Origin of the sequence: Weissella thailandensis, from assembly GCF_005405465.1 — a bacterium.
Taxonomy (GTDB): Bacteria; Bacillota; Bacilli; order Lactobacillales; family Lactobacillaceae; genus Weissella; species Weissella thailandensis.
In genome coordinates, this window is sequence record NZ_BJEC01000019.1 from 1 (window position 1) to 42,824 (window position 42,824).

General features: G+C 37.8%; 40 protein-coding genes, 1 other RNA gene, 2 pseudogenes and 1 other annotated feature. Of the genes and pseudogenes, 3 read left to right on the forward strand and 40 right to left on the reverse strand.

Features of this window, described 5'->3' with window-relative positions:
- Positions 1 to 224 precede the first annotated feature (224 nt).
- The 8 genes from FFM62_RS08250 to rpsL all read right to left on the reverse strand — a co-directional run bounded on the left by FFM62_RS08250 (position 225) and on the right by rpsL (position 8,286).
- Positions 225 to 1,001: a peptidylprolyl isomerase gene (locus FFM62_RS08250; RefSeq protein ID WP_115471529.1), complete on the reverse strand. Its 777-nt coding sequence runs from the start codon at positions 999 to 1,001 to the stop codon at positions 225 to 227.
- 96 nt (positions 1,002 to 1,097) lie between these two features.
- Complete coding sequence (locus FFM62_RS08255; protein ID WP_115471530.1) at positions 1,098 to 2,189, reverse strand: ABC transporter substrate-binding protein; 1,092 nt, start codon at positions 2,187 to 2,189, stop codon at positions 1,098 to 1,100.
- A complete protein-coding gene (locus FFM62_RS08260) occupies positions 2,189 to 3,013 on the reverse strand; it encodes an ABC transporter permease (RefSeq protein ID WP_115471531.1) in 825 nt (274 codons plus the stop codon). The genes FFM62_RS08255 and FFM62_RS08260 overlap by 1 nt, the downstream gene beginning before the upstream one ends.
- The gene (locus FFM62_RS08265) at positions 3,003 to 3,821 is read right to left on the reverse strand and encodes an ABC transporter permease (RefSeq protein WP_115471532.1); all 819 of its coding nucleotides are present in this window, start codon (positions 3,819 to 3,821) and stop codon (positions 3,003 to 3,005) included. Before FFM62_RS08265 ends, FFM62_RS08260 begins: the two co-directional genes overlap by 11 nt.
- Position 3,822: 1 nt before the next feature.
- Positions 3,823 to 4,923 carry an ABC transporter ATP-binding protein gene (locus tag FFM62_RS08270; RefSeq protein ID WP_115471533.1) on the reverse strand — a complete coding sequence of 367 codons (1,101 nt, stop codon included), beginning with the start codon at positions 4,921 to 4,923 and terminating at the stop codon, positions 3,823 to 3,825.
- 202 nt (positions 4,924 to 5,125) lie between these two features.
- Positions 5,126 to 7,243 carry an elongation factor G gene (fusA, locus tag FFM62_RS08275; protein ID WP_115471534.1) on the reverse strand — a complete coding sequence of 706 codons (2,118 nt, stop codon included), beginning with the start codon at positions 7,241 to 7,243 and terminating at the stop codon, positions 5,126 to 5,128.
- Between the two features lie 132 nt (positions 7,244 to 7,375).
- Positions 7,376 to 7,846, reverse strand: coding sequence for a 30S ribosomal protein S7 (gene rpsG, locus FFM62_RS08280; RefSeq protein ID WP_075269189.1), 471 nt, complete (start codon positions 7,844 to 7,846; stop codon positions 7,376 to 7,378).
- Positions 7,847 to 7,863: 17 nt separating this feature from the next.
- Positions 7,864 to 8,286 carry a 30S ribosomal protein S12 gene (rpsL, locus tag FFM62_RS08285; protein ID WP_115471535.1) on the reverse strand — a complete coding sequence of 141 codons (423 nt, stop codon included), beginning with the start codon at positions 8,284 to 8,286 and terminating at the stop codon, positions 7,864 to 7,866.
- 357 nt (positions 8,287 to 8,643) lie between these two features.
- On the opposite strand from rpsL, the gene FFM62_RS10500 reads away from it, so the two are divergent.
- Positions 8,644 to 9,012, forward strand: coding sequence for a prepilin peptidase (locus FFM62_RS10500; protein ID WP_371851248.1), 369 nt, complete (start codon positions 8,644 to 8,646; stop codon positions 9,010 to 9,012).
- Between the two features lie 44 nt (positions 9,013 to 9,056).
- On the opposite strand, the gene FFM62_RS10430 is transcribed toward FFM62_RS10500, so the two are convergent.
- The 17 genes and pseudogenes from FFM62_RS10430 to FFM62_RS08365 all read right to left on the reverse strand — a co-directional run bounded on the left by FFM62_RS10430 (position 9,057) and on the right by FFM62_RS08365 (position 25,253).
- Complete coding sequence (locus tag FFM62_RS10430; protein WP_261789496.1) at positions 9,057 to 9,134, reverse strand: HeH/LEM domain-containing protein; 78 nt, start codon at positions 9,132 to 9,134, stop codon at positions 9,057 to 9,059.
- Positions 9,135 to 9,203: 69 nt separating this feature from the next.
- A pseudogene (gene rplT / locus FFM62_RS08290) lies at positions 9,204 to 9,617 on the reverse strand (50S ribosomal protein L20); the annotation flags it as partial.
- 65 nt (positions 9,618 to 9,682) lie between these two features.
- Positions 9,683 to 9,877 carry a 50S ribosomal protein L35 gene (gene rpmI, locus FFM62_RS08295; protein ID WP_075269185.1) on the reverse strand — a complete coding sequence of 65 codons (195 nt, stop codon included), beginning with the start codon at positions 9,875 to 9,877 and terminating at the stop codon, positions 9,683 to 9,685.
- A gap of 25 nt (positions 9,878 to 9,902) precedes the next feature.
- Positions 9,903 to 10,436 (reverse strand): translation initiation factor IF-3, encoded by a 534-nt coding sequence (gene infC, locus FFM62_RS08300; RefSeq protein WP_115471537.1) that lies wholly within the window; start codon positions 10,434 to 10,436, stop codon positions 9,903 to 9,905.
- Between the two features lie 175 nt (positions 10,437 to 10,611).
- Positions 10,612 to 11,031 (reverse strand): transcription antitermination factor NusB, encoded by a 420-nt coding sequence (gene nusB / locus FFM62_RS08305; protein WP_115471538.1) that lies wholly within the window; start codon positions 11,029 to 11,031, stop codon positions 10,612 to 10,614.
- The gene (locus tag FFM62_RS08310) at positions 11,031 to 11,465 is read right to left on the reverse strand and encodes an Asp23/Gls24 family envelope stress response protein (protein ID WP_075269182.1); all 435 of its coding nucleotides are present in this window, start codon (positions 11,463 to 11,465) and stop codon (positions 11,031 to 11,033) included. Before FFM62_RS08310 ends, nusB begins: the two co-directional genes overlap by 1 nt.
- A gap of 99 nt (positions 11,466 to 11,564) precedes the next feature.
- Positions 11,565 to 12,131 carry an elongation factor P gene (gene efp, locus FFM62_RS08315; protein ID WP_075269181.1) on the reverse strand — a complete coding sequence of 189 codons (567 nt, stop codon included), beginning with the start codon at positions 12,129 to 12,131 and terminating at the stop codon, positions 11,565 to 11,567.
- Between the two features lie 187 nt (positions 12,132 to 12,318).
- A complete protein-coding gene (locus FFM62_RS08320; protein WP_075269180.1) occupies positions 12,319 to 13,662 on the reverse strand; it encodes a glucose-6-phosphate isomerase in 1,344 nt (447 codons plus the stop codon).
- 125 nt (positions 13,663 to 13,787) lie between these two features.
- Entirely contained in the window at positions 13,788 to 14,822 is a 1,035-nt protein-coding gene (locus FFM62_RS08325) for an aldose epimerase family protein (protein ID WP_115471539.1), read from the reverse strand.
- 396 nt (positions 14,823 to 15,218) lie between these two features.
- Positions 15,219 to 16,163 (reverse strand): GRP family sugar transporter, encoded by a 945-nt coding sequence (locus FFM62_RS08330; protein WP_115471540.1) that lies wholly within the window; start codon positions 16,161 to 16,163, stop codon positions 15,219 to 15,221.
- Between the two features lie 125 nt (positions 16,164 to 16,288).
- Positions 16,289 to 17,191, reverse strand: coding sequence for a sensor histidine kinase (locus FFM62_RS08335; protein WP_115471541.1), 903 nt, complete (start codon positions 17,189 to 17,191; stop codon positions 16,289 to 16,291).
- Positions 17,192 to 17,208: 17 nt separating this feature from the next.
- On the reverse strand, positions 17,209 to 17,937 hold the full coding sequence (locus FFM62_RS08340; RefSeq protein ID WP_075269177.1) for a response regulator transcription factor: 729 nt from the start codon (positions 17,935 to 17,937) through the stop codon (positions 17,209 to 17,211).
- A 246-nt stretch (positions 17,938 to 18,183) separates the two neighbouring features.
- Entirely contained in the window at positions 18,184 to 19,425 is a 1,242-nt protein-coding gene (codA, locus tag FFM62_RS08345) for a cytosine deaminase (RefSeq protein ID WP_115471542.1), read from the reverse strand.
- Between the two features lie 25 nt (positions 19,426 to 19,450).
- A complete protein-coding gene (locus tag FFM62_RS08350; protein WP_115471543.1) occupies positions 19,451 to 21,538 on the reverse strand; it encodes a DNA topoisomerase in 2,088 nt (695 codons plus the stop codon).
- A gap of 24 nt (positions 21,539 to 21,562) precedes the next feature.
- A complete protein-coding gene (locus tag FFM62_RS08355; protein WP_115471544.1) occupies positions 21,563 to 22,921 on the reverse strand; it encodes a cytosine permease in 1,359 nt (452 codons plus the stop codon).
- 173 nt (positions 22,922 to 23,094) lie between these two features.
- Positions 23,095 to 24,147, reverse strand: coding sequence for a mechanosensitive ion channel family protein (locus FFM62_RS08360; RefSeq protein ID WP_115471545.1), 1,053 nt, complete (start codon positions 24,145 to 24,147; stop codon positions 23,095 to 23,097).
- Positions 24,148 to 24,266: 119 nt separating this feature from the next.
- Positions 24,267 to 25,253, reverse strand: a complete 987-nt coding sequence (locus FFM62_RS08365; RefSeq protein ID WP_115471546.1) for a GMP reductase — start codon at positions 25,251 to 25,253, stop codon at positions 24,267 to 24,269.
- A 198-nt stretch (positions 25,254 to 25,451) separates the two neighbouring features.
- On the opposite strand from FFM62_RS08365, the gene ssrA reads away from it, so the two are divergent.
- Positions 25,452 to 25,816: a transfer-messenger RNA gene (gene ssrA, locus FFM62_RS08370) on the forward strand.
- A 725-nt stretch (positions 25,817 to 26,541) separates the two neighbouring features.
- Here ssrA and FFM62_RS08375 read toward each other — a convergent pair.
- From FFM62_RS08375 to FFM62_RS08445, 15 genes and pseudogenes are all read right to left on the reverse strand, one after another.
- Positions 26,542 to 27,132 carry a sugar O-acetyltransferase gene (locus tag FFM62_RS08375; protein ID WP_207798777.1) on the reverse strand — a complete coding sequence of 197 codons (591 nt, stop codon included), beginning with the start codon at positions 27,130 to 27,132 and terminating at the stop codon, positions 26,542 to 26,544.
- Between the two features lie 58 nt (positions 27,133 to 27,190).
- Positions 27,191 to 27,502, reverse strand: a complete 312-nt coding sequence (locus FFM62_RS08380) for an ArsR/SmtB family transcription factor (protein WP_115471548.1) — start codon at positions 27,500 to 27,502, stop codon at positions 27,191 to 27,193.
- A 13-nt stretch (positions 27,503 to 27,515) separates the two neighbouring features.
- A complete protein-coding gene (locus FFM62_RS08385) occupies positions 27,516 to 28,079 on the reverse strand; it encodes a cadmium resistance transporter (protein ID WP_115471549.1) in 564 nt (187 codons plus the stop codon).
- Between the two features lie 123 nt (positions 28,080 to 28,202).
- Positions 28,203 to 29,015: pseudogene (locus FFM62_RS08390) on the reverse strand (2-keto-4-pentenoate hydratase).
- Between the two features lie 256 nt (positions 29,016 to 29,271).
- Positions 29,272 to 29,505, reverse strand: a binding site (T-box leader).
- An 84-nt stretch (positions 29,506 to 29,589) separates the two neighbouring features.
- Entirely contained in the window at positions 29,590 to 30,423 is an 834-nt protein-coding gene (locus FFM62_RS08395; RefSeq protein WP_115471550.1) for an N-acyl homoserine lactonase family protein, read from the reverse strand.
- Positions 30,416 to 30,904, reverse strand: coding sequence for an Rrf2 family transcriptional regulator (locus FFM62_RS08400; RefSeq protein WP_115471551.1), 489 nt, complete (start codon positions 30,902 to 30,904; stop codon positions 30,416 to 30,418). Before FFM62_RS08400 ends, FFM62_RS08395 begins: the two co-directional genes overlap by 8 nt.
- A gap of 147 nt (positions 30,905 to 31,051) precedes the next feature.
- Entirely contained in the window at positions 31,052 to 31,606 is a 555-nt protein-coding gene (locus FFM62_RS08405) for a hypothetical protein (protein WP_133296308.1), read from the reverse strand.
- Positions 31,607 to 31,719: 113 nt separating this feature from the next.
- Positions 31,720 to 33,054, reverse strand: coding sequence for a C1 family peptidase (locus tag FFM62_RS08410; RefSeq protein ID WP_115471553.1), 1,335 nt, complete (start codon positions 33,052 to 33,054; stop codon positions 31,720 to 31,722).
- Between the two features lie 75 nt (positions 33,055 to 33,129).
- A complete protein-coding gene (locus FFM62_RS08415; RefSeq protein WP_115471554.1) occupies positions 33,130 to 34,806 on the reverse strand; it encodes an aryl-sulfate sulfotransferase in 1,677 nt (558 codons plus the stop codon).
- Between the two features lie 501 nt (positions 34,807 to 35,307).
- On the reverse strand, positions 35,308 to 36,138 hold the full coding sequence (locus tag FFM62_RS08420) for an undecaprenyl-diphosphate phosphatase (RefSeq protein ID WP_115471555.1): 831 nt from the start codon (positions 36,136 to 36,138) through the stop codon (positions 35,308 to 35,310).
- A 180-nt stretch (positions 36,139 to 36,318) separates the two neighbouring features.
- Positions 36,319 to 36,579 (reverse strand): hypothetical protein, encoded by a 261-nt coding sequence (locus tag FFM62_RS08425; RefSeq protein WP_115471556.1) that lies wholly within the window; start codon positions 36,577 to 36,579, stop codon positions 36,319 to 36,321.
- Positions 36,580 to 36,688: 109 nt separating this feature from the next.
- Positions 36,689 to 37,567: an ROK family protein gene (locus tag FFM62_RS08430; RefSeq protein ID WP_115471557.1), complete on the reverse strand. Its 879-nt coding sequence runs from the start codon at positions 37,565 to 37,567 to the stop codon at positions 36,689 to 36,691.
- Positions 37,568 to 37,846: 279 nt separating this feature from the next.
- Positions 37,847 to 39,637, reverse strand: a complete 1,791-nt coding sequence (locus tag FFM62_RS08435) for an FtsX-like permease family protein (protein ID WP_115471558.1) — start codon at positions 39,635 to 39,637, stop codon at positions 37,847 to 37,849.
- A 9-nt stretch (positions 39,638 to 39,646) separates the two neighbouring features.
- Positions 39,647 to 40,399 (reverse strand): ABC transporter ATP-binding protein, encoded by a 753-nt coding sequence (locus FFM62_RS08440; protein ID WP_115471559.1) that lies wholly within the window; start codon positions 40,397 to 40,399, stop codon positions 39,647 to 39,649.
- Between the two features lie 145 nt (positions 40,400 to 40,544).
- A complete protein-coding gene (locus FFM62_RS08445; protein WP_115471560.1) occupies positions 40,545 to 41,588 on the reverse strand; it encodes a PTS sugar transporter subunit IIC in 1,044 nt (347 codons plus the stop codon).
- A 1,014-nt stretch (positions 41,589 to 42,602) separates the two neighbouring features.
- On the opposite strand from FFM62_RS08445, the gene FFM62_RS08450 reads away from it, so the two are divergent.
- A partial coding sequence (locus FFM62_RS08450; protein ID WP_137604529.1) for a helix-turn-helix domain-containing protein occupies positions 42,603 to 42,824 on the forward strand: 222 nt, incomplete at its 3' end.

Consider the following 42,824-nt stretch of genomic DNA (forward strand, 5'->3'; position numbering starts at 1 on the left):
TTAACGAGATGTTTCCCTTACAGTAACGTTGCACGGCATTAATTTTAAAATCAGTTGAATATTTAGTCATGAAAAATACCCCATAATCGTTAGATTTTTATGCCTAACAATTATGGGGCACTTCATGTCTCAACCCTGTTTTATTTAGCATATATTAATTATAGACTCACAAAATTTGCAACATAAATGCGTTATAAAAAATGAAATCTTTTTTCTTACTATGCTTATTTAGTTGTAACCACCGTACTTAAAACCTTAACCGGATCCACAGGTAATGATTTTTCAGAACCGTCCGCATTGTCTTTAACTTCAGCATCAGCAATTTTATCGACAACATCCATCCCGTCAATAACTTGTCCAAATACCGTATAGTTACCATCAAGCGAAGGATTACCTCCCTTAGCATACGCCTTAACGATTTTATCAGGATAATCGCTTTCCTTTATCTGAGCAGATACATCTTCATGGTTCTGATTGATAAAGAATTGCGATCCATTAGTGTCAGCGCCTGCATTAGCCATTGATAAAGCGCCTCTAATGTTATACAAGGAAGCAGAAATTTCATTTTTAAACCCTGATCCAGAATCAATTTTTGAATTCTTGTCCTTCCAAATTGATGACCCACCACTTCCGGTACCAGTTGGGTCACCACCTTGTACCATGAAATCATTAATCACACGATGGAAAGTCGTATTATTGTAATAACCCTGTTGCGCATGTTTCACAAAATTTTTAACTGCCAATGGTGCATATTTCTTAAACAGTTTGACTTTCATAGTCCCTGCCGTTGTTTTAATTTCAACAACCGTCTCATTTTTATGAACAGTATTTGAAAGTTGTGGCAAAGAGCGTTTATTTAACTCTTTTTTTGACAAAGTATGATTTGATTGTGTAGTTGGTTGCTTACTAGCATGCGATGATAAGAATGCAATCCCAATGGCAGCTAGAACAACAATAGTCACCATACCAGCTACAATTATTTCTGACCGACCCTTCTTCATTTTGTTAACTCCCATTCTTTATTAACTATAAAGCATACACTATATGAACCATTGTATAATCAATTACTTAGCCAAAAGATAAAATAATAACTGAAATCAACGATTTGTCATCTTAAATTCTAAGAAATAGTCATTGTAGTTACCAACCCATGTTGGTCCCAAGTCTTGGTAAACCTCTAATTGTGATAAAGTGCTTTTGGGTGGATACCATGCCTTATCATTCTTAATCGATTTCGGTAGTAAGTTAACAGCCTGCTTGTTTGGTGTGGCATAACCAACATATTCAGCATTTTGTGCTGCATGCTTAGGTTCACTCATGAAATTAAGGAAAGCATACGCTGCACGTTTATTAGTAACAGTCTTAGGCATAACAATATTATCAAACCATAAATTACCACCACCGCTAGGCACAATATAATGTAAATGTTTATTTTCCGCAATCATTTCAGACGCATCACCAGAATAATCAACTGCTATCGCCGCTTCATCCTGGGCCATATAGGTTTTAATTTCATCGGCAACAATAGCCTTCACATTAGGCATCAGCGTATCTAATTTTCCTTTTGCAGCTGCTAACTCAGGAATACTTTTTGTATTTACTGACTGACCACTTGAAGCCAACGCCATCCCCATGATGTCACGAGACGAGTCAATTAGCATAATATTTTTTTTGTACTTAGGTTGCCATAAATCATGCCAAGTTGTTATTTCGCCAGGCTTAACATATTTATCATTATAAACAATTCCTAATGTTCCCCAAAAATAAGGTATTGAATACTTATTATTGGGGTCAAAAGATTGATTCATAAATTGTTTATCATAATTAGCTAACCCAGTTAATTTACTATGGTCTAATGGTACTAACAGATTAGCTGCTTTCATTTTTTGAATCATATAATCTGAGGGAACTGCCAAATCATAATGCGTACCACCTTGTTTGATTTTTGTATACATTGCTTCATTAGAATCAAATGTTTCATAATCAACTTTATAACCAGTTTCTTTTTGAAATTCTTTTAACAAGGTTGGATCAATGTAGTCTCCCCAATTGTATATCGTTAGTGTTCGATTACCTGAACTTTTAGCACTCGTATCAGTATCTTCAGCATGTTGAAAAGCTAAATTAATACCGAACAGTACACAAACAGCCGTTAAAATAATTCCTGTTAACCAAATAATTTTTTTCATTACTGATGCACCACCATTCTTGCACCACGCTTTTTCTTACTTCCCTTTGAACTATAGTTAGAAATAAAATAATAGATAATTACTAAAATTAATGACAATAAGAACATCAAAGCTGACAGAGCGTTAACTGATAAGTCAATACCTTGTCGAGCACGTGAATAGATTTCAACAGAAAGGGTTGAAAAACCATTCCCCGTAACAAAAAAAGTCACCGCAAAATCATCTAGAGAATATGTAATGGCCATAAAGAAGCCCGATAAAATTCCCGGCCAAGCATACGGTAAAATAACCCGTGATAAGACCTGATAATTATTTGCTCCCAAGTCACGCGCTGCATCAACTAGTGCCGGATTCATCTCATTTAGTTTTGGTAAAACCATCAAAACAACGATGGGAATTGAAAAGGCAATATGTGCTAGAACCACTGAACCAAATCCTAATTTCAAACCAACCATGGTAAAGAAAATTAAAAAGCTAGCGCCAATAATAACATCTGGTGACACCATCAAAATATTATTCAACGATAATAGAACGTTTTTAGTGTTTTGTTGTTTTGTATTATAAATCCCTAATGCACCAAAAAGACCAACCAATGTTGCGATTAAAGCAGATAACAACGCCACAATAAATGTATTGACCAATATCTGCATCAAACGTGTATCAGCAAACATATCAATATAGTGGCGCCATGAAAATCCTGAAAAATCGGCCATAAAATCACCCTTATTGAATGAGTAAAAAATTAAATAAAAGATTGGTGCATACATCAAAATAAATACAAAAATTAAGTAGATATTAGACCATTTTTTCGACTTATTTGCCATGCCTTGCTCCCTTCTTTTTGCGATCCCTAGTTAGGAACATTGTTAGGCCCATTGCTACGATTAAAATAACCCCGATAGTTGAACCCATTCCCCAATTTTGCGTTACCAAGAAATGCTCTTCAATCGCTGTTCCCAATGTAATGACACGATTACCACCAATCAAGCGGGTAATCATGAATAATGATAATGTTGGAATGAATACTGCCTGAATACCAGCCTTCACACCCCCCATTGACATTGGAAAAATCACTTTGGTCAGGGTTTGCGATGACGTTGCCCCAAGATCACGTGCCGCATTAATATAACTTTTATCAAGTTCAATCAGCGAATTAAAAATAGGCATTATCATAAAGGGAATTTCTATATATGCAGCTACAATCAAAAATGACAAGTTAGTAAACATTAATTGATGTGGGCCCACCCCAATTAATGTCAAAAAATTGTTGACTGTCCCGGTCTTAGAAAATAGACCAATAAATGCATACGCCTTCAATAATAAATTCACCCACGTTGGCAAAATCACTAACAGTAGCCAAAATTGGGCGTGCTTTAATCGACTCATGATATAAGCCATTGGATAACTAATTAATAAAGTTATCCCTGTCACGATAAACGCAAAAAAGACTGAATTAAAAGTCATGCGTAAATAAGTACCTGAGCTAAAATAAGCTGCATAATTTTTTAGCGTAAAATGCCCTGATAGATTACCAAATGATTGAATAACTAATAGAACCACTGGTGCAATAACAAACAACCCTAACCACAAGTAGTAAGGTATTGTATAACTAAATGTGCGATTACGATTCATGCTAAACGTCCTCCTCTGAGTCCTCGTATTCCTCCATACGAGCATCAAAATCTTCCTCAGACTCATCTAAGCGCATAATATGAATATCTTCAGGATCAAAGAATAAGCCACGTCTTTCACCAATCACTGACGGATTAGTTGCTTGAATTTTCCAATCATTTTGATCGTCATCATGCGCAGTAATCTCATAATAATCACCACGGAATGATTGATAATCAATGGTCACCACTAGCTTACCGTCATCGACCGATACCAAATCTAAGTCTTCCGGTCGTAAGACCACCTCCACAAGTTCATTTGGACGCATGCCACCATCGACATTTTCAAATTCTTTACCAGCAAAAGATACTAGATAATCCTGTCGCATCACACCCGATAAAATATTTGACTCACCAATAAAATCTGCCACAAAATGGTTAATTGGTGCATCGTAAATATCCACTGGTGTCCCATTTTGAACAATTTCACCCTCATTCGTCACAAATATCCAATCCGACATCGCTAAGGCTTCCTCTTGATCATGGGTCACAAAAATAAATGTAATCCCTAGCCGCTTTTGTATTTCACGTAGTTCATGCTGCATATCCTTACGCAATTTATAATCTAAGGCAGACAAAGGCTCATCCAACAACAAGACTTCTGGATCATTTGCTAATGCTCGAGCAATCGCTACACGTTGCTGTTGTCCACCAGACAACTCTGAAATTTCACGATCTTCATAACCCTTCAACTTTACTAGTGTCAGCATTTCAGCAACTTTAGCCTTAATATCACTTTTTTTCTTACCCTTAATAGACATACCAAAGGCGACATTATCAAAGACGTTCATATTAGGGAATAGTGCATAATTTTGAAAAACAGTATTCACCCGTCGCTTCTCAGGTGGTAAATCATTGATACGTTGCCCTTCAAATAGAATATCACCAGAAGTTACTTCTAAAAAACCAGCAATAAGTCGTAAGATTGTTGTTTTACCAGACCCTGACGGTCCTAATAAAGTATAAAATTTACCAGCCTCTATTTCTAAATCGACTGACTTCAGAACAATATTATCATCATATTGCTTGGCAACATTTTTAAATTCAATAATGGGTTGAACCACAACTAGTACCACCTTTCTTCACATAACCTTAATTATACAAACTTATCAAAAAATAGTCGACAATGAAAGATATGAGTTAATCATGAAAACCATCCTACAGTATAAATGTTTCTAGACTATCATTAATGCCTGTTAAACAAAAAGAGACCGGTTCATTATTCATGTCCAGTCTCTCTTCATATTTATTTAATTAAAATTAAGCTTAGTCGGCTGAATCACCATACTTAGCAATAATCTCTTCTTGCACGTTCTTAGGAACTGCTTCATAGTGATCGAATGCCATTTGGAATGTTCCACGACCTTGTGTAGCTGAACGCAAAGTAGTAGCATAACCAAACATTTCTGCTAGTGGCACCTTACCATGAATCAATACTTGCTTACCACGTTGCTCTTGACCTTCAAGCAAACCACGACGAGCTGAAACGTGACCCATTGCATCACCCAAGTTTTCCTCAGGAACAACAATATCAACCTTCATAACTGGTTCCAAAATAACGGCACCAGCAGTCTTAGCAGCTTCACGCAAAGCTAATGAAGCAGCAATCTTAAAGGCAGCTTCAGATGAGTCGACATCGTGGTATGAACCATCATACAACTTAGCCTTCAAATCAACCAATGGGAATCCAGCCAAAGGACCATTGTTTAATGAATCCTTCAAACCAGCTTCAACTGAAGGGATGTACTCACGAGGAACAACACCACCAACGATAGCATCTTCGAATTCGAATCCAGCACCTTCTTCGTTTGGTGCGAACTCGATCATAACATCACCATATTGACCTTTACCACCTGATTGACGCTTGAAGAATCCACGAGCTTGAACCGTCTTTGTAAATGCTTCACGGTAAGCAACTTGTGGCGCACCAACAGTAACATCAACGTGGAACTCACGCTTCATACGATCAACAATGATATCCAAGTGAAGCTCACCCATTCCAGAAATCAAAGTATCACCAGTTTCTTGGTTAGTCTCTGCACGGAATGATGGGTCTTCTTCAGCAAGCTTTTGCAAAGCAACTGTCATCTTAGCTTGGTCAGCCTTAGTCTTAGGCTCAACAGCTAATTGAATAACTGGGTCTGGGAATTCCATTGACTCCAAGATCAACTTACGATCTGGTGAAGTCAAAGAATCTCCAGTAGTTGTGTCCTTCAAACCAATGGCAGCAGCAATATCACCTGAGAATACTTCAGGGATTTCTTTACGGTCAGTCGCATGCATTTGTAGCAAACGTCCAACACGCTCACGCTTATCCTTTGACGTGTTCGTGATGTATGAACCTGATTCCAATGATCCAGTATATACACGCAAGAATGTCAAACGACCAACGAATGGATCAGTCATAACCTTGAATGCCAAGGCAGCAAATGGATCTTCATCGTTAGCAACCAAGTCGATTTCTTCACCAGTTTCAGGATCGTTAGCAGTATATGGCTTAACATCCAATGGAGATGGCAAGTAGTCAACAACAGCATCCACCATCATTTGGATACCCTTATCCTTGTAGGCTGAACCTGCAAGTACTGGGTAGAACTGTAGTGAAAGTGTTGCACGACGAATAGCTGCCTTCAACTCATCTTTGGTGATTTCTTCACCTTCTAAGTACTTTTCCATGATATCGTCATCAACATCAGCAATGGCTTCAACCAATTCATTGTACTTTTCTTCTACTAAGTCAGTGTAATCAGCAGGGATTTCGCCCGTTTCCCACTTCTCACCAAGTTCAGTCGTTGGGAACAAAGCTTTCTTTTCGATCAAGTCGATGACACCAGTGAAGTTATCTTCGGCACCAATTGGCCATTGAATAGCCTTGGCATTGGCATCCAAACGATCCTTCAATGAATCAACTGACATACCAAAATCAGCACCCAACTTGTCCATCTTGTTAACGAACACAAGACGTGGTACTTGATAAGCCTCAGCTTGATGCCAAACCGTTTCAGTTTGTGGCTCAACACCGGCAGCACCATCAAGAACGGCTACGGCACCATCAAGAACACGCAATGAACGTTCAACTTCGATAGTAAAGTCCACGTGACCTGGTGTGTCAATGATGTTAATACGGTATGGATCATTCTTATATTGATCATAGAAACCGTGCCAAACAGCAGTTGTTGCGGCAGATTGGATCGTGATTCCACGTTCCTTTTCTTGATCCATAAAGTCCATTTGTGAAGCACCATCGTGTGTTTCACCAATCTTGTGAATCTTACCAGTATAATACAAAATACGCTCTGTCGTCGTTGTCTTACCAGCGTCGATGTGCGCCATGATTCCGATGTTACGCGTACGTAGCAAAGGATATTCACGCTTGTTAGCCATGAGTAAATTCTCCTTGAGTTTCTTAACGTTTAATCTTAATTTCCGTTAAACGTTTGGTTATCTTATACTATTATACCGTAAATACACCAAAAGTGGCTACTGTCAATTGACTGCAGCCACAAAATTGGAATATTACCAACGGTAGTGTGCGAAGGCACGGTTGGCTTCAGCCATACGGTGTGTATCTTCGCGCTTCTTAACAGATGCACCAGTATTGTTAGCAGCATCCATAATTTCCTTAGCCAAACGCTCTTCCATAGTATGCTCACCGCGGGCACGTGAATATTGCACCAACCAGCGCAATCCCAATGTCACACGACGCTCTGGACGAACTTCGACAGGAACTTGGTAGTTAGAACCACCGATACGGCGAGCCTTAACTTCCAATACGGGCATGATATTGTTTAATGCTTCTTCAAAGACTGCTAGTGGTTCATTACCAGTAGCTTCCTTAACACGATCAAAAGCATCATATAAAATAGTTGAAGCAGTTCCACGCTTACCATCAACCATCAAACGGTTAATCAAACGTGAGACAAGCTTTGAGTTATAAATTGGATCTGGCAGAACTTCAGCCTGCTTAGTGTAACTCTTACGTGGCATTATTTAGTCCTCCCTGATTATTTTTTCTTGTTCTTAGGGCGCTTTGCACCATACTTAGAACGTGATTGCATACGACCATCAACACCAGCAGTATCTAGTGCACCACGGACGATGTGGTAACGAACTCCGGGCAAATCCTTAACACGACCACCACGGATCAAAACAACCGAGTGCTCTTGAAGGTTATGTCCAATACCTGGAATATATGCAGTAACCTCAATTAGATTTGACAAACGTACACGAGCGTACTTACGCAAAGCTGAATTAGGCTTCTTAGGTGTCATCGTACCAACACGGGTAGCAACCCCACGCTTTTGTGGAGAAGCAACACGAGTTGACTTCTTGTGTTGTGAGTTATAAGTATAGTTCAAAGCAGGTGACTTTGACTTTGAGCTCTGTGACTTACGAGGCTTACGAACCAATTGGTTAATTGTAGGCATTTCGAAGAGTCCCCTTTCAATTTTTCTATTTTTTATAATGGTAAGTCCACATTTCCAGGCGTGTCATTTATTAAACAATACATCTAGAAACGAAACTATATTTGGTACTTTTCGTTTACGAGTTCAGCACGTCGCGTAACCGCAAACACCCTGCTAACTAAAAGCACAATTAATAATATAACACCATATCGATACTTATGCAACCTTTTTATCCTATAAAAAACGTTGCTAGATGGGCTTTTAGTTTGCAAACAATTCCGGGCGTGTCATTTTTATCAAAACGGCCCTTTATGACGTCTCTATTAATTATCAAACGAAAAGGATCGTAAATTTATGCTTCTTGAATTTTTATTATTAATGATCATGTGTTTTCTCTCTTACCAAGATTTTAAAGAACAATCTATCAACAGTTTATGGTTAAGCTTTCCCTTACTAATTGCCGCCTTGTTTTACCGTTCATCTATTTGGCTAACATTTTCAATCTATTGTCTCTGTTTAATCATTAATACCCTTAATCAGGAGCATTTTATTGGTAATGGTGATTTAGATATATTGTCGGTATTAAGTTTATATGTTAATTTTCAACAATTTTGGTTTATCTGTACCATTGCATGTGCCTGTCAATTGACTTATCATTTATTCACTCAAAAACAAGCTCTCGCCTTTGTACCAGCCATCACCATTGGCTACCTGATTTGCTTATTACATCAGATTTTTGCAAACTAAAAACGCCATGATTAACATCACAGCGTTTTATTACTTACTAAGCATTAAACCAATGCTAACAAGTCAGCCTTCTTTGCTGAAGAAGCAAATTCAATGCCATTTTCTGACAAGTATGCTTTGATTTCAGCAACAGTATTCTTTTCAGTTGGCTTTGCAACAGCATCTTCTGATGCAGTCTTTGATGCAGCAGCGTTAACAGTAACGCCCTTTTCAAAAGTAGCAGCTGACTTTTCTGCAGCAACTTGGCCGTTATCTGCCAAAGCCTTCTTTGCTGATTCAACCAAAGCTGAGAATGCTTCGAAATCTGAAACAGCTAATTCTGCTAACATCTTACGGTTCAAAGTTGAACCCATCAATGACAAACCGTTCATGAAACGTGAGTATGACAAACCGTTCATACGTGCACCAGCATTGATACGTGCAATCCACAACTTACGGAAGTTGCGCTTTGTTTGCTTACGATCACGGAATGCATAGAACCATGACTTCCAAACTTGTTGCTTAGCAACTTTATAGTTGATATGACGTTGACCACGGTAACCCTTGGCCAATTTAATCATCTTCTTACGACGTGAACGCGTAACGTTACCACCCTTAACTCGCATGGGTATTTCCTCCAGTAATTTCTAATTTTTTATTCGGAACCAGCCTTAATTATTAAAAGTAATAATTAACGGCTCAACAATTGCGTATATGTCTTCAAAGTTGTGTGGTTCATCATTGAAGTTCCACGCAATTGACGACGTTGCTTCTTAGTCTTACCGTGGAAACGGTGTGACGTATAGGCGTTAGCTGACTTCAAGCCACCATTAGCAGTTTTCTTGAAACGCTTTGCTGAAGCGCGGTGTGTCTTATACTTAGGCATTAATATGTCCTCCAAACTGGTTTAATTACTTAGTTTCTTTGGGTGCAAGCACCATAAACATGCTGCGCCCTTCCATCTTAGCTCTTGATTCCACCTTTGCGATTTCTTCAAGATCCATTGCCATACGATTCATTACTTCACGCCCAATTTCCTTGTGCGTAATAGCACGTCCGCGGAAACGAATTGACACCTTAACTTTATTACCTTTGTTCAAGAACTTAATTGCATTGTTCTTCTTAGTATTAAAGTCATTAACATCAATAGTTGGGCTAAGACGAATTTCTTTAACATTGACAACTTTTTGATTCTTTCGTTGTTCACGTTGCTTTTTCTGTGCTTGAAATTTGAACTTACCATAGTTCATAATCTTAGCTACTGGTGGTTTAGCGTTGGCTTGTACCAATACCAAATCCAAATCTGCATTGTCAGCTAGACGTTGTGCGTCTGCCTTAGACATGACACCTTGGTCACCGTCATCAGTAATCAGACGAACTTCACGAGCACGAATGCGATCATTGATTAAATCTTTATGTTGTTGTGGTTGGCGTGCGTTTGCTATGATCCTTACCTCCGAAAAAACTTGTGATAAAGTAAAAGCGGCTTGCCGTTACACACGACAACCCGCCATCTATCATCTTTACGATAAAATGATTAACCTGATAAGTAAACTTAACTAGGTGAATAGCGGGTATGCCATTACTTTATTTCCTAACAAAATTCAATTATACACTAGACTAATTTAAAGTCAAGGATTTGTTTAGAATACCATTAATAAACTTACGCGATTTGTCATCTGTAAAATCATGTGCTAACTGTAAGGCTTCATTAACAGCAATCTTTGCTGGTACGTCCGTAAACTTTGCTTCATACAAAGCCAAACGCATCAAGACCAAGTCAGTCGTGTTTAAACGTTCTAACGTCCATCCGGCTGATAAATGGTCTGTAATCATAAGATCCAATTCGTCTTGATGAGCAACGACTCCCAAAACCACAGATTTTAAATCTGCTGGTATGTCATCTTCCCAAGCAATTTCTGGATCCCCTACCAAAACCTGTGTAATGGCAGCGTCAACATCAGCCGTTGGATTTAAAGCTAAACCAAAAAGTGATTGAAAGGCTGCTTGACGAGTTTGATGACGATTTAGTGCGGTCATTATTTGGTTCCTTCCGTGTCTGATTCTTCACCAAACAAATTGTTAACATCGACAGAACTCGTTGTTTTTTGTGAAACAACGCCTTGAACATGTACATTAACAAGTTTAACTTGTAACTCTGTCATTGCGGCAACTTGTGAGGTTACTCGTTGTTGAATTGCATGTGATACTTTCGGTACACTCACACCGTAGTCAAGATATACGTAGACATCCACAATTAAGCCCTCGGCTTCTTGTTGTAACGCAACACCTTTACCATGTACACGTCGTCCAAACGCCTCCTGTGCACGTTCAGATAGTGATCCCGTCAAACGAGAAACACCTTCAACTTCTTGTGCCGCTAAACCTGCGATAATCTCTAACACGCGCATACTAACTAGTGTTTCACCAGAAACATCACTTGAGTGTGTTAATACGATTGTCTCCTCTGCCATACGGAACTAACCTCCTAAAATACTTGAAAGCGCCGGCCGGCTGCCGGTCGGCGCTTTCTCAATTGATATAGTTATTATATCTAACTTCGCTAGTAAAAACTAGGCACGTGAAGTGTATGATCCACCATTGTCAGTGTTAACAACTAACTTATCACCTTCGTTGATGAAATCAGGCACGATGATAACCAAGCCTGTTTCCATTGTTGCTGGCTTACCACCACCGTTAGCAGTTGCGCCCTTAATACCTGGTTGTGTCTCCTTAACAGTAAGTTCAACCGTCTTAGGCAACTCAACGTCTAAGATTTCACCATTGTAAGTTGTAAGCTTAACGTTCATATTTTCTAGCAAAAACTTTAGCGAATCTGCGATTTTATCTGCTGGAATAGAAATTTGCTCATATGTTGCATTATCCATGAACACATGTTGATCACCATCTGCATACAAGTATTGCATTTCAGTTTGATCAATATTTGCAGTTTCAAACTTATCACCAGGACGGAAAGTTACTTCATTCACTGCGTTTGTACGTAGGTTCTTCAACTTTGAACGTACAAAAGCTGCACCCTTACCTGGCTTAACGTGTTGGAATTCCAAAACGCGCCAGATTGATTGGTTATACAAAATTGTTAAACCAGTTTTCAAGTCATTCATACCAATAGTTGCCATGATTGAATTCTCCTAAATTTATGTCTTTCTGCATTATATTATCAGTTTTCTTTGTTAAAAACCAGCGTTATGCATGTTTTCAGCGAAATGTTTTTTATTTCTTTCTTAGGTTAAAAAAATTACATATCAGCCAAAAAAATCGAAACAGAGTTGTTTCGACCTTTTTGTACATGAATTCTTAATAAAATTACAAGCGTGCTTGCAATGATTCTGTTAACTCTTCATAGCCCGGCTTACCAAGCAAGCCAAACATGTTACGCTTATAATCCTCAACACCTGGTTGGTTAAATGGATTAATACCATTCAAATAACCTGAGATACCAACAGCTACTTCAAAGAAGTAAATCATTTGACCCAACGCAAATTCATTTTGCTTATCAATCTCAACAATCATGTTAGGAACACCACCATCAACGTGGGCAATCATTGTTCCTTCAGAAGCTGTACGATTAACATAACTCATTTGCTTACCTTGTAGGTAACCTAAACCATCATCCGCATCCATTGTTGGAATTGTAACGTCAGTCACGGGCTCTGTTACACGAACCAAGGTCTCAAATAAATTACGGCGACCGTCTTGAATATACTGTCCAAAACTATGTAAATCAGTTGAGAAGTTTCCAGATGCAGGGAAGATTCCCTTACCATCCTTACCTTCTGATTCACCTTGCAATTGCTTCCACCATTCACCAAATTGAGCCAATGTTGGATCGTAATTGATCAATAATTCTGTTGTATATCCTTTACGGTACAAAATGTTACGGTAAGCAGCATATTGATAAGCTGGATTCTTTGACAAGTCAGCATCAGCATATGCCTTTTCACCAGCTGCTGCACCGGCCATTAATTGTTCGATATCGCCCCCACCAACAGCGATTGGCAATAATCCAACTGCCGTTAATACTGAAAAACGACCACCAACACCATCGGGAACAACAAATTCTTCATAACCTTCTTCGTCAGCTAAAGTCTTTAATGAGCCACGGGCAGCGTCAGTTGTTGCATAAATACGCTCGCGGGCACCCTCGACACCATACTTTTCTTCTAGCATTTGCTTAAATACACGGAAAGCAATCGCTGGCTCAGTAGTTGTACCAGACTTTGAAATAATATTAACTGAGAAATCACGATCACCAATCAACTTAATCAAGCTGTTTAAGTATGCTGGTGCAATCGAATTACCGGCAAACAAGACTTGTGGGAAGTCGCGGTCCTCATCACCGTAATAATTAGCAAAATAGTCATTAAGGAAATCATTAGCTGCGCGAGCACCTAAGTATGATCCACCAATTCCAACGACAACTAGCACTTTTGAATCACTTTGAATCTTTGCAGCAGCTGCCTGGATACGAGCAAATTCATCTTTATCATATTGCGTTGGCAAGTGTAGCCAGTCTGTATATTCAGACCCAACACCAGTTCCCTTACGCAACAACTCATCTGCAACACTAACCATTGGTTGCATCATTGATAGCTCTTCTTCTCCCACAAAAGAAGCCAACTTTGAAGTATCAAATGATAATGTGGTCATAATTAAATCCTTCTTCCTCTATATCGTTTATATTAGTATTTTCATCTTACGGTATAGACCAATTATAGCTTTTCTCAGTAAAAAATGAAAGTGTTTCCATGTACATTCGTGCACAATGTATGATATTAATCTAAATTATTAAATTTATAGACTGTGCGATAAGTTTGTTTCTTACCTGCTGGCAAAACAATATCACCAAATCCTTCATGGTTAATGGCATCTGACAAGGTTTGAGCTTCTAGCGCAATTGCATTATATGGGTGTTCATCAAACCATTGACGGTCACCTTCATGATAGGCAACTTCTGGATCAGCGATAAAGAAGATAACAGCATTTCGATCTGTATATACCTCAATACTACGGTCTGACTTAGGATCTGAGACAACAGCTGCTGGCTTGTCTGCCGCTTGACTAAGTTCAAAAGCATTATCGAACTTCACATCATAAGGACCATCTAATTTTGCTAAATTATCCCCAATTCTAGTAGGCTCATTAAAGTCAAATGGTGTATCAGCGTTATCTAAGAAGTTACCTGTTGGCGTTGTATCCTCAGGGTTTAATTCCAAACGACGTTGTGAATGGATTTGCAATGTCAAATCACGAGCATCCGTTTCAATACCTGCTGGATTGAAATAACCGTGACTTGTTGGATTGTACAAAGTATCTTCATCTGATTCAGCTGAAAAAGTCAATGCGACTTCATCATCATCAGAAAATGTATAAGTCACTGAAGTTGGCATGGTACCAGGAAAATTATCAATTTCTTCAGTCATAGTCGTTGTAAACGTCACTGAATTAGTATCCTCATCAAGGGTATAATCCCACATCCGATTTGAGAAATTTTCTTTTCCTCCGTGCAAGGCATTACCTAATTCATTATCTTTCAAATGATACGTCTTACCATTCAAAGTAAACGTTGCCCCCGTGATACGATTACCAACACGACCGATAATATCACCTACTGAATATGCTTGATCCCATAATTTATCAGTAGTCTGTAGTCCAACCATCAAATCTTGGCCACTATTTGTTTTAAAGAATTGCCATGTGGCACCCCAATTTGTCACACCAATTTTGTGACCATTTTTATTCTCGATTACAATTTGTTCTGCAGTTTCACCATTTGGCATTTTACCAATTTCATGAACACTTATTGTCATTATAATTCCCTCTTTTCAATTCCCCTAAAACGTTCATTTAAAAACTCTCAACATAATTGTATTTTAGCATATTATCTTGCAAGCAACTGGATATAAATAAACCGTTTTCATAACGATTATAAACTTGCTGATCAAATCATGTATAAGAGTAGAGCGTGAACAAAGTTGGTTTGAAGCCGGTTTGTAACGTGATTTGCGTGATTTTTGGCCGTAGCAAGGCGTAGGGCAGGAATGGCGTAAATTTCGTTACATTAAGGCTTCAGACTTTGAGAACGCGTTTAAGCAGAGCGTGAACAAAGTTGGTTTGAAGCTGGTGTGTACCATGCTTTGCGTCATTTTTGGCACAAAAAAACTGGAACATTTTCATTTGTCCCAGTCTCTTTATTTAGTAAATAACTATAGTCGGGAAATCAAGATTGCTCCAACAACTACCAAAATTGATCCAATTACAATATAAACCATTTGACGTGGCGTTTTCTTCTCTTTTAGTAAGAAGATAGCCCCAAACGTTCCGACAATGACACCTGTTTGTGACAAAGTGGCAGCAATCGCTTGACCAACATTTGGATTAGCAGCTGAAATAAACATGAAGACATTTCCAAGTCCCCAAACCAAACCAGTGACCATATTGCGCCAAGTTCCTGTTTCAAACATTGTCTTACCCTCTTTCATAAAGAAGATAACAATGATGAATGCTCCCAAAACTTGACCAATTGACTGTGGACCAACAATTGCGGTCATGTAATCCAACCCTTTATTTTGGTTGTGCACATGATCAGTTATATAACCCACCTTGTTCAACAAGTTTGGGAAGATGAAGTACATCATAAATCCCAAAGTTGAAATTAGAACTGCAATTGCACCACTTTTCATTTCACGATTAGCAGATGCTTGAGCAGGTTCTGCAGAATCAGGCAAAGCTGTTAATACAGCTCCCAAGCCAACGGCAATAATGGCAATTGTCCCAAATAACCACATATGACCAGTCCGCCACTCGCCCAACACAACAGCGGCCAATAAGGCATTACCAATAATTTGGCCAGCAGTTGATAATGGCTGTCCAATCGACACACCTAATTTTTTGAACCCCACGAACTGGCCAGCAGTTCCAACAGCCCAAAAAATTCCAGAAACGAAACCAACCAACCAAATACGTGGGTTAAATGCAAACGACATACCCGAATTTGGAATAACGAAGACGCACAGTGTTAGCAACCCAAAGACTAATGACCCAAAAGTCATTCCTAGCGTTCCCTGCGCAGCCGTACCACCCATCTTAGTGGTAACCAAACCTACTGATCCCCAGGCTAATGCCGGAATCAACGCAATTAAAATCGACATAATATCTCCTTCACAATAATTCAAAAAACATTTACAACATTGAACAATACCACACTAAATGTTCAAAAACAATATAATAGGTATCATTTTGTGAAATAATTTCAATTAAAATGCGTCGCTAAATACTATTTATTCATTGCGGGTAAAATAATTTCAAAAGTCGTGCCAATTCCCAACTTGGAAGATACTTTGATTTCACCATGGTTAGCACTGACTAGTTGTTGCACAATAGCCATCCCTAGCCCAGATTCACCACGTTTTGTTCGCGATGGATCAACTTTATAATACCGTTGCCAAATCTTGCTCAACTGGTCTTCAGTCATACCGATTCCCGTATCCGATATGGTAATCTGAGCCTGATCATTTTCAGTTTCAACTGAAACAGTAATAATACCATTGGTTGTGAATTGAATCGCATTTGCCAGAATATTTGTTAAAATTTGAGCCACTTGATCCGGATCTGCGTAGACAAAAATATCTTGTTTGGTCAAATCTTGAATTTCATTACCAACGGATTCTGCTTGCTGCAACAATTGGTCAATTTGACGGCGAACCAACTGGACAACATTAAAGTTTTCCGGTTGGTTTTCTAATTGTTGTTGTCGTAATCGTTCATATGACAATGTTGATTTAATTAAGCGCGTTAATCGATCTGCTTCTTCCTTAATCAAATCATAGGAATGTTGCTGCTCATCAGGACTAATAACGCCATACTGTAACCCTTCAGCAATCCCTGCAATCGTTGTTAAGGGAGTACGCATTTCGTGTGAAGCGTTTGATAACATAGCCGCTTCTTCTTCACGTTGCATGACAGCCTTATTTTTTAACATTGTCAACTCACGTTGCTGCTTTGCTACTAAACTCGTCTGTTTCTTTAACACTATCAGCCCATATAATCCAATTACGGTAAGTAAAACTAACATTAACGTAATCCACAACGCATGCAAATGTAAGCATACAAACACAATTGCCAAGATAAACATTAGAATCAGTATGATTAATAATTTTTCAACGCGTCCTTTTTTCATATGCACATCTCGTCCGGTTATTTCATCTGCGTTTCAGGCACATTCGAGTCATCAAATTTATAGCCAACGCCCCACACGGTTTGAATAACCTGTGGTCCTACTTTTTCAATCTTTTGACGCAACTTCTTCACATGTGCATCAACTGTACGTTCATCGCCAAAATATTCATAGTCCCAGACCAATTGTAATAATTGATCACGTGAAAATACCTGACGTTGCTTTTTTGAAAGCACACGGAGTAAATCAAATTCTTTCGGTGTCAAATCCGGGATCAGCACATCATTTAAGTATGCTTCACGTGTCCGTGAATTTAATTTAAATGTCCGTGTTTGCACATCAAAATCATCGATAACATCTTCTTCATGGCTAGCGGGTTGCATCGTTGCTCGTCGATATAATGCCTTGATTCGCGCTATCAACGTAATTGGGCTAAATGGTTTCGTCACATAATCATCCGCACCAACTTCAAAACCCAACACCTGATCCGAATCCGAATCACGAGCTGTTAGCATAATCAATGGTACTTCTGCCGATACTTCTCTAATTTTCAATGCTACTTGCATCCCATCAACTTTGGGAAGGTTTAAATCCAGGATAACCACGTCCCATGACTGGACATTCTCATTAAATAACCTGAGCCCTTCCTCACCATCATAAGCATTTGTAACATCCCATGCTTCTTTTTTATAAAACATCCCCATCATTTCTGACACGGATGTATTATCTTCTATCATTAACAATTTCATGTTTTTACCTATATCCACCATCAGCACTTTTTTATTTCATAATTCTTTAATTTCTATTATACAACGATGCTTCTTAAAACTTTTTAATTTGTTATTTCATCACTGCAACACCATAAAAATTATTTTTACTAAAAGCCATGCAAAATGGGCGGAAACACAAGAAAATGCTCCGCCCATTGGATTTAAAATTCATTAATTATAATTTGTTAAATTCCAAGTAAAAATACGTTACTAGAAAATATTGCCTTATTTTAGTAAATTAACTTGCACATTTGCTGGCTCAGTTTCCACCAAAATATGACCTTCATGTACAGAATAAAGTAATTCTGCACGTTCATTTAAAGTATTGTACCAATTATCAGCATTAAAAATCAAAAAGTTAGCCGGCTTACCAACCTCAATACCGTAATTGTCCATAACCTGCATGGTGCGAGCCCCTTGCTTGGTAATAAAACGGTATGAATTCATAATTTCTGTATAACCCATTATTTGAGTTGCATGCAATCCCATATGTAAGACATCCATCATATTACCATTTCCCATTGGATACCAAGGGTCTTGAATGTCATCCTCACCAAAAGCAACGTTCAGTCCTTCTTGATCAAGCTCTTTAACACGTGTCAAGCCACGTCGCTTTGGATACGTGTCAAAGCGGCCTCCTAGATACATATTAATTAAGGGATTGGCAACAAAATTAATATCTGCCATCTTCAAAAGTCGCATTAATTTAGAAACATATGCGTCATTATAAGAACCCATAGCCGTTGTATGTGATGCTGTTACACGCTCCTTCAACCCTGTTTCAAGAGCCAACATGGCTAGTGTTTCTAACCCGCGTGACGCTGGGTCATCAATTTCATCTGTATGAGCATCTACCAATAAATGATATTTTTTTGCTAAGTCAAAAACAAAGTGTAATGAATCTACTGAATATTCACGTGTAAATTCAAAATGAGTAATTGCACCTAGTGCATCTACCCCCATCTCAGCTGCCTGGATCATCAATTCTTTACCATTAGGAAAAGATAGAATACCTTCCTGCGGAAAAGCAACTAACTGCAAAGTCATCCATGGCTTTACTTCTTCGCGAACTTCCAATAATGCTTTTAAAGCGACTAAATCCGGATCGGTCACATCAACATGGGAACGTACAAACTGCAATCCATGAGCCGCTTGTATTTTCAAAGCCTGAATTGCCCGCTTTTTAACATCTTCATGTGATAGGGTTTGTTTACGTTCACCCCAAATACGAATACCATCAAACAATGTGCCACTTTCATTCCATTCTGGCTGGCCAGCAGTCAGTGTTGCATCTAAATGAACATGAGGATCGACAAATGGTGGTAGCATTAATTTCCCTGTCACATCAATAACTTGTTCATCAGCCATTGGTGTTAAAGAATCCGCGATAGCCACAAATTTGCCATTCGTCACGCGAACATCTTGGCGTTTCGTAGCATTTTCAATCACAACTTGTTTGATTAACATCCTTAATCTCCTTAATATTTAACCGTTACTTTTTTCTTGGTTTCAGTTTAAATCCATAAAATGGATGCCCTTTGTACGTCTGCTTGGCCAAATAACCTGTCGCAGTATAACTTTTTCCTCTTTTTGTCTTAGCTGAAAAACTAATTTCATCACCATTGAGTAGCTGTTGTAGCTCATCATCTGAAAATGTATGATCACTCCAAGTTTTTGAAAAACTAATTTCTTGACCTTTAAATTGTGCTGTTATCTTCTCAGTTTGCTTTTTTGCCCTAGTTCTAGTGGCAGTAGGTTTTGGCGCTCCTAATTCATCCGATAATCTCTGCGCATTTTCAACCATAATGGGCATGTCATGCTGGATTACTTGGCTAACCGAATCTAACGCTTTCACCATAGTTAGCTGGAACTCGCCAACTTCGTCCATCATTTCGAATAACCTTTTCGTGATTTTGGGTGACGCAATCCAAGTACCATCTACCATAATAGCCGAAACATTCCCCGTTTCAGTGAGTGTCAAACGGCCCTTTTTTTCAGTCATCATTTTACGAGTACCTTGACTCATCTCAGAAAGTGTCGAAACACGGGTTGCTCCAGTACCAACATCATGCTTTTCTAAAAAGGCCATTAACCACTTAGTCGTTGGATAGCTTGGTTTCTTATTACTACCCTCAAAAATATATGGATCTGCCTGTGGACCAAGCGGTTTATTCATTTGATTCTCATCCGCTTTGTCATCTTGCAAAGCCTGTTGAGCATCATAAACGAGTTTATAATTTTTAGCTATGGGCACGTTAAATGCCGTTTTAAAGCTAGGATATTGTCTGAGTTCAGCTGTAACATGATTATAAATATAATCTTCTGCTAGCATGGCTAAATAATTTTTGGCCAAAATTTCATAAATAGCGCCAGCACTAGCACCGTATTTCGATAATGATTGCATGCTGATTGGGACATGCAATCCAGGACGGTTAGCTCCATGTGATCCTTGTGATTTGACATGTGTTTTTCGAGGCTCACGATGCGTCAGTAATTGCTTATTGACCCCCACTAAATCAGCAATCTGATCGATTTTCGGTAGCAATTCTGCAAACTGTTCTGGTGTCACCGATTGATCATCAGTTCTTGGATATGAAACAATTTGTGCTTCATACATTTTCTGATATGTTCGTAACACCTCTTTACTATCAAAACCACGTGGCGCCAAAATAGCTGCCAAACCTGCCAAGTCCAATAACTTATCAGGTGCTTGATGCCGTTTCACATGCTTTTCATTCACAATATCAGCAGTTTGATAGTTTTGTTTTTCGTTTTGCGCAGATTCTTTATCAAGGTATCGCCAGGTAACTTGTTCATCTTTTGGTACAGTACGCTTAAATACATGCCCAGCTAAATCCTTGAATCGGACTTCATAAAAAGGCCGTTTCACATAGTTTTTAATTGCTCGCATTTGTTCATAGGTTTTCCAAACAATTACTGACTTTAAACGTCCTTCACGGGCAACAACTTTAAACCCGGCCTTTTTAGCAGAGGTTGTTGCAATTCTCGTCAATTGCATCGAAGCAAAATCCCAGCGGCTACGGGTTTCTCCCTTTAAATAAGGACCGTGTTGTGTTTTATCTGAGACATCAATTAAATGATTCATTGACTGACGAATGCTTTGCGGTGCTTCATCAACAAAATTCGCTCGTAATACTTTACCTTGCCAATGGATAGCATCAATCACTTCCCATGCCAACAAATCACCTTCACCTGATGGATCAGTATCAGTTGCAATTACAATGGCATCATAATGGCGTTGACTTTCTTGTTTTAGGGCTGCCAATTCAGATTTAGTGGATTTTAAACGTCCAGTTCTTGGCTGACGTTGTTTTAAATATGTCCGCTGCCAATTCATTTGGTCTAGTTGCCAAGGCAAATATTTTAAGGTCCACGACTTATATGCTTTACGTAAGTCCTCAGTAACCATTTCTTCTGGTTCTTTAAAAGTCATCATATGCCCATGAAGATTGACAATTTGATACATATAGCCAGCATACTCACCTGACTGACCACCTAATGCTTTTATGAAGTTTTTGGCAGCTGATGGCTTTTCTGTGATAATCAAGTATTTCATCAAAATCCAATCCTCAAAAATAAAAATTTATTTTGCTCTATCATTAAATAATTTGGTCAATAGGTAATAGATGATTCCTGCTAGGAGCATCGCAACAAATGTGACACCAATCGTCTCACTTATCCATGAAACAGATTTTAAACTAAAGTACAGGATGATACCACTACCCCACGAAATAATCGCTAGCCAGTTCAAACCACCTTGGTACCAATATTTACCGTCAACTTTGGTAATCTCTGCCAATTCATACTGTCCTTTACGAATCACAAAGTAATCAACCAAGAATACCGCAATTTCGGGGCCTAAAAACATACCGATGTAGTCCAAAAATGTTGTAAATGCCTCTAAGAAAGTAGCAAATAGTAGCGGAATAAATGAAACAATCGTTGCAATAAGCGTAACGATCCACAATGCAGGGGTTAGTTTCAATTTATGCCACATATTCGTTAGCGCAGATCCTGCCGCCATCAAGTTGACCGCATTAGCCGTCGTTGACGTAATAATAATAACTAGTAAGGCAATAATTCCTAATCCTAATTTAGATGCAATCGTTGAGGGGTCTGAGTTATTTGGATCAAATGAATTGTTCATAACTGCAGTTCCAATGGTTGCTAATAGCCCAATAAAAGCAAACCCAAATAATCCCAAATTCGCTCCCAAGAATGACCAACCAGTTGCACCTGACTTTTTCTTCGCAAATCTAGAAAAGTCAGAAGATGCCGTCACCCAAGCCAAATTAAAAGCAGCCAAAATATCGATTGCCGCCCCTGAAGAAATACGGACTGATTTAGGCGGTTGCCAATCAAATATCTGGATCAATGAGACATTTTGAAAGACAACAATCGCCTCCCAAATAACAAAAATAATGACTAAAATGATTCCAATACGTTCAATCATGCGGACAGACTTTTCACCTAACGAAATCGAGGCTAAGTGTAATAAGGACATAATAATGATTCCGATGACTAAACCAGCTTTGCCACCATCGGCATAGGCCGTCCAACCCAACATGTCTTTAAAAATTACCGAAATTGAGATAGCAGCAATAAACGTATTTGCCGCTGCCCACCCGATAAATTGCACGATATTTATGACTGATGGACCAAACGATCCTTTCAGACCAAACGATGCTCTTGTTAACGCCATCATAGGTAATCCCGTTTTATAGCCCATGTAAGACGCTAATGTTAGAAATACATATGATAAAATTCCTGTCACAATTAGAGTCGTAGATGCAGTATACATACCCGCCGCTGCAATCACACCACCAATATACCAGGTACCATTATTAGCATTTGCCCCTATCCAGGTTGCAAACATATCCCAATTTGACATCGTTCGCTGGTCATTGTTAATAACCTGTACTTGCCCAAATTCTTTTGCCATCTTCTCCTCCTCAATAAGGGTATAAAAAAAGTCGCCCACAAATATGGCGCGACTTAAATTGGTTATCTCTTTTTATAACTTACTAATGCGCTCCTTTGTCAGCTCTCGTCTGACGATTAAAAAAGCAATATTTAATTGTATTAAACTATACCTTTTTCTGAAATCAAAGTCAATTACTGCTGTACCACTGGTTTAGCGTTAACTGATAAATGGATGTTATGTGCTGCTAAAACACGCAAAACTAACATGTTAACATCCGCCTGATCACCTGAAAAATCAGTATCTGGATGCATATTAACAAATACATTAACATTGAATTCGTAGCCATACGGTGTCACTTGAGAAATTACCGCTTTAACACTATCCGCATCAAAACGTTCATCCAATGATAACTGCCGCATCACCTCTTCAGAAACAGCCACAATTTCTTTCGTATCGGTTTCCAAAGCTAGATAAAACACCAATGAAATTTTCCGTTTCGCTACCCGAGACCAATTTGTAATGGGTTCGTTAGACAAGGTTGCATTGGGGACAACGACTAATGCGCCATCGGATGTTCGAATCAAAGTTGAACGGAAAGTAATATCTTCTGCTACACCAGCAACAGAGGGCGATTCAATAGCATCACCAATTTGAAATGGCTTTTCAGTAATAATAATAATACCACCAAGCAAATTTTTAATTGGATCTTGAGCGGCCATTGAAACAGCTAATCCTGCTAATCCCAAACCAGCGAAGACACCATTAACATTAATACCCCAGTCAGATAAGATCATCGTGATGGTTAATGCCATCACAATAAATTGCAATGTACGCTTTAAAAACGGCATCACAATTGAATCAACTTCAATATGAATTTTAGCACCAAAATATTGTAGTAAATCAGTTAGTGATGACATCAATGAATAAATCCCATACCCCACACTGAAGATTAAGACCGATTTATTAATTTCATCCACATAATGAAGAATTAACCGTGGTGCATGTGCAACATGTAGCGCCCAAACCAGACCAGCAAATAGCACCGCAATTTTGACAGGCCTTTCGAACGCAGTTAGAATATCGCGCCAAATTTCAAAACGTTTCGATAATCTTTTTCCAATTTGATTAAAAATTACACTGACAATGCCTTTAGTTACAATGATCGTCACAATAATAATCAACAAAGCGAGTCCAAGTGATTGCCAGTCAAAGTTATCGATCAACCATTTTTGTAAGAGCTTCATAAATGACTCCCTTCATTTTTCCTATAACATTATCATACCTAATTTATTGCTTTCATAAAACAAAAAATAAGAGATTGCGACATTTTATTTTGTCTCAATCTCTCTAAGCTGTCTATAAATTAGTACGAATCACCATTTACAATGGAATTTTTAACAACGACATAATCCACATAACGTAAGTCGTTTAACTGACGTCCACCTGCATATGAAATAGATGACTGTAGATCTTGTTCCATTTCAATTAATGTGTCTTCAATCAAGCCACGATATGGCACCAATAGTTTCTTACCTTCGACGTTCTTATATTCACCCTTTTGATATTGTGAAGCAGAACCAAAATAAGTCTTATATTTTGCCCCATCTAATTCGACAATATCACCTGGTGTTTCGTCATGACCAGCAAATAATGAACCAATCATAACCATCGTGGCACCAAAGCGCACTGATTTTGCAATATCACCATTATAACGAATACCACCATCAGCAATAATTGGTTTTTTGGCTGCCTTACCACACAATCGTAGCGCTGCAAGTTGCCAACCACCAGTTCCAAACCCGGTCTTTAACTTAGTGATACAAGCCTTTCCAGGACCAACACCGACTTTCGTTGCATCCGCACCAGCATTTTCTAAGTCACGGACTGCTTCAGGTGTTGCCACATTACCAGCAATCACAAATGATTCAGGCAATGTTGTCTTAATATACTTAATCATTTCAATAACTGAGTCTGAATGGCCATGCGCAATATCAATTGTAATATATTCTGGTACCAGATCAGCTGCTTTTAGCTGATCAATAAAATCATACTCTTCTTTTTTAACACCAACGGAAATTGAAGCTATTTGACCCGCTTCATGAAATGTCCGTACGAAATCCAAACGTGTTTCTGGATTAAAACGGTGCATCACATAAAAATAACCTGACTTGGCTAATTTCATCGCTAAAGCATCATCAATAACAGTCTGCATATTAGCTGGTACCACAGTAATTTTAAATGTATGGTTTCCTAATTTTACTGATGTATCAGCCTCTGAACGGCTGTCAATAATACATTTATTTGGCACGAGTTGGATATCTTCATAGTCAAAAACGGTCGTAAGTTCCATATTATACACTCCTAAGCATTAATCTTCGTGTTTTAAGTTTTTTGTTATTTAATTTAACCACCAAATAGATATTATACACGAACTAAAAACGTTAAACAATAACTTAGCATCATTAGATGCGAATGTTTATTCTTTGCTTTGATAAGACCATATTTGTGCTCCTACTAAAAGCTTGGTATACTAATGTGTGTACGTAACGGGGTCGTTACGGAATCGACTAGCATTGTTTGGGCTGGTACTGCGTTTAGGGGTTGTGGCCCTATAATCCACTCAGTAGAATTAACTGCAAAAAATTCAAACAATAACTACGCATTAGCTGCCTAAAAAACAGCTGGCGTTGCTTACTTCAGTACTAGTTGCGTGCTAGAGTAAGTCTCAAACTAAGCAACCTGCGCTAAGCTTTCTCCGTCTGCCGAAGTTTAGAAGAGGATAATCAGGCTGGCTTATTCGATCGCTTGGTAAAACGGCGTGCGATAAGTGAGAATGAAATGGTTTTACTATGAACGTAGAGGTGTCAGTTGCAAGATGTTAGGACAGGGGTTCAACTCCCCTCGGCTCCATTTAATACCAGCTATAAATGTTGATAAAAACGCCATCTACTAAAGTGAATGGCGTTTTTGTTTTACACTCAAAAAATAACAACTAACTTATTTGTTTAATTGTATAAAAAAACACCGACAATTTAATGTCAGTGCCTACTTTTTTATAATTGTACTTAATTTTACTAGCCATTGAGTATATGATTGCTGCGTTCACTAATAATTATATACAATTATGATTGTTTCCGTTATGATAACTAAGTAGTGAATTTGAGTTAGCTACTCAATGAAACTATACGAGTTAGTGAGTATACCCACACCTTACACATTCTCAAATTCGGGAGGTGTGATGATGATACAAAAATCTATGGGAGTATGCTCGCATGGTTTCTCTAGCTATCTGTATAGCTATTGTGCTAGGCGCTCTGGGCAAACTTGCTATTAACTTAGCAAAAGCCTATGAGATAAAGAAAAACGCTGATAAGCCTTAAAGACTAATCAGCGCTAAATCTAAGCATACTCTCAAACTCGGTCGCCTGTAAGGTCTCACACACCTTACAGGCTTTTTTGTATGTACCAATTATACGGTGTGCGTTTCCACTTTGTAAAGCCCTGAGCACATCTCACATCATGGTTACTATTATCAGTCACATCTGGCTCTTGTTTTGCTGTGATAGCAACCGTATGCTCGCTTCGTAAATTTGTTCCCTAGATCAGGCGCTTATTTTTGTGAATATGGCTTTGATTTTTTAGAAATCCATCGGTTGTAACTTATCCTCTTCTGTAATAGGACGTAATACTTTACATGGGTTACCCACAGCGATCACTCCTGCTGGGATATTTTTGGTAACAACACTTCCTGCCCCGATAATACTACCTTCACCGACTTCAACTCCGCCACAAATCGTCACATTGGCACCAAACCAGACATCCCGGCCAATGTTTATTGGTGCAGACGTACCAACACCAGCAGCACGTTGTTTGGCATCTATCGCATGTCCTGCACACGCGAGACAAGTGCCTGGTCCAATAAAAGCATTTTCTCCGATATGTACTGGTGATGTATCAAGAATTACGCAATTATAGTTAATAACTGTTAACCCATGGGTATGAATATTGAACCCGTAATCACATCGAAATGATGGTTCAATGAAAGTTAATGGATGACATTCACCGAGAAGTTCTTGCAACAGAGACTGTCGCTTATCTTTCTCCAAAGGGCTTGTTTGATTATATTTCCAGCACAAAAATTTTGCTTTCTTCTGTAGTTCTGAAGGCATATCTTTATTGTTTGAATAATATTCTTGATTTTGTTTCATCATTTCAATCGTATTCATCATTACCACCTCCTATAAATTCATTCTTTTCTACTACTAAGACATAGTGATTAGCCACTAATTATTCCCCATGCTGCTTACCACGCAACACATGATCAACGTGTGCCAGGGTCTCATTAATAATATCCAATATATGCGGATCATTAAGCTGGTAATAACTATATTTTCCCTGTCTTTCAGCCATAACTAATTGATATTCACGTAATAGCGCTAAATTATGAGAAATAACCGACTGTTCAACACCTAATAGCTCACATAATTCATTAACACTCATTTTATTATTTTCTAGAACATAAAGCATTTGCACTCTCACAGGATTGCTCAATAACTTCATAATTTTGTTCATTTCGTTTAAATGTTCATCATCAATCATTGCCACTCACTTTCTATAATAGTGCGATTAAATGACTAATTAACCCACTATCCCAAAATACATATACACCAATTAGGACATAACAAACTTTCATCAGTACTTCACCATAACGATCCATTAGTTCAGTAATGACTTTCATATCTGCTACTAGCTTAACAATAAAAACAATAATAATGGTTAATAATGCGATAATTAAAAGGGCAAAGAAAAAGTTATTCAAGCTTGCACCTGCCATGACGGGCAAAAATATCGCTAGAACACAGCCCGCACAAACTGATAGATACGTTAATAATACTGTTAAAATAGGCGACTGCTTACTATTATTATTCTGTTCCTCATCATTATCATGAATAGCCATGTAAATTGGCAAAACACCTAATATTCCTAATACCCACTCTGGTAAAAATGCTGCTAACACTGCACCTGCAGAATAACTAGCTGTCAACAAAATAATAACACCAATCAAGTAACCCACGATAACTTGTGATATCTGATATTTCTTTAATAGAAATAATAGCATAAAAAAGAAATCAAAATTTACACCTAAAAAGGTAATAACCAATACCCCCAAATTCATTAACCAATCCTCCTAATTTAACACATGTTATTTTTAACATATGTAAATATTAACATGTGTTAAAAATAAAAAACACTGATTAGCCATAAAAACTAATCAGTGTCCCCATTAATGATTACCATTTTAATCAGCAACAACATCAAAGAATACTGCACCTAATCCTTTGTTGAAAGTTGCCTTCCAGTTACCATCACCTAGTGATTCTGGTAGTAAGAACGTCCCACTTGAAACGCGTTGTCCAGCCTTTAAAGGCGTTCCTTGTTGCTCAAGCTTTTCAGCCAACCAATGAAGTGAATTTAATGGGTTACCTAGTACTTCTGAAGAAACACCATCTTTTAATTTCTCTCCATTATGGAATAATTCACATTTTACATCAGCAAGTTCATCAACATTGTTAAATAATTGATCTGCGTCCACTTCTTGACCATAAACGACATAGCCTCCAACCGCTGCGTCAGACATTACCATATACTTTGACAAGCTTGGTAACTAATCACTGAAACGTGAGTCAGGAACCTCAACAGCTGGTGCAACCGTTGTCTTATGCAATAATTCCATCAATGAGTCAGTACTACTAAGGTCTTCCTTCGCTGTAAACAACATTTCGACCTCTGCTAATGGTTCCATTAAGTCACTTCGATATAATGTTGTCGGTGATGAAACAAAGTGGCTCTTAACTTGGGCACCATACAAGGGTGAATCTGAGTCAAACATGTCCTGGGTTTCCTGACTAGTAAGCGATACCTTGTAGCCACCAACTGCTTCATTTTTTAATTCAGTTAAATGACGCTGAACTTGGTACGCTGTCTCCTCATCAGTAACAACCCCCTCGTAATCAGACTCCTGCAGTGGCTGGTGTGTCTGATAGGCACTAAATAAGTGTTCTGCTAATTTTTGTTCTGTCTGTGATAATTCTTTCGTTGATAATTCTGGCATTGATTGGTTCATAATTATATCCTCCATAGATACTCTTAGGCTCATCCCCACCTATGTCAGACGTGTGAGGACAAATACATCATATTTTACTAATACAAAATCATTAAAATGCCTTGTCAATTGCATCAAAAGATTAATCTGGCTTGGACTTTCCCCTGAGCCTTTAATCACCGATTCCATATATCCTCACCTCCTTTAACCACTACTAATTATCATCAAATTAAAAAGCGTCCTTTTAACTATTTATTACAATAGCTAAAAGGACGCTCACGCGCGGTACCACCTTACTTTATAATGCCATCACTAGCACTACCTCATACGTACGATATTTACCATACGTTAACACAATAATGGGTGTACCCAATGTCATCTAACAAACTTTCAACGACATAGCTCCGAGATGATTCCCATATTACTCACAAACTGTTTCACACCAACCAACAGTTCTCTGACTGTAAATTAAAATGGCATTTCTCTTCATAACTTTTTAATTTAAATTTAATTATTGGTGTTAATTTACACCTGATAATTTTAATTGTCAACTATTTTATATAAAAATCTGATACCAACAGGTTTACTCTTCATAAGGAAGCGTTATTATCTTGGGTGATGTTTCGGGATCATGATTTACGATGGTCTCAATGATTTGACTATTATGTGACATTTGGTTAACCCAAGAAACTGACATTGGTGCCCACTTTCGACTGACAGCAACACCTGGTGTCTTACGTTCAATGATTGATTTCTTAGCATAACCCGTATCTGACGCAAGCAAGACTGATTTATTATCTGAACCGGTAATTAACATCGAAGTCAATCCTCGGCTGTGTCCAGGAGTAAAAATTAGTTGCACAGAACCATCATCAAATAGATCGAATGACTTATGTGCCGGACCTAACTGGGTTTCATTAAATTTAAATGTTTTTACATTCACACCTTGCCACATTTTAGGAATGTATCTCAACTTATCATGATTAGCTGCTTGCCATTCTTCTTCACTAACCAAAATATTTTGAGCATCTTTAACTAGAGGCAAGCCGCTAGCATGATCGCTATGTAAGTGACTCAATATCAAATATTTAATATCAGTGACCTTAAAGCCGAGTTCATTTAGCTGCTCTCTAACTGACCAACCCGCTGGTAAATAAGCTTGATTAATTTGTACTTGCAGACCTAATTCGGCCCACTGGCTGGTACGAACTAACTCATTCCAACCAGTATCAACTAAGATCAATCCCTTGGGGTGTTCAATTAAATAACTTGAGACTGGTAACAGAATTTTATTTTTTTGGCTTCTAAATAAACCGGTATACGCCATCGGATTACGATAATCCTCATGGAAAGGTAATCCCCTATCAACTTTAACTAACCCTGTATGTAAAATGTAAATCTTAATTTCGCTACTCATCTTTATCCTCACTCTCTCCGTCAATAATTTCTTCCCAATTTATATAGCCATTTACATAATCCCGGTCAACTAAAAGTTGATCAATGGTAAATGCTGAAAGGTTTTCAAAAAATATGTTCTGAATCCTATCAATTTCATTTTCGAGCACTTGCTGTTTTTCCTGGATTACATCGGGTTCAATAAAAACTTTCTCTGCTAAGTTAGTGCTATCAAATAAATTTTCTTCTCCAACAACTGCATGATAAATATCTAACAGTGAAATCTGTTTAATACTTTTCGAACTTTTTAATCCCCCATATTTACCAGGCATACTATCGATTAACTTATTCTTGACTAATTTATTAGCAACTTTTTTTGTATATGTGTCGGATAATTGTAAACGAGAACTGATGGTTTTGCTGGATAAGGCAATATGATCTTTTTGGACAGCTAAAAGTAAGATGATACAAATTGATTGCTCAAAAATCGGTGGAATTTTCATACTTTTTCTCCTTGTTTAATGTGGATACATTATATCTCTTATCTCTATTAAAAACAAGAAAACTAACCTAAATCCTAGCCATCGTCTAAACAGGAAATTCCAAGGGGTGTTAGTTCATCAACAAAATTTTAATAAGTGCCAATTTTTTTACAAAGCAGACAAGATATCTCGCAACACACCATTTTTATAAAACATCTGGCGTTGAAATTTAGATCTTTCACTTTCAACAGCTTGCATTGCTTGATCAGAAATTTGTTTCTTTATAATCTCTTTTTCAGCATCTTTAGCCGCCTGTACCTCTGAAATCAGGTTTAACAAAGCATAATAATAACCCAAAAACCAACCATTAAAATAAGGCATGACAACACTCTCAACCACTAATTGATTATTATGATGGTCAGTGACGGCATGATATTCTTCTGCCAACATACTATTGATTTGGACATTCAATTCTTTGTGCTGCTCAGTCGCCAATAATCTCTTGAAATCATCACTTGCAGCGTGCTCTACATTATCAATCCAGGTCGCTGGTTGATTTTCTGCCTGAACACCTTCACTCAGACCAACAATCAGTAAATAAGCTGCTTTATAGCCTCGTTGCATTCCCAATTCTAATACCGGCTTTAAAATAGCATTTAATTGTTTCGTATCCAGGGTGGCATTAATTGTCGTTAATGTCTGTTTCAAGTCATCTTTTAACATAATTTCCTCATTGCTTTTCACTTTTTGATAATTACTATAGCATAAATCATGAATAACTAAAAAACCGAAAAAGTCCATCATTGATTGGACTTCTTCGGTCAATTTAAAAACTGTTATGCTAATGCACCCATTGGATCCCATGGTGCTAATTCTTTAGGTTCGCTATTTTCATAGATATCACGTAGTTCATCAGGAAGGTACTCCTTCTTAATAACAACTTGATACGTAAATTGGTCAAACCATTCATCAGACATTGTAAAGTAACCCTCGTGGCCATTCTTATCACCCCACGAGTTCTCAACCTTCCACTTTGTAGGCTTGCCGTCTACAAGGTCAACACCGGTTAAGACCATTGCATGAGTCATCAATGAATCACCATAGTCCAAGCGTTCTGCCTTAGTCATACTGAAATCGATATCGAACAAGCTATCCTCATCATACAATTCAGTATCCATTAAACCAGCTTCACGATCTAACTTTGGTCCCATATCAACACCAAACCAAACGTTCTCACCCGCAGAAAGCTGCTTAATAGCTAATTCCTTAAATGTTGCTAGATCAAGATTCAAGTGCTTAACATCACGGCCGCCAACGACAGAACCTAACATGCTAACACCGTACGTTTGTTTGTATGGCTTATCATCAGTTGGCGCATTGATAATTGAAATATAGTCACTAAGATTCCAGCCGACATACTTCTTGAAAAAGTCTTGTGGTGTAATACCTTGCTCACGATGGAATTCGTCATCCTTATCACGGAATGAAAAATCAAATGTCAAAGGTGGTTCACCAAATGTTAATGACAACATGTGGTAGTTTTCTTTATTGAACGCCGCAAGCTTGGCTGATACTTCATCATCAGTAGCATTCTGGGCAACTAATTGACGCAATGCAATGGCATCTTTACGTAACTTACCGTTGAACAAACGGTTAAGTTCAGCAGAGTGAGATGATGCTTGTGATTCTGGGAAAGCTGATTGTGGTACAACACCATATTTTTCAATGATGGCAACAATCATATCCCATTGGCCACCATCTTGTTGTGGTGTCGCTAACAAGAAGCTCACTTCACGGTCAGTTGTTGGCTTATCTGCGGTTGCCAAAATATTATTATAGAAATAATTTGCCTTCTCTAACTTATCCCAGAAGAATGTGTAACTTTGTGATAATTCAAAGTCGCCTGGCAAACCATGCGTTGACTTCATATCATGACGCATTGTGTTTAATGCGGCAAACATCCAGCAACGTCCTGATCGCAACTGATTAGCAACTGGTGAACTTTCCAAATCAACACTAAATGTTGGTGTCAATTCACCAGCACGTTGATTATCACGTGCTGACTTTAAGATACCATTAGTGGTAATAGCACCACGTAAAACTTCTGACTTAGAACTTTCATTGACAGATTTTTTAAATGCTGCTAATTGTTCTTGGGTAATTTCACTCATTTTTTAACCACCTTTTTCTAATAATCACTTAAGTTTATCGCTTTCGCCACTATTATGCAATGTGACACAGATCTGCTACGAAATGTTAATTCGGTAAGAACGGTAAACATAACCCTTCGATTGCAAGTTTGAAAGCTCAACATTAAATACTTGATAACCATCACGAGTTACTTCGATAATATTAGAAGCATCCCCATTCTTGGCATTTAAATAACCAAAGTCAATTAAGGAATTACCATTATCTAGTTGTCGATTTGAACCAATTCGGTCAGTAAAATTAGCTTCACCTAATGCTTGACCATATGACCGGACTTCTTTGGCAGTCATCGTCTTCAAATCAATTTTTAACTCACGACCAGCTGAATACTTACCTGACGTCTTTTTATCACCATATGAAACGGCATAATTATTATCATAGAATGAAATCGTTTCCTGACCATCTTTTTGTGAACCAGCTATCACGCGAGCATCATGCTGACCACCATTAATCGTAGTGCCCTTTGCATAACTCAAAGCATGTTTCTGCCACTTCTTTGGCCAATCAGTTTTATCACGCCCTGATAGAATCCAAACCGGTTGCATGGTCTTATAGTTAAACTTCATAATCAAATCTTGGTGACGTGAAGAAATGATAATGCTGTTATCCTTTTTATCATAATTAATCGCATTTTGGTGTAACCAGTCAACCTTACCATCAGAACGCTTTGTTGCATCATATTGAGCATAAGTATCCATTGGGAAAATACGCTTAAAGTCAATCACGCGGGCAACTTTACCGGTTTTACGATTAATTTCAACCATTGTATCCTCAATAAACTTCGAACCATCAGAAACTGTGGCTAACAAGTTACCATTTGGTAATTCGATCACATCATGATGAATAGCAGTTGTTTCACCATCTGACTTATTCTTAGCCTTTAGGTTCTCAGTTGATGATGTTTTATTACTGAATTGGTAGTTCCGATAAATCTTACCCAAATAATTGGTCTCAACTAAATCATTATAAACAAGCTTACTATTATCTTGCTTACGAAGAATCAACAAATGACCATTCTTCAATGTTTTAAAAATATGTTGATTATATTCCGTTGAAAACCAACGAATCTGTCCATCCGCATCAATCGCAAACGGTTCTTTGGTTGTTCGGGTAAAGACCGTTAAACCATTTTGTCCAATGGCCATTTGTTTTTTATCAGCCATCTTCACATTAATATTTACATCAGCCAAAGCCTTAGGTAATGGTTGGGTTTGCATCTCAACTGTTTTCTTTTCGACACGACCATCTTTATAAGTAATTGTAAATTCGACCTTATTAGCCGTATTTGCATATAGCCCTACCACATTAATGCGGTGCTTTTTTGTATTTTTGTTTGTACTATTAGTAATCGACGTACCACTCGACTTACCAACAACGGTGTAACTTACCTTTGCAGCTTCATCGGTATGAAAAATCGCCAAAGCCGTTAGTGGTGATGTTTTATACGGATTTGTTTTCACAAACATATTATCAGTTGTATAACTGTTATCTTTTTCTGCCTGTGAATATTTCTTTTCTAGATTATCTTGTTCAGAAATCAATTTATTACTTAAATGAACACCTAGATTAGACTTAATTTGTGTATTCGTTAATAGCTTTGGATGACTTTCACGATATACCTTGTGTCCATAAAAGCCACCGATACCTACCAAAATAATAATAATCAATCCCCAAATCCAGCGGGACCATTTTTTATGCTTCATTTTTTTACCCATCTCTACTCCTTCTTTGTCTAAGAATATATATTTAACATCTAAACTAAATGATTGCACTATCCAAATCAAGATTTATCCTAAAAATTAGATTTTTCTTATGAATATAACAAAAACGCCTATCTGGGCAAGATAGACGTTTTTGGATCAAGCTGTTCATTATACATAAACAGCGATCTATTAAGGAGTAGGTTGTTTAAAGCGTAATTCTTTAAACGATTAGGTAAATTTCTATGAGTGTGGGCTGTTGATAGGAATGGGCTTTCCTTATCAACAATACTTATAATAAAGGCACCGACTTAAATAAAATATAAACCTGACTAAAATTAACCTTTAATTTGAAAAACCATCAAAAAAAGTGGCATTGGTCACACCCATAAGGTAACGCAAAACCACTGTCCATCATCTATTTAAGAGTAGAAAATATGAATAAGGTTGATGACTTACATTCAGTATAGCATAAAGAATGATAAACTCAATCATTTTTCTAATTAATATCTAATTTTACTTTGCTAAAAACCCAAAATAAGCAATAACAAAAATACTTAATACGATACGATACCAACCAAACGCCTTAAAGTCGTTGTTCTTAATATAATTAAGCAAGAATCTAATCGATAGGTAAGCAACAATGAATGATACCACTGTTCCAGTAATTAGAACCATTGTTTGTGTCCCAGTAAATGCGCCACCATGACTAAAATACTTAAATATTTTTAGGAAAGAAGCGCCAAACATCGTTGGAATAGCAAGGAAAAATGAAAACTCTGTTGCTACAAAACGAGATGTACCAATCAAAATAGCTCCCAAAATCGTTGCCCCAGATCTTGAAGTTCCTGGAATCAACGAAAGCACTTGAAAGGTTCCAATAATAAATGCTGTTTGGTAAGGTAAATTATTTAAACTCGTAAAATGAGGTGTTCGTTGTTCATTACGATTTTCAATAACGATGAACAAAATACCATAGATCAAAAGTGTTGCAGCAACAACTTGCCAGTTCATTAGGTGCGCATCCATCCAGTCATTCAACAATAACCCGATAATCACTGACGGAATCACAGCAACCAACACTTTCAACCATAGAATCCAAGTATCATGCTTTTCAACTGTATTTTTCTTATTAGACAAGGGATTTAATTTATGGAAATAAATAACAACAACTGCCAGAATGGCACCTAGTTGAATCACCACATTAAACATATCCGTAAACTGCGTTGACTGTTTCATTTGGATAAATTCATCGGCCAAAATTAAATGACCTGTAGAACTAATTGGCAGAAATTCTGTAATACCTTCAACTATTCCCAGAATAACTGCCTTAATAATATCAAACATCGTTTAAACCTCTATTATATTTAGATTTTTTATAATCAAATTTAAGAATGCCATACACTAGATAATTATGTCAAGCGAATAACAATTCACCTATCCGTTAAAAAAGATCGAAATTCATCCTTCTAAAGATGGTTATTTCGATCTTTATACCTAAGGTAGGTAGTAATTAAACCTACCCTTTCATTCCTTTTTCTCTCCAAGCACAACTCTTATCATATCAGGATAAACACCGCCATCCTGATTTCTTTTCATCACTAGAGCCGTGAGAGCTTGTTTTAAATACTTTTCATTTTGGTCATTTATGGCTCGCCACGTTGCGAACCCACCCATTGCTTTCACTGTGATATGTCCCGTATCAACATAAACATTTTGTCGACCTTCAATGTAATAATCATAGACAATTACATTTCTATCCTCATGTTGCTTGATGACGGTTAACATATTACTTCTCACTTTTTATTGACTATCGAGCTGGGCGACTCAACCATTATAACGCATCTCACGTTAATTACCAAAAGTTGATGTCAAACACCCTTCCTCTAAGTCCGGTTTAATCACCTAGTAGTTCTTTTGCAAGGTAGAAGCAACCATAAATACCTGCATTATCACCATTACCCACAGAAACAATATAATTATCTAATTCTGGCACTGCCAAATAATCGTGCAATTGTTCAGCAAAAGACTGACGAACCATTGGTAACAAAATATCCCGGTGTGGTACACCACCACCAAAGACGATTCGTTCTGGACGAAGAGTTGCCGTATAAGTAACAGCTGCTTGTGCCAAATAGAATGCCTCTATCTGCCAAGCTAAGTGATCATCAGGTAGTTCTTTCGCTGAAACTCCCCAGCGCTCTTCCATTGCGGGACCAGCTGCCAAACCTTCCAAGCAGTGGTCACCATGGAAAGGACAATGACCAGCATAGTGATCCTGAAGGTGCTTAGCCATCATAATGTGACCAGCTTCAGGATGTGAATAACCACCAACAAATTGACCATTTGCGATAATTCCTGCCCCAACACCAGTACCAACAGTTAGATAGACAATATTGTCAACATCTGCAGCAGAACCTGAAACATACTCTGCCCAACCTGCAGCATTAACATCAGTTGTCCAATAATAAGGAATGTCTCGCCATTCTTTCATTGCACCAAGAAAATCAAATCCTGACCATCCCCGCTTAGGCGTGTCTAGCACATACCCATATGTCGCACTATCAGTTCTGACATCAATTGGTCCAAATGAAGCAATGCCAATTGCCGCAATATCTTCATATTGATCAAAAAATTCCTGTACTTTTTGGATAGTAGTCACACCATCTTCTGTTGGAAAACTTTCACGAGCAACCACAGACTCTGGTTCTTCAACTGGCGCGACGGCCACCACAAACTTCGTTCCACCTGCTTCAATTGCACCAAGTAATGCCATTTGGCAATTCCCCCTAAAATTTTATAGTATAATGGTATTTTAATCGATTACCGTATTAATTGCAATCGTTTACAAATATTGTTATAAAAGCATTTCAAACGTTTACGCTTTTTACTAATATTAATGGCCTATAAAAAATATATCAACATAAAAAAACGCCTACCTTGCGCGTTTAGGTAGACGTTTTTGTGTGGCATCGATGTCTTTAACTTTCGTTATTAACTCCACAACATTTTGAATATGCTCCTATTATAACGTATTCTCTGAAAAAATGGCGAATTACTTTTTAATTAATCGACGATACATCCAAACTGTTAGACAATAATAGATAGTGTACAAACATACGATGCCTATTAGAGAAGGTACGAAACCAAGATAGGCATTGCTTGCACCGGCCATTAATGGCGCAAACATTTGCAAGCCGAATATAACATCTAAAATACCAATCGCCATTGGGATAACAAATAAGATACCCAAATCAACCGCAATTGTTTGCGTGATTTTTTTCTCACTCGTACCAATCATCGCTAACACACGGTAACGATTCTTATCGTCGGCAACGCCTGACAAGGTCTTAAACATTAACGTCGCCGCCAACATTGCCAAAAAGCCAATTCCTAGGAATATTCCCATGAATTCAATACCACCAAATATTCCTTTTAATTGACCATAAGTGGCATATGATCCAGTAGCAAACTCTGGCTTTGTCCCAACAATTTTTTCTTGTAACTTTTGGTTATGTGATAACGCCTGTTCATTAGCCATCATGTCAGATACTTTAACCATTTGGATCGTATGAGGGGTACCATGTGCTGTCATTTCTGATGCGTTTGCTGTTACAACAGCTTTAGCACTATACTGCTGATTTAAAATTTGATTAGCAATGCCATCTAATGTGTAATCATAGGCTGCTTGCTTCTTTAACCAATCACCAGTTACCCACTTTGTCTGCAAGCCAGAACCATTTTTTGATGATACTTTTGTTGGTAACTTGTGTTTGTTAAATTCTGCTGCATTAAAATAGACAGTTTGCCCTTTAACAACATATTGATAATCTTGCTGCCACTGTACACCCTTCAAGTTATTTGTATTAACTTTATCAGTGACGTAGGCCGCCGTCATTGGATATGTTTTTTCAGCCTGACTCGGTAACATACGATAGTAACCTTGCCCAACTGACATTGCACCTAATGCCAAAGCGAACATAACCGCAATCGAAGACAATATACGTTGATAATCAGGTAAGCGGAATGCAAGCTGTCCATTCACAAATGCACGCAGTCCATGCAAACTATACGTTGAATGCCGTATCCAATTCGTAATCATTTTTAATGTTCGACTGACAAACCAATACGTTCCCCAAACATTTAGTACTAAAATGACAACAAAACCAGATAACCCAATCTTAATAATATTAGGCATCAAAACATAACTAGTCACTAGTAATCCCAGACCAATTAAACCAAGCACTGGGTCAATCACCTTGTGTACCACTGGTTGATTAACTTGTTTATTCGCTAATAATAACGCTAAAGTATCTTGCTTACGTAGCCGATGTCGGTTATACAAACCATTTAACGTAAACAACACAATGAAGAAAATCAATGTAACCAGCACTGATTTCATTGAAATAAATTGCCAATGCGCTAATTTCACACCCAAAAGACTCATCAAGTAGTGACTACTTAATTCTGTTAAAGCAAATCCAATCAGAATACCAATAATCGTGGCAATAATTCCGATACTTAAAGTTTCTCGCAATAACAAAGAACCAATTTGTTTCTTTGTCGCTCCAAGCATTGACATCAATCCATACTCAGATTGTCGTAATCTTAACAAAAAGCCGTTTGCAAAATTTAAATAGACAAAAGTAATTAGTCCTAACAGTATTTCACCAATAACAAAGATAACTGAAATCTGGGACACAATCGTGTTGGATTCTAAAAATGCACGATTCGTGGCCATTGCGCTAAACATATAAAAGATAGCAGCCGAAATAATCAGGCCAACAAACAAGACAATGTAGTCACGCCATTTAGACCGCAATGATTTTAAAGCAATTCCAAACATACGCTCCTCCTAATTGAAATTTCCTAATTCAGATAACACTTGTTGATAGAAAGCTTCTCTTGAACGATTGTCACGGCTAATCGTTTTGGTAATTTGACCGTCTGTTAAAAACAAAATGCGTGAAGCAAATGACGCCGAGAAAGCATCATGGGTTACCATGACAATCGAAATGCCTTCATTCTCATTAATCTGGTTCAAATAGTTCATCATTTCGCGTGCATTCCCTGAATCTAACGCACCGGTAGGTTCATCACCGAAAATAAGAGTTGGATTGTGTACTAAAGCTCGTGCAGCTCCCACTCGTTGTTGCTGCCCAACAGACAATTCAGTTGGATATTGTTTTAAATAAGACTCAATATGTAGCAACTCGGCCACTTTTTGAACAGCCTTTTTAATGTCCTTGGGACTAACTTTTTGCAAAGTGAGTGGTAAACTAATATTTTCCTGAACGGTTAAACTCTCAATTAAACTATAATCTTGAAAAATAAATCCCATGTCCTGCCCACGGAATTTGGCAATTTCGGCATCATTCATTTGCAAAATATTTTTATTATTAATGGTCACCGATCCGGACGAGGGCTGCATTAACGTTGAAAGAATATTTAACAATGTTGATTTTCCCGACCCTGATGGTCCCATGATTGCCACAAACTCTCCCTTGTCGACTGTTAACGATAGATTGTGTAGTACTTCATGTGCTACCCCTGCCGTACTTGCATATGTCTTATTTAACTGATTGGCATTTAGAACTGGTTCAGTCATGATTTTTCTCCTAATTATCATTTCATTTATGTTACAGACAATACTATACACAATCTAATATTAGACTGTCAAATTATATTTTTGGTTTTCAAAAAAATAATGGCTATCAGAATAACTAAACGTTATCCTAATAACCATTACAAAATTAAACTTCTGGCAACTTTAAGTCCTTTGACTCAACTAACTGCAATTTATCAATAAAAATGTATTTCATAATCAAGGCCATAGCAATCGGTACAATGAAGAAAGTTAAGATAACTCGCAAGCCAATCCCACTACCAGCTGATTCATTAAGAGCTGTGATAGGTCCAATGAAACCTGACATACCAAATCCTGCAGAGAAGGGCGTTCCTGACATACTTAGTACACTAGAAACACCACCTGCAACTGCTGATGCAATTATGACAGGAATAAATAACTTTGGCTTTGACAACATATTAGCCATTTGAATTTTTGGTGAACCCATGAAATGGGCAATAAATAGGCCCCATGAATTCTCTTTCATGCTCATAATAGCTAATACAATTGAAGCCGTCACAATACCAGTATTAGCGGCACCAGCACCAATACCCGTCAACCCAATCGCAGTTGCGATACCAACTGAAGACAATGGTGAAACAATCAACACAGCAAAAATAATACCCAACAAGATACCCATAACTAGCGGCGCTGTCTGTGTAGCAGCATCAACGACCGCACCAATCGCATCTTGAATCGCTACCATCACTGGTAATGTTAATAGCCCTAAGCCACCACCGACGACCAAAACCGCTAATGGTTCAAACACTGCTCGTAATTGTCCTAATAACTTATGAAAGACAATCGTTACAATACTTGCCATAAAGGTTGTTAGCATAATATTCAGAATCACACCTGATCCACTAATAACATACTGTCCACCGTGAACCGTTACGACTCCTGAAGCAATGAATGTTGCCAAGGCCATTGATGCACTTTCAACAGTACCGAACTTAAGCAAAGTTCCCACCGCAAACGCTGCGATAATTGGTAACGCACTTTGCGCTAACGTCACCATCATGGTTAGCGTTTTAACAATCTCTATTTGAGGCATTGCTGCCAATAACTGGCTCACAATTGCTGCTGGCATCAGTGCCACAATAATTCCACTAGCATTCCCATTTAAAATAGCCGAGCCAAATTCTTTTTTACTTAATTTTCGCGCTTCCATATGATTTCTCCTGTTTTTATTCATCCATTATCTGACTGTCATCAGTACTCAGTTTTTCCAAATAAAAAAACTGAGTACTTTCTTTGAAAATACCCAGTCCCGATATGCCTTAACAGCTAATTAAGTCATATTTATTTGGTTCCGGATATTTTCTCTATCCGAAACCTAGCAAAAATGCTTTTGGTCATTTCGGATAGTCACCTAAAAAAACCAAAAGTAAAATACACTGATCCAGTTGTTAACATCTTATGTACCATCATTTTTGCTCCTTTGTTTAATTGATAAGTATAATTCTAATCTATTTTTCATTTTTGTCAACACGTTTTAATCATTATAAATAAAAAAGCGCCGTATATCTACGACGCTTTGTACATAAAATGTACTAGATAGTCATTAGTTTAACTACCACGGGGAATAACTATAGTATATCGATATGCTATAAAATATGCGAATAATCTGTTTATAATTATTTTCTAACAAAGCAAATAAAATGCATAAAAAAATCGCTCTGCGTATCCGCAAGGCGACATGGTGTGGTTGACGACCCACAAAATATTTTTTGATTGTGAAAGCGTTGATGTTGATAAAGAGTCGTCCCATCACCCTCTTACTGCTCGAACTGTTAAATAAGTTATCATTCTCATTTTTTCTGAAGGAGAAGAGTTTTCAGCAAGTTTCTGAGATTAAACAATCATTCGAACAGTAAGAGTGAAATGCGACAATTAACATCCTAGCGGTCCCCATCCGCTAGTGTTTCATAATCTTGATTAGTTTTGCATACGTTCCCCCGTATCCTTAACACATTTATTATTGTAAGCGTTTCCAATGAATTTGTAAACCCCCTACATGAAATTAATTTCATTTTATTGGTATGAATGCCATTAATTATATGTATTTATAATTAATTTCTATCAAATATTCTTTGTCCAAAGAAAAAGGAGCTAGAAATCTCATTCCTAGCTTGAACTGAACCCCGTAAGTTGGAGTAATTTCCAAAACTTACGGGGTTTTACTATGTTTTCAAAAGAAGTACAAATTGAAGCAGTCACGATGTACCTACAAGGTATTCCGCCTTATAAAATACGGAAAAAGTTTGGTATTAAAGGAACAGACACCATTCGTAACTGGGTTACTAATATCAAGGAACTTGGTGTCTATGGATTAAACAACGCTAGTCAAAGTAAGACAAATTATCAATATTCCTTTAAAATCAAGGTAATTCAATGGCGACTTGAG

What these genes read in the sequence shown, in the direction of transcription:
- FFM62_RS08445 (WP_115471560.1), bottom strand. Translation starts at nt 41,588, where the DNA reads ATGGAAGCGCGAAAATTAAGTAAAAAAGAATTTGGCTCGGCTATTTTA.
- FFM62_RS08405 (WP_133296308.1), bottom strand. Translation starts at nt 31,606, where the DNA reads ATGTTAAAAGATGACTTGAAACAGACATTAACGACAATTAATGCCACC.
- rpsG (WP_075269189.1), bottom strand. Translation starts at nt 7,846, where the DNA reads ATGCCACGTAAGAGTTACACTAAGCAGGCTGAAGTTCTGCCAGATCCA.
- FFM62_RS08340 (WP_075269177.1), bottom strand. Translation starts at nt 17,937, where the DNA reads ATGAAATTGTTAATGATAGAAGATAATACATCCGTGTCAGAAATGATG.
- rpsL (WP_115471535.1), bottom strand. Translation starts at nt 8,286, where the DNA reads ATGCCTACAATTAACCAATTGGTTCGTAAGCCTCGTAAGTCACAGAGC.
- FFM62_RS08395 (WP_115471550.1), bottom strand. Translation starts at nt 30,423, where the DNA reads ATGAGTAGCGAAATTAAGATTTACATTTTACATACAGGGTTAGTTAAA.
- FFM62_RS08355 (WP_115471544.1), bottom strand. Translation starts at nt 22,921, where the DNA reads ATGGCAAAAGAATTTGGGCAAGTACAGGTTATTAACAATGACCAGCGA.
- fusA (WP_115471534.1), bottom strand. Translation starts at nt 7,243, where the DNA reads ATGGCTAACAAGCGTGAATATCCTTTGCTACGTACGCGTAACATCGGA.
- FFM62_RS08250 (WP_115471529.1), bottom strand. Translation starts at nt 1,001, where the DNA reads ATGAAGAAGGGTCGGTCAGAAATAATTGTAGCTGGTATGGTGACTATT.
- FFM62_RS08260 (WP_115471531.1), bottom strand. Translation starts at nt 3,013, where the DNA reads ATGGCAAATAAGTCGAAAAAATGGTCTAATATCTACTTAATTTTTGTA.
- FFM62_RS08400 (WP_115471551.1), bottom strand. Translation starts at nt 30,904, where the DNA reads ATGAAAATTCCACCGATTTTTGAGCAATCAATTTGTATCATCTTACTT.
- FFM62_RS08410 (WP_115471553.1), bottom strand. Translation starts at nt 33,054, where the DNA reads ATGAGTGAAATTACCCAAGAACAATTAGCAGCATTTAAAAAATCTGTC.
- codA (WP_115471542.1), bottom strand. Translation starts at nt 19,425, where the DNA reads ATGTTAATCAAACAAGTTGTGATTGAAAATGCTACGAAACGCCAAGAT.
- FFM62_RS08360 (WP_115471545.1), bottom strand. Translation starts at nt 24,147, where the DNA reads ATGAAGCTCTTACAAAAATGGTTGATCGATAACTTTGACTGGCAATCA.
- FFM62_RS08335 (WP_115471541.1), bottom strand. Translation starts at nt 17,191, where the DNA reads ATGAAAAAAGGACGCGTTGAAAAATTATTAATCATACTGATTCTAATG.
- nusB (WP_115471538.1), bottom strand. Translation starts at nt 11,031, where the DNA reads ATGACCGCACTAAATCGTCATCAAACTCGTCAAGCAGCCTTTCAATCA.
- efp (WP_075269181.1), bottom strand. Translation starts at nt 12,131, where the DNA reads ATGGCAACTATTGGTATGAATGACTTGAAAACTGGTTTAACAATTTTG.
- rpmI (WP_075269185.1), bottom strand. Translation starts at nt 9,877, where the DNA reads ATGCCTAAGTATAAGACACACCGCGCTTCAGCAAAGCGTTTCAAGAAA.
- FFM62_RS08440 (WP_115471559.1), bottom strand. Translation starts at nt 40,399, where the DNA reads ATGACTGAACCAGTTCTAAATGCCAATCAGTTAAATAAGACATATGCA.
- FFM62_RS08375 (WP_207798777.1), bottom strand. Translation starts at nt 27,132, where the DNA reads ATGATGAATACGATTGAAATGATGAAACAAAATCAAGAATATTATTCA.
- FFM62_RS08430 (WP_115471557.1), bottom strand. Translation starts at nt 37,567, where the DNA reads ATGGCATTACTTGGTGCAATTGAAGCAGGTGGAACGAAGTTTGTGGTG.
- FFM62_RS08415 (WP_115471554.1), bottom strand. Translation starts at nt 34,806, where the DNA reads ATGGGTAAAAAAATGAAGCATAAAAAATGGTCCCGCTGGATTTGGGGA.
- FFM62_RS08255 (WP_115471530.1), bottom strand. Translation starts at nt 2,189, where the DNA reads ATGAAAAAAATTATTTGGTTAACAGGAATTATTTTAACGGCTGTTTGT.
- FFM62_RS08310 (WP_075269182.1), bottom strand. Translation starts at nt 11,465, where the DNA reads ATGGCAGAGGAGACAATCGTATTAACACACTCAAGTGATGTTTCTGGT.
- FFM62_RS08330 (WP_115471540.1), bottom strand. Translation starts at nt 16,163, where the DNA reads ATGTCGATTTTAATTGCGTTGATTCCGGCATTAGCCTGGGGATCAGTA.
- FFM62_RS10500 (WP_371851248.1), top strand. Translation starts at nt 8,644, where the DNA reads ATGATCATGTGTTTTCTCTCTTACCAAGATTTTAAAGAACAATCTATC.
- FFM62_RS08380 (WP_115471548.1), bottom strand. Translation starts at nt 27,502, where the DNA reads ATGATTGATGATGAACATTTAAACGAAATGAACAAAATTATGAAGTTA.
- FFM62_RS08385 (WP_115471549.1), bottom strand. Translation starts at nt 28,079, where the DNA reads ATGAATTTGGGGGTATTGGTTATTACCTTTTTAGGTGTAAATTTTGAT.
- FFM62_RS08265 (WP_115471532.1), bottom strand. Translation starts at nt 3,821, where the DNA reads ATGAATCGTAATCGCACATTTAGTTATACAATACCTTACTACTTGTGG.
- FFM62_RS08425 (WP_115471556.1), bottom strand. Translation starts at nt 36,579, where the DNA reads ATGTTAACCGTCATCAAGCAACATGAGGATAGAAATGTAATTGTCTAT.
- FFM62_RS08325 (WP_115471539.1), bottom strand. Translation starts at nt 14,822, where the DNA reads ATGACAATAAGTGTTCATGAAATTGGTAAAATGCCAAATGGTGAAACT.
- FFM62_RS08320 (WP_075269180.1), bottom strand. Translation starts at nt 13,662, where the DNA reads ATGACCACATTATCATTTGATACTTCAAAGTTGGCTTCTTTTGTGGGA.
- FFM62_RS08365 (WP_115471546.1), bottom strand. Translation starts at nt 25,253, where the DNA reads ATGGAACTTACGACCGTTTTTGACTATGAAGATATCCAACTCGTGCCA.
- FFM62_RS08435 (WP_115471558.1), bottom strand. Translation starts at nt 39,637, where the DNA reads ATGTTTGGAATTGCTTTAAAATCATTGCGGTCTAAATGGCGTGACTAC.
- FFM62_RS08420 (WP_115471555.1), bottom strand. Translation starts at nt 36,138, where the DNA reads ATGTTTGATATTATTAAGGCAGTTATTCTGGGAATAGTTGAAGGTATT.